At 69.3% G+C, this 56,290-nt stretch carries 54 protein-coding genes and 1 pseudogene (2 of these 55 only partly in view); 29 read left to right on the top strand and 26 right to left on the bottom strand.

All coding sequences use genetic code 11. The features are described 5' to 3' along the window. Both ggt and ACIQCZ_RS14105 read left to right on the top strand, forming a co-directional pair. Positions 1-15, top strand: the 3' end of a protein-coding gene (gene ggt / locus ACIQCZ_RS14110) for a gamma-glutamyltransferase (RefSeq protein ID WP_402282319.1). The gene continues 1,794 nt to the left of window position 1, outside the view; the window shows 15 of its 1,809 coding nt (coding positions 1,795-1,809); the start codon falls outside the window, past its left edge; the stop codon is at positions 13-15. Positions 16-161: 146 nt separating this feature from the next. Beyond that, positions 162-911: a glycoside hydrolase family 75 protein gene (locus ACIQCZ_RS14105; protein WP_402282317.1), complete on the top strand. Its 750-nt coding sequence runs from the start codon at positions 162-164 to the stop codon at positions 909-911. 154 nt (positions 912-1,065) lie between these two features. Here ACIQCZ_RS14105 and map read toward each other — a convergent pair whose 3' ends face one another. Beyond that, complete coding sequence (map, locus tag ACIQCZ_RS14100) at positions 1,066-1,833, bottom strand: type I methionyl aminopeptidase (RefSeq protein WP_402282316.1); 768 nt, start codon at positions 1,831-1,833, stop codon at positions 1,066-1,068. A 41-nt stretch (positions 1,834-1,874) separates the two neighbouring features. Here map and ACIQCZ_RS14095 point away from each other — a divergent pair, with 41 nt between their 5' ends. After that, positions 1,875-2,144: a helix-turn-helix domain-containing protein gene (locus tag ACIQCZ_RS14095; protein ID WP_402282315.1), complete on the top strand. Its 270-nt coding sequence runs from the start codon at positions 1,875-1,877 to the stop codon at positions 2,142-2,144. A gap of 367 nt (positions 2,145-2,511) precedes the next feature. Then, positions 2,512-4,020, top strand: a complete 1,509-nt coding sequence (locus ACIQCZ_RS14090) for a hypothetical protein (protein ID WP_402282314.1) — start codon at positions 2,512-2,514, stop codon at positions 4,018-4,020. A gap of 88 nt (positions 4,021-4,108) precedes the next feature. Here the strand turns inward: ACIQCZ_RS14090 and ACIQCZ_RS14085 are convergent, their stop codons facing one another. The 3 genes from ACIQCZ_RS14085 to ACIQCZ_RS14075 all read right to left on the bottom strand — a co-directional run bounded on the left by ACIQCZ_RS14085 (position 4,109) and on the right by ACIQCZ_RS14075 (position 6,883). Then, complete coding sequence (locus ACIQCZ_RS14085) at positions 4,109-5,257, bottom strand: Rieske 2Fe-2S domain-containing protein (RefSeq protein WP_402282311.1); 1,149 nt, start codon at positions 5,255-5,257, stop codon at positions 4,109-4,111. Positions 5,258-5,494: 237 nt separating this feature from the next. Beyond that, positions 5,495-6,316, bottom strand: coding sequence for an SDR family NAD(P)-dependent oxidoreductase (locus ACIQCZ_RS14080; protein ID WP_402282309.1), 822 nt, complete (start codon positions 6,314-6,316; stop codon positions 5,495-5,497). A 393-nt stretch (positions 6,317-6,709) separates the two neighbouring features. After that, positions 6,710-6,883 (bottom strand): hypothetical protein, encoded by a 174-nt coding sequence (locus ACIQCZ_RS14075; protein ID WP_402282308.1) that lies wholly within the window; start codon positions 6,881-6,883, stop codon positions 6,710-6,712. 97 nt (positions 6,884-6,980) lie between these two features. Between ACIQCZ_RS14075 and ACIQCZ_RS14070 the strand changes: the two genes are divergently transcribed. From ACIQCZ_RS14070 to ACIQCZ_RS14060, 3 genes are read left to right on the top strand one after another with little or no spacing between them, the layout of a single operon-like run. After that, positions 6,981-7,304 carry an ArsR/SmtB family transcription factor gene (locus tag ACIQCZ_RS14070; RefSeq protein ID WP_383762286.1) on the top strand — a complete coding sequence of 108 codons (324 nt, stop codon included), beginning with the start codon at positions 6,981-6,983 and terminating at the stop codon, positions 7,302-7,304. Then, complete coding sequence (locus ACIQCZ_RS14065) at positions 7,301-7,762, top strand: SRPBCC family protein (protein WP_402282307.1); 462 nt, start codon at positions 7,301-7,303, stop codon at positions 7,760-7,762. Before ACIQCZ_RS14070 ends, ACIQCZ_RS14065 begins: the two co-directional genes overlap by 4 nt. Further along, a complete protein-coding gene (locus tag ACIQCZ_RS14060) occupies positions 7,762-9,225 on the top strand; it encodes an MFS transporter (RefSeq protein WP_402282305.1) in 1,464 nt (487 codons plus the stop codon). Before ACIQCZ_RS14065 ends, ACIQCZ_RS14060 begins: the two co-directional genes overlap by 1 nt. Positions 9,226-9,434: 209 nt before the next feature. Here ACIQCZ_RS14060 and ACIQCZ_RS14055 read toward each other — a convergent pair. Next, positions 9,435-9,886 (bottom strand): annotated as a pseudogene (locus ACIQCZ_RS14055) (DUF4158 domain-containing protein); the annotation flags it as partial. A gap of 257 nt (positions 9,887-10,143) precedes the next feature. On the opposite strand from ACIQCZ_RS14055, the gene ACIQCZ_RS14050 reads away from it, so the two are divergent. After that, entirely contained in the window at positions 10,144-10,617 is a 474-nt protein-coding gene (locus tag ACIQCZ_RS14050) for a carboxymuconolactone decarboxylase family protein (protein ID WP_402282303.1), read from the top strand. A gap of 199 nt (positions 10,618-10,816) precedes the next feature. Here the strand turns inward: ACIQCZ_RS14050 and ACIQCZ_RS14045 are convergent, their stop codons facing one another. Beyond that, positions 10,817-12,085, bottom strand: a complete 1,269-nt coding sequence (locus ACIQCZ_RS14045; protein WP_402282301.1) for an aminotransferase class I/II-fold pyridoxal phosphate-dependent enzyme — start codon at positions 12,083-12,085, stop codon at positions 10,817-10,819. A gap of 271 nt (positions 12,086-12,356) precedes the next feature. On the opposite strand from ACIQCZ_RS14045, the gene ACIQCZ_RS14040 reads away from it, so the two are divergent. The 6 genes from ACIQCZ_RS14040 to ACIQCZ_RS14015 all read left to right on the top strand — a co-directional run bounded on the left by ACIQCZ_RS14040 (position 12,357) and on the right by ACIQCZ_RS14015 (position 20,979). Next, positions 12,357-13,199 carry a nitrilase-related carbon-nitrogen hydrolase gene (locus ACIQCZ_RS14040; protein ID WP_351077303.1) on the top strand — a complete coding sequence of 281 codons (843 nt, stop codon included), beginning with the start codon at positions 12,357-12,359 and terminating at the stop codon, positions 13,197-13,199. Then, positions 13,196-14,479: an aspartate aminotransferase family protein gene (locus tag ACIQCZ_RS14035; RefSeq protein WP_402282299.1), complete on the top strand. Its 1,284-nt coding sequence runs from the start codon at positions 13,196-13,198 to the stop codon at positions 14,477-14,479. The genes ACIQCZ_RS14040 and ACIQCZ_RS14035 overlap by 4 nt, the downstream gene beginning before the upstream one ends. A 523-nt stretch (positions 14,480-15,002) precedes the next feature. Beyond that, on the top strand, positions 15,003-16,403 hold the full coding sequence (gene hydA / locus ACIQCZ_RS14030) for a dihydropyrimidinase (RefSeq protein WP_402282298.1): 1,401 nt from the start codon (positions 15,003-15,005) through the stop codon (positions 16,401-16,403). Between the two features lie 11 nt (positions 16,404-16,414). Beyond that, positions 16,415-17,416, top strand: a complete 1,002-nt coding sequence (locus ACIQCZ_RS14025) for a TIGR03842 family LLM class F420-dependent oxidoreductase (protein WP_376279320.1) — start codon at positions 16,415-16,417, stop codon at positions 17,414-17,416. Between the two features lie 575 nt (positions 17,417-17,991). Next, positions 17,992-19,533: an NCS1 family nucleobase:cation symporter-1 gene (locus ACIQCZ_RS14020; protein WP_402282297.1), complete on the top strand. Its 1,542-nt coding sequence runs from the start codon at positions 17,992-17,994 to the stop codon at positions 19,531-19,533. 51 nt (positions 19,534-19,584) lie between these two features. Further along, positions 19,585-20,979 (top strand): IS4 family transposase, encoded by a 1,395-nt coding sequence (locus tag ACIQCZ_RS14015; protein WP_402282296.1) that lies wholly within the window; start codon positions 19,585-19,587, stop codon positions 20,977-20,979. Positions 20,980-21,103: 124 nt separating this feature from the next. Here ACIQCZ_RS14015 and ACIQCZ_RS14010 read toward each other — a convergent pair whose 3' ends face one another. Beyond that, complete coding sequence (locus ACIQCZ_RS14010; protein WP_402282295.1) at positions 21,104-21,910, bottom strand: SMI1/KNR4 family protein; 807 nt, start codon at positions 21,908-21,910, stop codon at positions 21,104-21,106. Between the two features lie 633 nt (positions 21,911-22,543). On the opposite strand from ACIQCZ_RS14010, the gene ACIQCZ_RS14005 reads away from it, so the two are divergent. Continuing rightward, positions 22,544-22,729, top strand: a complete 186-nt coding sequence (locus ACIQCZ_RS14005) for a hypothetical protein (RefSeq protein WP_402282293.1) — start codon at positions 22,544-22,546, stop codon at positions 22,727-22,729. Positions 22,730-22,879: 150 nt separating this feature from the next. Here ACIQCZ_RS14005 and ACIQCZ_RS14000 read toward each other — a convergent pair whose 3' ends face one another. Further along, positions 22,880-24,058: a hypothetical protein gene (locus ACIQCZ_RS14000; RefSeq protein WP_402282291.1), complete on the bottom strand. Its 1,179-nt coding sequence runs from the start codon at positions 24,056-24,058 to the stop codon at positions 22,880-22,882. Positions 24,059-24,194: 136 nt separating this feature from the next. On the opposite strand from ACIQCZ_RS14000, the gene ACIQCZ_RS13995 reads away from it, so the two are divergent. Next, positions 24,195-24,449 (top strand): hypothetical protein, encoded by a 255-nt coding sequence (locus ACIQCZ_RS13995; protein WP_399860410.1) that lies wholly within the window; start codon positions 24,195-24,197, stop codon positions 24,447-24,449. A gap of 193 nt (positions 24,450-24,642) precedes the next feature. Here ACIQCZ_RS13995 and ACIQCZ_RS13990 read toward each other — a convergent pair whose 3' ends face one another. The 7 genes from ACIQCZ_RS13990 to ACIQCZ_RS13960 form a co-directional block, all read right to left on the bottom strand. Then, positions 24,643-24,948 carry a MazG-like family protein gene (locus ACIQCZ_RS13990; protein ID WP_402282288.1) on the bottom strand — a complete coding sequence of 102 codons (306 nt, stop codon included), beginning with the start codon at positions 24,946-24,948 and terminating at the stop codon, positions 24,643-24,645. Positions 24,949-25,028: 80 nt separating this feature from the next. Next, on the bottom strand, positions 25,029-25,529 hold the full coding sequence (locus ACIQCZ_RS13985; RefSeq protein ID WP_402282287.1) for a hypothetical protein: 501 nt from the start codon (positions 25,527-25,529) through the stop codon (positions 25,029-25,031). After that, complete coding sequence (locus tag ACIQCZ_RS13980; protein ID WP_402282285.1) at positions 25,526-26,479, bottom strand: nucleoside 2-deoxyribosyltransferase; 954 nt, start codon at positions 26,477-26,479, stop codon at positions 25,526-25,528. The genes ACIQCZ_RS13985 and ACIQCZ_RS13980 overlap by 4 nt, the downstream gene beginning before the upstream one ends. A gap of 25 nt (positions 26,480-26,504) precedes the next feature. Beyond that, positions 26,505-27,323 carry a PfkB family carbohydrate kinase gene (locus ACIQCZ_RS13975; protein WP_402282282.1) on the bottom strand — a complete coding sequence of 273 codons (819 nt, stop codon included), beginning with the start codon at positions 27,321-27,323 and terminating at the stop codon, positions 26,505-26,507. Between the two features lie 17 nt (positions 27,324-27,340). Next, positions 27,341-28,156 (bottom strand): hypothetical protein, encoded by an 816-nt coding sequence (locus ACIQCZ_RS13970; protein ID WP_390754396.1) that lies wholly within the window; start codon positions 28,154-28,156, stop codon positions 27,341-27,343. After that, positions 28,153-28,863 (bottom strand): hypothetical protein, encoded by a 711-nt coding sequence (locus ACIQCZ_RS13965; protein ID WP_402282280.1) that lies wholly within the window; start codon positions 28,861-28,863, stop codon positions 28,153-28,155. Before ACIQCZ_RS13965 ends, ACIQCZ_RS13970 begins: the two co-directional genes overlap by 4 nt. Further along, positions 28,847-30,367, bottom strand: a complete 1,521-nt coding sequence (locus ACIQCZ_RS13960; protein ID WP_402282278.1) for a radical SAM protein — start codon at positions 30,365-30,367, stop codon at positions 28,847-28,849. Before ACIQCZ_RS13960 ends, ACIQCZ_RS13965 begins: the two co-directional genes overlap by 17 nt. Positions 30,368-30,578: 211 nt before the next feature. Here ACIQCZ_RS13960 and ACIQCZ_RS13955 point away from each other — a divergent pair, with 211 nt between their 5' ends. After that, positions 30,579-31,964 carry a hypothetical protein gene (locus tag ACIQCZ_RS13955; protein WP_402282277.1) on the top strand — a complete coding sequence of 462 codons (1,386 nt, stop codon included), beginning with the start codon at positions 30,579-30,581 and terminating at the stop codon, positions 31,962-31,964. 9 nt (positions 31,965-31,973) lie between these two features. On the opposite strand, the gene ACIQCZ_RS13950 is transcribed toward ACIQCZ_RS13955, so the two are convergent. Next, positions 31,974-32,783: an SDR family NAD(P)-dependent oxidoreductase gene (locus tag ACIQCZ_RS13950; RefSeq protein WP_402282275.1), complete on the bottom strand. Its 810-nt coding sequence runs from the start codon at positions 32,781-32,783 to the stop codon at positions 31,974-31,976. A gap of 280 nt (positions 32,784-33,063) precedes the next feature. Between ACIQCZ_RS13950 and ACIQCZ_RS13945 the strand changes: the two genes are divergently transcribed. From ACIQCZ_RS13945 to ACIQCZ_RS13905, 9 genes are all read left to right on the top strand, one after another. Then, complete coding sequence (locus ACIQCZ_RS13945; RefSeq protein ID WP_402282274.1) at positions 33,064-33,636, top strand: ATP-binding protein; 573 nt, start codon at positions 33,064-33,066, stop codon at positions 33,634-33,636. A gap of 536 nt (positions 33,637-34,172) precedes the next feature. Beyond that, positions 34,173-34,847, top strand: a complete 675-nt coding sequence (locus tag ACIQCZ_RS13940; protein WP_402282271.1) for a hypothetical protein — start codon at positions 34,173-34,175, stop codon at positions 34,845-34,847. Positions 34,848-34,921: 74 nt separating this feature from the next. After that, the gene (locus ACIQCZ_RS13935; RefSeq protein ID WP_402282269.1) at positions 34,922-35,116 is read left to right on the top strand and encodes a DUF5999 family protein; all 195 of its coding nucleotides are present in this window, start codon (positions 34,922-34,924) and stop codon (positions 35,114-35,116) included. Positions 35,117-35,541: 425 nt separating this feature from the next. Next, positions 35,542-37,410: a glycoside hydrolase family 15 protein gene (locus ACIQCZ_RS13930; protein ID WP_402282916.1), complete on the top strand. Its 1,869-nt coding sequence runs from the start codon at positions 35,542-35,544 to the stop codon at positions 37,408-37,410. 472 nt (positions 37,411-37,882) lie between these two features. Beyond that, positions 37,883-39,001 carry a hypothetical protein gene (locus ACIQCZ_RS13925; protein WP_402282267.1) on the top strand — a complete coding sequence of 373 codons (1,119 nt, stop codon included), beginning with the start codon at positions 37,883-37,885 and terminating at the stop codon, positions 38,999-39,001. After that, positions 38,988-40,037 (top strand): enolase C-terminal domain-like protein, encoded by a 1,050-nt coding sequence (locus tag ACIQCZ_RS13920; RefSeq protein WP_402282265.1) that lies wholly within the window; start codon positions 38,988-38,990, stop codon positions 40,035-40,037. The genes ACIQCZ_RS13925 and ACIQCZ_RS13920 overlap by 14 nt, the downstream gene beginning before the upstream one ends. Continuing rightward, positions 40,037-40,486 (top strand): hypothetical protein, encoded by a 450-nt coding sequence (locus ACIQCZ_RS13915; protein ID WP_402282263.1) that lies wholly within the window; start codon positions 40,037-40,039, stop codon positions 40,484-40,486. Before ACIQCZ_RS13920 ends, ACIQCZ_RS13915 begins: the two co-directional genes overlap by 1 nt. Further along, positions 40,483-41,184, top strand: coding sequence for an HAD family hydrolase (locus ACIQCZ_RS13910; protein ID WP_402282261.1), 702 nt, complete (start codon positions 40,483-40,485; stop codon positions 41,182-41,184). Before ACIQCZ_RS13915 ends, ACIQCZ_RS13910 begins: the two co-directional genes overlap by 4 nt. Continuing rightward, a complete protein-coding gene (locus ACIQCZ_RS13905) occupies positions 41,181-41,960 on the top strand; it encodes a class I SAM-dependent methyltransferase (RefSeq protein WP_402282258.1) in 780 nt (259 codons plus the stop codon). Before ACIQCZ_RS13910 ends, ACIQCZ_RS13905 begins: the two co-directional genes overlap by 4 nt. A gap of 487 nt (positions 41,961-42,447) precedes the next feature. Here the strand turns inward: ACIQCZ_RS13905 and ACIQCZ_RS13900 are convergent, their stop codons facing one another. The 6 genes from ACIQCZ_RS13900 to ACIQCZ_RS13875 all read right to left on the bottom strand — a co-directional run bounded on the left by ACIQCZ_RS13900 (position 42,448) and on the right by ACIQCZ_RS13875 (position 48,152). Continuing rightward, positions 42,448-42,900, bottom strand: coding sequence for a DUF6238 family protein (locus ACIQCZ_RS13900; protein ID WP_402282256.1), 453 nt, complete (start codon positions 42,898-42,900; stop codon positions 42,448-42,450). 36 nt (positions 42,901-42,936) lie between these two features. Continuing rightward, positions 42,937-44,403 (bottom strand): SCO6880 family protein, encoded by a 1,467-nt coding sequence (locus ACIQCZ_RS13895; RefSeq protein WP_402282254.1) that lies wholly within the window; start codon positions 44,401-44,403, stop codon positions 42,937-42,939. A gap of 137 nt (positions 44,404-44,540) precedes the next feature. Beyond that, a complete protein-coding gene (locus tag ACIQCZ_RS13890; RefSeq protein ID WP_402282252.1) occupies positions 44,541-45,905 on the bottom strand; it encodes an ATP-binding protein in 1,365 nt (454 codons plus the stop codon). Positions 45,906-45,932: 27 nt separating this feature from the next. Next, positions 45,933-46,613, bottom strand: coding sequence for a hypothetical protein (locus ACIQCZ_RS13885; protein WP_402282250.1), 681 nt, complete (start codon positions 46,611-46,613; stop codon positions 45,933-45,935). Next, positions 46,613-46,921 carry a DUF6112 family protein gene (locus ACIQCZ_RS13880; RefSeq protein WP_362451481.1) on the bottom strand — a complete coding sequence of 103 codons (309 nt, stop codon included), beginning with the start codon at positions 46,919-46,921 and terminating at the stop codon, positions 46,613-46,615. Before ACIQCZ_RS13880 ends, ACIQCZ_RS13885 begins: the two co-directional genes overlap by 1 nt. Before the next feature lie 85 nt (positions 46,922-47,006). Beyond that, on the bottom strand, positions 47,007-48,152 hold the full coding sequence (locus tag ACIQCZ_RS13875) for a C40 family peptidase (RefSeq protein ID WP_402282248.1): 1,146 nt from the start codon (positions 48,150-48,152) through the stop codon (positions 47,007-47,009). Positions 48,153-48,731: 579 nt separating this feature from the next. Here ACIQCZ_RS13875 and ACIQCZ_RS13870 point away from each other — a divergent pair. Beyond that, positions 48,732-49,478 (top strand): DNA-methyltransferase, encoded by a 747-nt coding sequence (locus ACIQCZ_RS13870; RefSeq protein WP_402282246.1) that lies wholly within the window; start codon positions 48,732-48,734, stop codon positions 49,476-49,478. A gap of 98 nt (positions 49,479-49,576) precedes the next feature. Here the strand turns inward: ACIQCZ_RS13870 and ACIQCZ_RS13865 are convergent, their stop codons facing one another. Further along, complete coding sequence (locus ACIQCZ_RS13865; RefSeq protein WP_402282244.1) at positions 49,577-50,512, bottom strand: DUF5655 domain-containing protein; 936 nt, start codon at positions 50,510-50,512, stop codon at positions 49,577-49,579. A 549-nt stretch (positions 50,513-51,061) separates the two neighbouring features. Between ACIQCZ_RS13865 and dcm the strand changes: the two genes are divergently transcribed. Further along, the gene (dcm, locus tag ACIQCZ_RS13860) at positions 51,062-53,059 is read left to right on the top strand and encodes a DNA (cytosine-5-)-methyltransferase (RefSeq protein WP_402282242.1); all 1,998 of its coding nucleotides are present in this window, start codon (positions 51,062-51,064) and stop codon (positions 53,057-53,059) included. Here the strand turns inward: dcm and ACIQCZ_RS13855 are convergent. Then, positions 52,974-53,468, bottom strand: a complete 495-nt coding sequence (locus ACIQCZ_RS13855; RefSeq protein WP_402282240.1) for a very short patch repair endonuclease — start codon at positions 53,466-53,468, stop codon at positions 52,974-52,976. The genes dcm and ACIQCZ_RS13855 overlap by 86 nt on opposite strands. 56 nt (positions 53,469-53,524) lie before the next feature. Between ACIQCZ_RS13855 and ACIQCZ_RS13850 the strand changes: the two genes are divergently transcribed. Beyond that, positions 53,525-53,713 carry an AbrB/MazE/SpoVT family DNA-binding domain-containing protein gene (locus ACIQCZ_RS13850; RefSeq protein WP_037655330.1) on the top strand — a complete coding sequence of 63 codons (189 nt, stop codon included), beginning with the start codon at positions 53,525-53,527 and terminating at the stop codon, positions 53,711-53,713. Between the two features lie 20 nt (positions 53,714-53,733). Here the strand turns inward: ACIQCZ_RS13850 and ACIQCZ_RS13845 are convergent, their stop codons facing one another. Beyond that, on the bottom strand, positions 53,734-55,743 hold the full coding sequence (locus ACIQCZ_RS13845) for an AIPR family protein (protein ID WP_402282237.1): 2,010 nt from the start codon (positions 55,741-55,743) through the stop codon (positions 53,734-53,736). Beyond that, positions 55,736-56,290, bottom strand: partial view of a PD-(D/E)XK motif protein gene (locus ACIQCZ_RS13840; protein ID WP_402282235.1) — the 3' portion only. It continues 456 nt past the right edge of the window; only the last 555 of its 1,011 coding nucleotides appear in the window; its start codon lies off the right edge, out of view — the gene reads right to left on this strand; it ends in the stop codon at positions 55,736-55,738. Before ACIQCZ_RS13840 ends, ACIQCZ_RS13845 begins: the two co-directional genes overlap by 8 nt.

Here is a 56,290-nt window from a genome sequence, read left to right as displayed (position 1 = left end):
AGCGGCCGTCCCTGACGACAAGTCAATAACGGTCTGTACGGGGCTGGTTCCACGCGTACATAGCGCGTGGGCCGGCCCCGTGGTCTTGACGGGGGCATGACTCAGGGGTCATCTTGGCCGCGTCGGTAAGGAAAGTTTCCTAATGGAAGGGCACCCCCACTGTGCGTACTCGAACGCTCGCCCTCACCGCCGCTTCCGGCGCGGCCCTGCTCGCGGCCGCCACGCTGACCCCCGCCGAGGCCAGTCCGGCCCCGGGTGCCGTATCCGCCGTCGCGCCCCGGGCGGATTCCGGCGTCGCCGACCGTGGCGGGGCCGGAATCAAGGAGGGTTCCGTCAGCGCGGCCGATCTGCTGGCCAAGGTCACCTCGTGTTCGCAGATCTCCAACGGCAAGTACCGTACGGACGAGGAGACGTCGGCGACCATACCCGTCTGCGGCAAGAACGGCGCCGTGTTCTGGAAGGCCGACATGGACATCGACTGCGACGGTGAGATCACCGCCGCCTGCAACGCGAACACCGACCCGTGGTTCCAGGACGACACGGCGTTCCACACCTCCGGCGACAAGCCGCTGAGCGCCGAGAAGCTGCCGTACGTCGTCGTGCCGAGCAGCAGCAGCATCTGGAACTACAGCAGCGCGGGGATCAAGGGCGGTGGCGTCGTCGCCGTCATCTACAACAACAAGGTCGAGTACGCCGTCGTCGGCGACACCGGTCCCAGCAAGATCATCGGTGAAGCGTCGTACGCCACCGCCAAGGCGCTCGGCATCGACCCCGACCCGGAGACCGGCGGCGCCGATTCCGGCGTCACCTACATACTCTTCAAGAACTCCCAGGTGTCACCGATCGAGAGTCACAGTGCCGCCGTCACCGCCGGTGATGCCTTGGCCAAGCAGTTCATCCAGAACAATTAGGGTCTTCTGTTCGGACGGGTTCGGACGGGTTCGGACGGGTTCGAAAGTTCGGATCGATTCGGGTCGGCGAGGTGCGGCACCGGGGCACGGGAGCCCGGTGTGATCCGAACGAGAGGTCCTGGCGGCACGCGGAAGGAGCGCGGTCACCAGGCGTTCACAACGCGGTCAGGATGCGCGGGCCGTCGTCGGTGATCGCCACCGTGTGCTCGGCATGTGCCGCGCGGCTGCCGTCGGACGTACGCAAGGTCCAGCCGTCCCGGTCCGGGTAGAAGTCGTCGCTGCCGCCGGCGATCAGCATCGGCTCGATCGCCAGCACCATCCCGTGCCGCAACCGCATGCCGCGGCCCGGTCGTCCCTCGTTGGGGACGGCCGGGTCCTCGTGCATCGAACGGCCTACGCCATGGCCGCCGAACCCCTCCGGAATGCCGTAACCGGCCGCACGGCAGACCGTGCCGATGGCGTGCGCGATGTCGCCGATGCGATTGCCGACCACCGCCGCCGCGATGCCCGCCTCCAGCGCCGCGAACGCCGTGTCGATCAGCCGGGTGTCCGCCGGCCGGGCGCGGCCGACGGTGAAACTGATCGCCGAATCGCCTGCCCAGCCGCCGAGCGTCGCGCCCGCGTCGATGCTCACCAGATCGCCGTCGCGCAGCCGTTGATCGGTCGGGATGCCGTGCACGATCGCGTCGTTGACCGACGCGCAGATGACCGCGGGGAACGGGGTCGGGGCGAAATGAGGCCGGTAGTTCAGGAACGGCGAGCCGGCGCCTGCCTCGCGAAGAACCTTTCGGGCCACCTCGTCGAGTTCGCGCAAGGAGACGCCGACCGCCGCCGCTTCCCGCGCGGCCGTCAGCATGTGCGCCACGACTCGGCCCGTCTCGCGCATCGCTTCGATGGATGTGTCTGTCTTGAGCTGCACCATGCCAATTACTATACCGGTCGTGGCGGTATTAGAATGCCGGCATGGTACGGACGCCCCTGACCCCGGAAGAGCGCCTGCGCGGCGAACGCCTCGGAGCGCTGCTCCGTGAGGCGCGCGGTCGGCGCAGCATGGTCGAGATCGCGGCGAGCGCCGGAATCTCCGCCGAGACACTGCGCAAGATCGAGACGGGTCGCGCACCGACCCCCGCCTTCTTCACCGTCGCGGCGCTGGCCGGGGCGCTCGGATTGTCGATGGACGAGCTGCTCAGACGCTGTGCCCCGGTGCCGGACGAGGTGTCGCTGGCGGGATAGGAGTGATCGGGCCGTCCGTCGGACGGTCGGATCGCCCGCGCCGTTCCTCCCGCGTGGCCGCCATGGGCGGGGTGCGGACAGCTGATGGTGCTCGCTGCTGCTCGGCCCGTTCGAAGCGGCGGCCTGCGACGGGCCGCGGCGGCACGTGCCGGAACCCGTTCCGGCACACGAGGAGTGCGGGCTCGGCGGAGGTGCGCCGCCCTGCCGGGTGTGCGGGCCGCGGGGGCCGGGGCGGGTCGCGGGTGTGTGCCCGGCCCCGTGCGACGACCGCACCGCAGTAGAAAAGCGGGTGTAGCCGTGCCGTAACACGGCTGGGGTCGAATGCCTGCGGACCGGAAGGCTCCGGCCGACGCTGGCGAGGGCGGCGATGACAGATCATCAAAATGCTTGCGAAACAGGGGAGTTCAGTCAGTACCTACGCGATGTGGTGGCACTGCTGGACCCCGGGAGCGGCTGGTACGGCATCTTCTGCCGAAGCGATCCCGCAGGGATGCGGGCCTGTCTCGACGGTGCCGAGATTCCGCCCTGGGACGTGATGGAGTCGCTTTTCGAGGACTTGGTGGCGGTGCGCGGCGCGGCGTTCGTGCAACGCGAGTCGGTACGGGCCGCCGAGCTGTACTCCGTCTCGGTGGCCGCACATGACCGAAGGCCGGGCGGACGGCAGATGCTCGTCGAACGGCTGGAGCTGATGCTGCGGGAGCGGACGTACGCGGCCCGGCGTCTCCGGGCGGCCGGAGCGGGCGGCACGGGGACCCTGGACGCGGAGGCGGAGGCCTGGGCCCGGGACGACCACGAACGCGCCACCGCGCGCTGCGCGGAGCTGCGTGGGCGACTGGCCGCGGTGACGGTGCCGAGGGGCTGGTTCCGTGTGGAGGATCCGGTCCCGGACCGGGGGCCCGAGCCCGAGTCGGGGGGTGGACGGCGGTCCCGGGTGGGGGAGTTGGTCCCGGACCGGGGGCCTGGGCCCGAGGCCGAGCGTGGTTCCGCACCCGAGATCGAGGCCGAGGCCGACCGTGGTTCCGCACCCGCGACCGAGGCCGAGGCCGAGCATGGTTCCGCGTCCGAGCGCGCTGCCGAGCGAGACCCCGACGGGTCACCACCGGCTCGTCGGCCCCCGGCCCTCAGGCGCAAGCAGCCACGGGGTGCCCGGTTCGCCGGGCTGGACGTCGACGGAGCCGATGACGACGGAGCCGTGGCCGCACCCGTTCCGCCCGTGGTGCCGACGACGGCCGCCGTGCCGCGCGGAGCCCGCTTCGGCACCGCCGCGATCGGGGACGACGCGCCCTCGGACCGGACGGCCGCCGCCCCGGACCCCGAGGCGCACCGGGCCGCCGTCGGCGCCGTCGAGCGGCTGGTACGGCTCCGGGCCGGGGGCCGCGGCGGAGAGGCCCATGTCGTGCTCTGCGAGGCGGCCGCCTGGCCGGCGGACCGGCTTCCGGTGCTCGCCGTCGAGATGCACCGGGCGGGCCTCGACGCGGACTGGGCGACCCTGTTGTGGGAGGTCTCCTCGCTCCCGCCCGCCGGACTCGCCGCGGCGGCGGACGCGCTCGCCGCCGCGGGGCGGCCGGACGACTGCGAGCAGTTGCTGCGCCAGGGTGTGGCGCGGCCGGCCGCGGAGATCACTGATGCGGTGGCGGCGCTGGACCGGGCGGGACGGGGGCGGCAGGCGCAGGCGCTGCTGGGGGCCTTCATCCGCGTACGGACTCCGCAGGACGCGGCCCGGGTGGCGGCCGACGACCCCCGTCGGCTCGTACCGCGACTGCTGGCCGCGGCCCGCGCGGTGTCCCCGACGAAGGAGCGGGATGTCGTCCATGCGCTACGGGTGGCCGGCATCGCGGGCGCGCCCCGGGGCGGCGGATCCACGGGAGGCCGGTGAGGACCGCAGGGTGCGGCGCTCTCGAACGGGGAGGGCGGCAGCCGGAGTTCGGGGTACCCGGGCGATGATGCCGGACACCGCGCTGCGCTCAGCCGTGCTCGGGTCCCGACGCGGCGACTCCGGAGGATTCACGCCGCGTCGGCTCCGTCGCGGCGCCAGGCCGGCCGACCTCGCCCGCAGCGGTCGAGCCGTGCCCCCCGTTCTCCCCCGGCGGTGGGTAGAACCGCCGGGCCCAGCGCCGGAACGGACCGATCGGGCCGTCGCCCGGAGCCAGCCGGGGCGGCTGCTGGTACTGCTTGTGGTTCCAGATCGGGAAGTCGGCGGCGGTGAACTCGCAACTGGACCGGAAGACCGCGCGGTCCAGCAGTCGCGCCGCGGTCCGGCTCACCGCCCGCGCGAGCGGGGCCGGCAACCGGGCCGGTTCCGTGAACGCGATGCGGTTCCTCTGCCGGAACTGCATCCGGTTGGGCGCGATCGCCGTCGGCAGCACCATCGTGCACATCCGCAGGCCGATCCGAGGAGTGTGCACATCGGCGTGCAGGCAACCGAGCCCGTATCCGTCCACCTCCACCTCGACGACGAAATCGCCCAGCAGCGGCGCCGACTCGTGGGCCCGCATGGACACATGGAACGCGGCATCGTCGTAGACGACCGGCCCGCCGATCTCGGCCCTCGCCCAGCCGTGCAGGGTGGCGAAGTGCCCGAGGTCCACCGAGTTCTCGATGACTTCCTGGACATTGCCGGCCAGCTCCCAGGCGGCACTGCGGGCCGGGCGGTGACCCACCTCGTGCCAGTCGGGGATGAACCAGTCCGGTGCCCGGCCGTCGTGGTGCCGCCAGACGAAGACGGCACCGTTGACCTCGTGGACCGGCAGTTGGATCAGAGGCGACTTCGGCGGCTTGGTGTCGTATCCCGTCCGCACGCACGTGCCGTCGGGGCCGAACGCGAAGAAGTGGAACGGACAGACCAGATCGTCGCCGTCGACCTTCGCCAGACCGAGATGGGCGCCGAGGTGCGGGCAGTACGGGCGGACGGCGCGCACCGCCCCCGTACCGAGCCGGTAGAGCACCACGTCCTGCCCCGCCAACGGCCGGGTGAGCACCGTGCCCGGCCGTAACTCGTCGGAGAAGGCCAGTGCGGCCCAGCCGCTCGGATACGGCAGGGCGGGTGCCCCCGCCGCATCGGCCGGTGTCGGCCCCTCGCTGATGGCGTGCCCGTACGCGCGTGACAGCCCCACTGTTTCCCCTCTCAGGATCGGTCGCCTGGAGGCTGCCCAGGGCGCTCCGAGATCCTCCCGGCACGCCGCACATCACCCGAACGGGAAAGAACGCGGAACGCCTTGACGTCGTCCGCCGTCGCGCCGTCCAGGACGTCCGCCCGCCGGGGCGCAGCGGCCGCCCGGCTGCCCGGCTGCCCCGTGGAGAAAACCGGGTGGCGGACCCGGCGGGGCCAAACTCCCCGACCCCGCGCGGGGTCAGCCCGGTGCCATGCGGCTGAGGGATTCCCAGTCCCGGTACTGCTCCGCACGCGCCCGGCTCATCTCCTGGACGAGGTCGAACGACCGGCCGCCGAGAATCAGGCGCCGAGGCGGGTCCGGCAGCGCGGCCAGCTCCATGACGGCGGGTGCTGCCGTGCTCGGATCCGGACCGGCGTCCTCGCCCCACATCTCGGCCAGCCGGGCGCGCAGCGTGTCGTAGGCCGGGTCGAGCGCCGTCGTCGTCGTACCCGCCGTGAACAGCCCCGTGGCGTAGCCGCCCATCTGGACGACCGTGACCTTGATCCCGAACTGCTCGACCTCCATCGCCAACGCCTCGCTCACCGAGTCCAGCGCCGCCTTGCCCGCCCCGTAGAACCCGACGGAGGCCATGCCGCCGCCGGCGCCCATCGACGTGATCTGCAGGACGCGCCCGGAACCCTGCGCTCGCAGGTGGGGGATCACGGCCTGCGCCACCCACACCGCCCCGAAGAAGTTGACGTCGAGGTGATCCCGGATCTGCTCCTCCGTGGCCTCCTCCACCATGCCGTACAGCAGACCGCCCGCGTTGTTGACGACGACGTCGAGCCGGCCGAACGCCGCCACCGCCTGTTCCACCGCCTCGAACACGGCCCGGCGGTCGGAGACGTCCAGAGGGAGCCGTACGAGTTCGTCCGGGTACTTCTCGGCCGACCCGGCGAGCGGCTCGACGTCGCGGGCGGCTGCCACGACCCGCTCCCCGGCGGACAGAGCCGCCTCGGTGAACGCGCGGCCCAGGCCACGGGAAGCACCGGTGATGAACCAAACCCTGGCACCAGGCACGGAAACCCACTCCTTCGTCCGCGAAGAACGCCGTGCTCCACGACGGTGTCCCCGCAGGGCATGTCGTGAGCTCGACGAGACGGACCGTTCCGTCTCGTCAGACCATAACGGGTCCGCCCGTCCGAATCCAGAGACTTTCCCGATCGCCGGCCCGGACGGCGGTCCTGAACGCTTCCGGCCTTGGGGACCATCGATACGGCCGTTGGCGCTAAGCCCTTGATCATGGTCGCTAGTGCTGTGGCCGGAAAGGTTCACCGGCTCGCGGCGCCCGGTACGGCACCTCGCCGCGTTGTCGCATCACCCGAGTGCGTCCGGTACGAGGGCGATCCTCCGCCTTGCGACGCATCGCACCGGACGCCGCGAGCCTCCCGGCAAACCTTTCCGGCCACAGCGCTAGCTGCGGGTCTCCGCGTCCGGGTGGGGCTGGGCCTGGAGGCGTTCGCAGGGGTCGATCTCTTCGGGGGTGAGCGGGTCCTCGGGGCGGCGGATGCGTACGGGCTTGGGCCTGAGCGGAGAAGTGGGGCCGGGCGCGTACTCCCGGACGAGACGTATGCGAGGGAACGGCACACCCCCGACCCAAGAAAAGTTAAGCAAATGCTTGACTATTTACTGTCGGCATCGAATAGTTAGGCACATGCTTAACCAAGCTGGTTCGTTGGACCGGGTGTTCCAAGCGCTGGCCGACGCGACTCGCCGGGACATCGTTGAGCGGTTGATCCGCGGGCCTGCCTCGGTCAGTGAGCTGGCCCGGCCGCTGGCCATGTCGCTGCCGGCGGTGATGCAGCACCTACAGGTACTGGAGGCGTGCGGACTGGTCCGGTCCGAGAAAGCCGGAAGAGTACGCACCTGCCACATCGAGCCGGGTGTGCTGCGAATGGCCGAGGACTGGATCGCTGCGCAGCGCACCGTCTGGGAACACCGCCTCGATCGCCTCGGCGACTACCTGACCGAACACTGCGACAGCCCAGATCAAGGGAGCGCACAATGACCGATCACGTGGTCACGCATGCCACGTTCACCCTCGAACGCCTCTACGCGGCCTCACCGGCCACAGTGTTCGCCGCGTGGGCCGCCCCCGAAGCGAAGGCCCGCTGGTTCGCCGGCCCCGACGCCGAGCACGAGCTTGATTTCCGCGTCGGTGGGCGGGAGGTCAACCGCGGCCGCTCTGGCGGTGGGCCGGTGCTGACTTTCGAGTCCTGGTACCGCGACATCGTCCAGGACGAGCGGATCGTCTACACCTCCACTCTGTCCGAGGGGCAAGACCTTGCGACAGTGTCGCTGACGACGGTGGAGTTCCACCCTGAGGGGGGTGGCACCCGGCTGCTGCTCACCGAGCAGAGCACCTTCCTCGACGGCCGCGAAGAACCAAGCCGGCGGGAGCAGGGCACCGGCAAGTGGCTTGACGCGCTCGCCGCCGAACTGCTGCGAAGCATCGAGCAACAGTGATGACCACGAGCAACCTTTCGCAGACTCGCCGTTGGCGGGTGCTGGCGCTGCTGGGCACGGCGTTCTTCATGACGATTCTGGACGGCACCAGCCTGCTCGCCGCTCTGCCCGCGATCGAAGGCCACCTTCGCCTGCACGGTCCTGCCATCCAATGGACCGTGACGGCCTACGCGCTGGCCTTCAGCGGGCTGCTGTTGTTATGCGGCCGCGCTGCGGATCTGCTGGGCCGTCGGCGTGTGTTCATCGCCGGGATGGTGCTGCGGGTCGTGGCCTCGCTGGCGTGCGGGCTCGCTCCATCCATCCAGGCCCTGGTGGCCGCCCGGGCGGTGCAGGGCGTTTCGGCCGCGATCATCGCTCCGGCCGCGTTGTCGATGGTCATGAACACTTTCCCCGAAGGGATCGAGCGGAACAAGGCGCTCGGTATCTGGGGCGGCCTCGGCGGGTTCGGCGCCACCGCCGGTCTACTACTGGGCGGCATCATCACCGACATCTTCGGCTGGCAGTGGGTGTTCTGGGTCAACGTCCCGGTCGGGACCCTCGTGCTGGTGCTCGCCCCCGCCATGCTGCGCGAAAGCCGGGACCGAGCACGCTCCCGTTCCTTCGATATCCCTGGTGCGCTGACCATCGCCCCGGCACTCGTTCTGCTCGTATACGTGATCACCCGGGTGCCGACATCCGGGTGGGCGAACGGACAGAGCATCGGGCTACTGGCCGCCGTGGCCGTGCTGGTCTGGATGTTCATCCTGATCGAGAAGCGATCGGTGGCCCCCCTCGTTTCCTTTCAGTCGCTGCGCTCGCGCGTGCTGATCGGCGGCAACCTCCTCCTGCTCATCGCCGGCATGACCGTCGACGGCATGCTCGTCACCCTCACCTCTTTCGTGCAGCAGGTGCTCGGATGGCCGGCGGCGCAGTTCGGCCTGGCGTCCGCGATGATGACCGTCACCGCGGCCGCAGGCGCCCTGCTGAGCCAACGGATCGTGCCCAGGCTCAGCCTGTGGCGGGTAGCTGCCGCCGGGACCGTCCTGCTCGGTTGTGGCTGCCTGCTGCTCACCCGCATACCAGCCGGTGGCCCGATGAGTCTTCTGCCGGCGGCCCTGTTCTTGTTCGGGGCGGGAATGGGCGCCGTCACGGTATGCGCACAGATCGCCGCGCTGACCGGCGTCACCGAAAAAGACTCAGGCCTGGCCGCCGGCCTCGCCGACACCTCCTTCGCCGTCGGCACCGCCCTCGGCACTGCCATCTGCACCAGCGTCGCTGCCGCCCGCACGTCCGCGATCGGTGGTCCGACACCACTCGCACTCACCACCGGGCAGCATGCCGCGTTCGAGGCAGCTGGCGTCTTCGCCGCTCTCGCCCTGATCACCGCGTTGACGCTCCTCAGCAAGCGATCCGGCCTGTCCCGCAGTGCGTCGGCAGACGCAAGCGAGAACGTATCTACCAGGGCACCGTCGACCTCACCTTGATCTACGGGACACACCCTTGGCTCGCTCCTGGCGTGATTCCTGATCCGCATTCCATGGAGGGCCGGACCCGAATCCGGCGACAAGGCCCCAGCCTCACCAGCGCCCCCCTGCGCCCCCTGCTCCCCCCTGCTCCGAGGTTCTCGGTGTTGCTGCGGGTGCGGACGGCACCCGGCTCACTCCTCCTCTCCGCCGTTATCGTCGAGGTCGACGACCGCATGGTCGAACAGCGCCTTCGGCCCCTCCGCGTGCGCCGTCCACGCCCGCCCGTGCAGGAACGCCGGAACTTCCGGCCCATCGCATGGTCCTCGAACGGGTGGTAGCCGTACGCGTCGCGGATCTCCCACGCATGCTCGTACGCCGTCTTCAGCCGCTCGGTGTACTCCTTGACGCAGGAGATACCCTCAATCCCCAGCTGCTCGGCCAAGTGCTCCACCACCGGCCACGGCACATCCAGAGGGTCCTCCAGGAACAGCCCGATGTACCGGACCATGCAGATCTGGAGGGCGAAGCCAAGGCGATTGTGATCCCCGCGCCGCTTCGCGATCAGCTTTCGGTCCTCGTCATCCAGGAAGAAGAACCGCTCCAGCTCAGGCTTCGTCGGCTCCTCAGCGAACTTTCCGTACGCCTCAGCCTGCTCATCGGATAAGAATTCGACCGCCACGCCCGGACCGTAGCCAGGTCCCACCCGTGATCGAGGATCTTTCCCTGAGCCCCAGCACCGGACCGGATCACTGTGCTGGGCGACCAAGATCAACTGCTTGGCGCCAACGGCTGTACCGATGGTCCCCATGGCCGGCTTCGTGGGCGGACCCTGCGGCGATGCGACGGGGAGACGCACGTCACATCTGCGGCTGTCACATCGTGCGGTGCCGTTTCCGTCAGAGAGGTGTAACCGCCAACAACGGCAAGGAGTGCACCATGAACGCTCGCTTGAACCTCTTCGACAACCCGGCCATCGGCAAGGCCCTGAAGCACCTCGTAGCGGCGGGCAAAGTGATCGCGGACTCGACGCTGCCGGACTCGACGCGGGAACTCGTACTGCTCCGCGCCAGTCAGATCAATGGCTGTGCCCACTGCGTCGACATGCACACCAAGGAGGCCGCGCACGCCGGGGAGACCTCGGTGCGTCTCAACCTGGTCGCCGCCTGGCGGGAGGCCACGGTGTTCACCGACGCCGAGCGCGCCGCCCTGGAGCTCGCGGAGCAGGGCACCCGCATCGCCGACGCCGCCGGTGGTGTCGGCGACGAGGTCTGGGCGAACGCCGCGAAGCACTACGACGAGGAGCAGCTCGGCGCCCTGGTGTCGCTCATCGCCCTCATCAACGCCTTCAACCGCGTGAACGTCATCACCCAGCAGCCGGCCGGTGACTACCGGCCCGGCCAGTACGCCTGAGGGCTGTCGTTCGGATCGGCCGGGCGCGCGCGGTCCGGCCCGATCCGAACGAAAGGCCACACCGGGAAGCGCCCGGCCCGGCCCCCTTCTCGCGGGTCCCGGCCGGGCACCGGTGGGCGCTCACGCGGGTGGAATCCGTCGTGCCGGCCCGGTTCGGATCCTCATCGGCGTCGTGACCCGGCCGTCCGGACGGAACGGCTCAGCGCGCCCGCTGCTCGTACCCCACCAGGCGGACACAGACGGCGAGTCCCTCGATCGCCTGCTCCAGCTCCGCGAGGCCCGGGTAGCTGGGGGCGATCCGGATGACCGCGTCGCGCGGGTCGTCGCCGTAAGGGTGTGTGGCACCGGCCGGGGTCAGTACGATGCCCGCCTCGGCGGCGCGGCGTACGACCTCCTCGGCGCAGCCGTCCGGCACCTCCAGGGTCACGAAGTAACCGCCCTTGGGCGAGGTCCAGGTCGCGAGCCCCGTCCCGCCGAGCTCGGCCTCCAGGATCCGCGCCACCGCCTCGAACTTGGGCTGCAGCAGGGCCCGCTGGCGCTCCATGTGGGCCCGCATGCCGTCGGCGTCCCGCAGGAACAGGACGTGCCGCAGCTGGTTGATCTTGTCGGGGCCGATCGACCGCTTGGCGTTGTTGCCGAGCAGCCACTGCACATTCGCGGGCGAGGAACCGAAGAAGGCGACGCCCGAGCCCGCCGTCGTGATCTTCGAGGTGGAGCCGAACACGAAGGCCCGGTCCGGGTTCCCGGCTCCGGCGCAGGCGGCGAGCAGATCGGCGATCTCGACGGGCTCGTCGGTGAGGTGGTGAGCGGCGTAGGCGTTGTCCCAGAAAATTCGGAAGTCGGGAGCCGCGGTGTTCATCGAGGCGAGCCGGGCCACGGTCTCGTCGCTGTAACAGGCGCCGTCCGGGTTGCTGTACTTCGGCACGCACCAGATGCCCTTGATCGCGGGGTTCTCGGCGACGAGCCGTTCGACGGCATCCATGTCCGGGCCCTCGGCGGTCATCGGCACCGGGATCATGTCGATCCCGAACCGTTCGCACAGCGCGAAGTGCCGGTCGTAGCCGGGCACCGGGCACAGGAACGCGATCCGCTCCTGCTCCACCCACCGCGACCGGGCGCCCGGCACCACGCTCAGCAGGGCGTGCACCAGGCAGTCATGCATCAGTTCGAGGCTGGAGTTCCCGGCCGCGAGCAGTTGCCCGGCCGGTACCTGGAGCACCCCGGCGAAGATCTCCCGGAGCTCGGGCAGTCCCTGCAGTCCGCCGTAGTTGCGTATGTCCGTGCCGTCGGCGGAGGTGTGCCGCCCACCGGGCAGGGTCAGCAGGTCGTCGGAGAGATCGAGCTGTTCCGGCGCGGGCTTGCCCCGGGTGAGGTCGAGCGAGAGTCCGAGTCCCGCGAGGTCCCGGTAGTCCTGACGGGCCCGCTCAAGGGGCTCCGTCGGGGCGGCGGGGCTCGGCTCGGTGGTCATGGTGTTTCCTCTCGCAGGTGCCGCGCTGATGGGGGATGCCTGCCGAGAATACAAACCGGCCCGCGGGGCCGGGCCGGGAGGCGGGTGCCGTAGGGGTCACGGGCCGGTGCGGACGTGTGACCCGCACGGGTGTGAAACATGATCGACTCCGCCGGTTCACGGCGATGGTCTTGCCCCGCTGTGTGACGGGGCCTACGTTCTCCTCTACGCACGTGTCTACGGGCGTAGAAACGCGTAGAGGCTCTCTGACGCCGCGTCGAAGGAGCAGCTCATGTCCCAAGTCGTACGCGCCGCACTCGTCCAGGCGACCTGGACCGGCGACACCGAATCCATGATCGCCAAGCATGAGGAGCATGCGCGCGAGGCCGCCCGCCGGGGCGCGAAGATCATCGGCTTCCAGGAGGTGTTCAACGCCCCCTACTTCTGTCAGGTGCAGGAACCCGAGCACTACCGCTGGGCGGAGGCCGTTCCGGACGGGCCGACCGTTCTGCGGATGCGGGAACTCGCCCGCGAGACCGGCATGGTGATCGTCGTGCCGGTCTTCGAGATCGAGCAGTCCGGCTTCTACTACAACACCGCCGCCGTCATCGACGCCGACGGCTCCTACCTCGGCAAGTACCGCAAGCACCACATCCCGCAGGTCAAGGGGTTCTGGGAGAAGTACTACTTCAAGCCCGGGAACGTCGGCTGGCCGGTCTTCGACACGGCCGTGGGCAAGGTCGGCGTCTACATCTGCTACGACCGCCACTTCCCGGAAGGGTGGCGTCAACTCGGCCTCAACGGGGCCCAGTTGGTGTACAACCCGTCCGCCACCTCGCGCGGCCTGTCCAGCTACCTCTGGCAGCTGGAACAGCCCGCCTCCGCTGTCGCCAACGAGTACTTCGTCGCCGCGATCAACCGCGTCGGCCAGGAGGAGTACGGCGACAACGACTTCTACGGAACCAGCTACTTCGTCGACCCGCGCGGCCAGTTCGTCGGCGAGGTCGCCAGCGACAAGGAGGAGGAACTCGTCGTCCGCGACCTCGACTTCGGCCTCATCGAAGAGGTCCGGCAGCAGTGGGCGTTCTACCGCGACCGCCGACCCGACGCGTACGAAGGACTGGTGGAGCCGTGAGCAGCCTGCACCGACGCCATCTCGCCGTCAGCCCCGACTGGCTGGCGCTCTACTACAAGGACCCGCTGGAGATCACCCACGGCGAGGGCCGCCACGTCTGGGACGCCGACGGCAGGCGCTACCTCGACTTCTTCGGCGGCATCCTCACCACCATGACCGCCCATGCCCTGCCCGAGGTGACCAAAGCCGTCAGCGAGCAGGCCGGACGGATCATCCACTCCTCCACGCTCTACCTCAACCGGCCGATGGTCGAGCTGGCCGAACGCGTCGCCACGCTCTCCGGCATCCCGGACGCACGGGTCTTCTTCACCACCTCCGGCACCGAGGCCAACGACACGGCCCTGCTGCTCGCCACCGCGTACCGCAGGTCGAACCAGATCCTCGCGATGCGCAACAGCTACCACGGCAGATCCTTCTCCGCGGTCTCCATCACCGGCAACAGCGCCTGGTCGCCCACTAACCTGTCGCCCCTGCAGACGCTGTACGTGCACGGTGGCGTCCGCACCCGCGGGCCCTACGCGCACCTCGGCGACGCCGAGTTCGTCGCTGCCTGCGTCGCCGATCTGGAGGACCTGCTCGGCCACACCCGCGAGCCCGCCGCCCTGATCGCCGAACCCATCCAGGGCGTCGGCGGGTTCACCTCACCGCCCGACGGTCTGTACGCCGCCTTCCGCCGGGTCCTCGACCGCCACGGCATCCTGTGGATCTCCGACGAGGTGCAGACCGGCTGGGGCCGCACCGGCGAACACTTCTGGGGCTGGCAGGCGCACGGCGAGAGCGGTCCGCCGGACATCCTCACGTTCGCCAAGGGCATCGGCAACGGCATGTCGATCGGCGGCGTCGTGGCCCGCGCCGACGTCATGAACTGCCTCGACGCCAACTCCATCTCGACGTTCGGCGGCTCCCCGGTCACCATGGCGGCCGGCCTCGCCAACCTCTCGTACCTCCTCGAACACGATCTGCAGGGCAACGCCCGCCGCGTCGGCGGACTGCTGATCGAGCGGCTGCGTGCGATCGGCGCGGCCTCGGAGTGCGTACGGGAGGTGCGCGGCCGGGGCCTGATGATCGGGATCGAGCTGGTCGAGCCGGGCACCGACGAGGCGAATCCGCGGGCGGCGGCCGCCGTACTCGAAGCGGCCCGTGAGGGCGGTCTGCTCATCGGCAAGGGTGGCGGTCACAACACCAGCGTGCTGCGGATCGCACCGCCGCTCACGCTGACCGTCGCGGAGGCGGAGGAGGGCGCCAAGATCCTGGCCGAGGCCCTTCGGTCGGTGGCATGAGCGACGGGGGTGCGGCCGGGTCCCGGGCGTGACTCCGGGGCCCGGCCGAACGGTCAGCCCCGGTGGCCGGTGAGGCCCAGGGTGCGGACCGGGTCGAGCTCGCCGTGGTACGCGAGGTTCTCCGGAGAACGCGCTGGGGCAGCGGCGGCCGGGGCCCGCCCGGCTGACCGAATACGACGACGGCCCGACCGTCGAGGCCCTCGCGGTCGCCGGGCACGGGATCGGTGTGAGTACGGATCTGCCGAGGCCCGGCGGCTACGGGCTGCGGATCAAGGGCGGTCGTCCCGCCGCGCCGGGCGCGTGCGGCACGGACGTGCCGCAGGTGCCGCTCCATGTGGCCGTCCGGGTGCGGCGCCGCGCCGTGTCCCGCTGTGGGCCGGTGGAGTGCCGGGCGGGGGAAACAGAAACGTCTTCAGCGGTTAGCCGCAGCGGTATTGCCACAGTGGGTAACCCACTTCTACGTTCTTCACCACGCACCTCATCTACGTGCGTAGACCCGTTCCGCCACCGTGAGGAGGGGTACATGAGCCGCACCGTCATCCACGGCGGTCTCGTCATCACCGCGTCCGACGAAATCCATGCCGACGTACTCATCGAGGGCGGCCGCATCGCCGCTCTCGCGGCGCACGACACCGACGCGGCCGAGAGCTGGAGCGCCGACCGGAGGATCGACGCCACCGGCAAATACGTCATCCCGGGCGGTGTCGACGCGCATACGCACATGGAGATGCCGTTCGGCGGCACCTACGCCGCCGACACCTTCGAGACCGGCACCCGGGCAGCGGCCTGGGGCGGTACCACCACGATCGTCGACTTCGCCATCCAGTCCGTGGGCCGTGCGGTCCGCGAAGGGCTGGATGCCTGGTACGCGAAGGCCGACGGCAACTGTGCCATCGACTACGCCTTCCACATGATCCTCTCCGATGTGAACGAGTCCTCGCTCAAGGAGATGGACCTCCTCGTGTCGGAGGGCGTCACCTCGTTCAAGCTGTTCATGGCCTACCCGGGCGTCTTCTACAGCGACGACGGCCAGATCCTGCGCGCCATGCAGCGGGCCTCCCACAACGGCGGCCTGATCATGATGCACGCGGAGAACGGCATCGCCATCGACGTCCTCGTCGAACAGGCCCTCGCCGAGGGCCGCACCGACCCCCGCCACCACGGCGATGTCCGCAAGGTGGCGCTGGAGGCCGAGGCCACCCACCGCGCCATCCAGCTCGCCCGCGTCGCCGGATCCCCGCTGTACGTCGTGCACGTCTCCGCCGACGAGGCCGTCGCAGAGGTGGCCGCCGCCCGCCACAAGGGGCTTCCGGTCTTCGGCGAGACCTGCCCGCAGTACCTCTTCCTCTCCACCGACAACCTCGCCGAGCCCGACTTCGAGGGCGCGAAGTACGTCTGCTCCACCCCTCTGCGCCCCAAGGAACACCAGGAAGCACTCTGGCAGGGCCTCAGGAACAACGAACTCCAGGTCGTCTCCACCGATCACTGCCCCTTCTGTTTCTCCGGCCAGAAGGAGATGGGCCGGGGCGACTTCTCGAAGATCCCCAACGGCATGCCCGGCGTGGAGAACCGGATGGACCTCCTCCATCAGGCGGTCGTGGACGGCCGTCTCTCGCGGCGTCGCTGGATCGAGATCGCCTGCGCCTCCCCGGCCCGGATGTTCGGCCTCTACCCGAAGAAGGGCACCATCGCCCCGGGCGCCGACGCCGATGTCGTCATCTACGACCCGCACGCCGAGCAGGTCATCTCCGCCGAGACCCACCACATGAACGTCGACTACTCGGCGTACGAGGGAAAGCGCATCACCGGCCAGGTCGAGACGGTCCTCTCGCGCGGCGAAGTCGTCATCGACGGAAGGAAGTTCACCGGCCGGGCCGGCCACGGCATGTACACCCCGCGCGCCACCTGTCAGTACCTGGACTAGGAGCACCCGTCATGGACTTCGGACTCGTTCTCCAGACCGACCCGCCCGCCTCGTCCGTCGTCGGCCTGATGCGCCGCGCCGAACGCAACGGCTTCCGCTACGGGTGGACCTTCGACTCGGCGGTGCTCTGGCAGGAGCCCTTCGTCATCTACAGCCAGATCCTCGAACACACCGAACACCTCGTCGTCGGCCCCATGGTCACCAATCCGGGCACCCGCACCTGGGAGGTCACCGCCTCGACCTTCGCCACCCTCAACGACATGTACGGCAACCGCACGGTCTGCGGCATCGGGCGCGGCGACTCGGCGATGCGTGTCGCCGGCCGCAGGCCCAACACCCTGGCCCGCCTCGGCGAGGCCATCGACGTCATCCGCGACCTCGCCGAGGGACGGGAGGCCACCGTCGACGGGCAGCCCGTCCGGATCCCCTGGATCAAGGACGGCAGACTGCCCGTCTGGATGGCGGCGTACGGTCCGAAGGCGCTCGCCCTCGCCGGGCAGAAGGCCGACGGCTTCATCCTCCAGCTCGCCGACCCGTTCCTCACCGAGTGGATGGTCAAGGCGGTACGGGACGCGGCGACGCAGGCGGGCCGCGACCCGGCCTCCGTGACCATCTGCGTCGCCGCCCCCGCCTATGTGGGCGACGACCTCGACCACGCCCGCGAGCAGTGCCGCTGGTTCGGCGGCATGGTCGGCAACCACGTCGCGGATCTGGTCTCCCGGTACGGCGAGCACTCCGGCCTCGTCCCCGAGGCCCTGACCGCGTACATCGCCGGGCGGTCCGGCTACGACTACAGCCACCACGGCCGTGCCGGGAACCCCGACACGACCTTCGTGCCGGACGAGATCGTCGACCGGTTCTGTCTGCTGGGCCCGGCCGAGGCCCACATCGAGAAGCTCCGGGTCCTGCGTGACCTCGGTGTCGACCAGTTCGCCGTGTACGACATGCACGACGCGCGCGAGGCGACGATCGACGCCTACGGCTCCCGGATCATCCCCGCCCTGTCCACCTGACCGTCAGACCCGACCGCCCCCCCACGGCTGTACGTACGCCCCGCGCCTCCCGCCCCGCACGGCACCGTTCCCGAGCGAAGGGTCCAGCCGCCATGACATCGACCGTCCCGCCCACTCCACCCACCCCACCGCTTCCACCGCAGGACCCGATAACCGATCCGTCGGGCCGCATCGGACTCGCTCCCGGCGCCGTGCCCACCGACAACCGTTTCGTCAACGAGGACCTGCTGCCCGTTCCGCTGGAACGGCGCCGCTGGACGACGTACAACTTCGCCGCGCTCTGTATCGCGCAGGAGAAAACACGAACATTGACGCGGGGTGCTGACCTGCGGGTTCGTGGGGGTGCTCGTCAGGCGGGAGGTGCAGTGTCTGGTGCGTCTGGGTTCGGCCTGTCGCCGTGGGCTGCTGTTGTTGCGTCTGGCTGAGCCGGTGCCTGCGGCCTTGGCCCCTTTTCCGCGAGCAGCACCAGGGACTGACTGTCGTCCCGCTCCGTCGTACGACCCTGAGGGCCCGGTGTCGAGCTCTCGGGGAGGTCACGTTCCCCCGCACGAGACTCCGCGAACCGAGGTGGCTTCATGTCCTTCAGCGCACCGCCAATACCCGACACGATCCAGCAGACCTATCCCGATGGTCGCGTCGCCCTCGTTGAGGGGGTCGTCCTGGACGACGCCCGGTTCGCCAACGACGACCTGGCGCCGGTGCCGGTCGAGAGACGTACGTGGGGTGTTTACAACTATTTGAGCCTCTGGGTGGGGATGGCTCATAACATTCCGTCCTGGACTCTGGCTTCCGGTCTGGTCGCGCTCGGCATGGACTGGAAGCAGGCGGTCCTCACCATCGCGCTGGCCAACCTCATCGTGCTGGTACCGATGCTGCTCACCGGGCATGCGGGGACGAAGTACGGGATTCCGTTCCCGGTGTTCGCGCGGGCGTCGTTCGGGATGAGGGGTGCGAATCTGCCGGCGCTGATTCGGGCGGCGGTGGCGTGTGCCTGGTTCGGTATCCAGACCTGGATCGGCGGCGAGGGGATCTTCCTGCTGGCCGGGAAGCTCTTCGGCAGCGGTTGGCAGAGCGCTGGTCAGGTCGCCGGGCAGCCGTGGACACTGTGGCTGTCGTTCGGTCTCTTCTGGGCGCTGGAGATCGCGTTGATCGCGCGGGGCATGGAGACCCTGCGGCGGTTCGAGAACTGGGCCGCGCCGTTCGTGATCGTGGGCGCGCTGGCGTTGCTGGTGTGGATCGCGGTAAAGGCGGGTGGGTTCGGTACGCTGCTGTCGCAGCCGTCGGCGCTGGGGTGGGGGAGCGGTTTCTGGAAGGTGTTCTTCCCGGCTCTGATGGGCATGATCGGGTTCTGGTCCACGCTGTCGCTCAACATTTCGGACTTCACCCGTTTCGGAGGCAGTCAGCGTGCCCAGATGCGTGGTCAGGCGCTGGGGTTGCCCACCACCATGACGCTGTTCGCGCTGCTCTCGGTGCTGGTCACCTCGGGCTCACAGGCGGTCTACGGCGTCCCGATCTGGGACCCGATCGCGCTCGCCGCGAAGATGGACAGCGTCGCGGGGACGCTCTTCGCGCTGTTGGTGGTCCTGGTCGCGACCCTGTCGGTGAACATCGCGGCGAACGTCGTCAGTCCGGCGTACGACCTCGCCAACCTGGTCCCGCGCTTCATCAACTTCCGTACCGGCGCGCTGATCACGGGCGTGGTGGGGATCGCCATCATGCCGTGGAAGCTGATCGCCAACCCGCACGTCTACATCTTCACCTGGCTCGGCGTCGTCGGCGGCCTGCTCGGCACCGTCGCGGGCATCCTCATCTCCGACTACTGGATCATCCGCCGCACCCAACTCGCCCTCGATGAGCTGTACCGCCCTGCCGGACGCTACTGGTACACAGCCGGCTGGAACCTTCGCGCCGTCCTCGCCATCCTCGTCGGCGGCGTCCTTGCCATCGGCGGCTCCTACTCCACCGTCGACGCCAACGGCACCGCACAGGGGCCCTTCCCCACCGACGGCCTCATCCCCTTCCTCAAGCCCCTCGCCGACTACGGCTGGGCCGTCGGCCTCGCCTCCTCCCTCCTCCTCTACACCCTCCTCAGCCTCGGGTCGCGGACCAGAGCCTGACAGCCTCCGAAGCCGCCCCTGCCTCGCGGCGCCTCGACGCGAGGCAGGGGCGTGCACGACATCGGCAGGGCGAGGATTCGAAGTGATCTCCTGCGGCAGGGGAGAGCCGGCCTTGCTGTAGCGACACCGGCGCAGGAAGGCTGTACCCGGCGTACAGCCCGAGCCGCGGGGGTGTTCGCTCCGGGGCACCTGGGCGAGTTGACCCAGATCGTGGACTTCGCGTTGGTGGACGCGGTGCTGGAGGAGACCGGGCGGCGCGAGAAGCGGCTGCGGCTGCTGCCTTCGCGGGTGGTGGTGTACTTCGTGCTCGCTCTCGCGCTGTTCGAGCGCCACTCCTATCGCATGGTGTGGTCCAAGCTGACTGCGGCCTTGACCCCGCTGGCTCTGGTGTGTCCCTCAGTCTCCTCGCTGACACGGGCCAGGCGCAGGGTGGGGGCCGCGCCTCTGCGGGGTCTGTTCGAGACGCTTGCCGGGCCCGTCGCCCGCCCCGGGCAGGATGGGTCCTTCTACCAGGGCCTGCGCACGGTGGCTGTCGACGGGACCCTGCTGCACACCCCCGACGACGAGACGCTCACCTGGCGCTACCCCAAGCGGGCCGGGGAGAGTCTGGAGTTCGGCTATCCGCTGCTGCGGCTGCTGGCGCTGGTCGAGTGTGGCACCCGAGCGCTCATTAGCGCCGCCTTCGGACCGGAGTCCCAGGGAGAACTCCCCTATGCCAAGCGACTTCTGCCTGCCCTGGACAAGACGATGCTCCTGCTGGCTGACGCGGCCTTCGACGGCAACGAGTTCCTTCATGCCGTCCATCAAAGCGGGGCGAGGTTCCTCGTGCGTTCTGGGGCCCGCCGTGTCCCCGCCTCCGCCGAGCACCTGGGCGACGGTTCCTACATCGCCCGCATCGGCTACGGCGTCCTCCGGGTACTGCTGCCGGTCCGCGTGATCGAGGCGACCCTCACCGTCGCCCTGGCCGACGGCGCCGTCCGCACCGAGCAGTGGCGGCTGATCACCAATCTGCTGGACCCCGTCAAGTTTCCGGCCACCGAGCTCGTTGATCTCTATCACCGCAGGTGGCAGGCAGAAACTGCATATTTTTCGATCAAGGCCACGATGCTCGACGGCCGTGTCCTGCGCTCCCGCAGCATCGACGGCCTTGACCAGGAGGTCTACGCCCTGCTCACCGCCTACCAGGCCCTGATCCGCGCCGGCGACGACGCCCTGACCGGACGGTCGGACATTCCCATGGAACGGATCAGCTTCACCGTCCTGCTGGCCGCCGCAACCGACACCGTCACCGCGAGCCATGGAATTTTCCCCAGCACCCTCGTCGACCTAGTCGGCGCGATCGGCCGCGCGGCCCTGGGCGACCTCCTGCCCGCCCACCGACGGCAACGGGTGAAGGCCCGCACCCGAAAGAACCCCACCAGCAAGTACGGCCCGAACGCGGGATAACACCCCCACAAGGCCCAGAACTACACCGTCCGCGCCACCGTCGCGTTCTTCGCCCACGGCCTTAACAGCCGCTCATGGCTCTAACGCAACGGTGCTGAGGCCTCAGCCCGTCGTCTTGGGGCCTTCACCACGGCGCGCCCGGCCCGAACGGTTCGAAGAACATGACGTCCAGCGGATGCAGGTCCCGGCCGGTCAGACCGGGGAAGCCGGATTCGGCGGGGCCGCCGCGCAACCACGTGAGCAGGGTCGTCGTGAAGTCGCCTGGCAGGGGCGGTCCTTGGTCCCAGTGGCGTGGGCCGACGGCTACGCGCCAAGTCTCGGGCGGGCCGTCCGCGCACCAGCCGATCTGGTCCCCGTCGATGGTCGACGCGAACGGCAGGAAGCCGCCGGGCTCGGGCCACGCGGGCATCGGGTAGTACTGGGGATGGGCGGCGCGCAGTTGGCGGTATCCGTCAAGCATGCCCTCTACGGTGGCCGCGAGCCCTTGCTCCCGTGGCCGGTCCAGGGACAGTGGGGCGCTCATGTCCAGCCACCAGCTCCAGTTGCCTGCCCCGTACCGCTCCGCGAGCGCCACGAAGTCCGGCGGCAGCCGGGTGCCGAGCCGCTCGAAGACCTGCTCCCATGTGCCCTCGCCCAGATACGGCTCCAGGGGCGGTGGAACCAGCGCCATGACGGCGTCGAGGCCCGAGCCCTCGGTGAGCGCCGCGTGCTGCCGCGCGTCCACGGCGGTGCCCGCAGGCGGTGGCGACCAGGGTGCGGCCCCGGCGAGCGGCGGCCAGACCCGTATCTGTGAAGACAGCGGGCCCAGCAGCCCGCAGGGCTCGCCCGGCTGCGGCACGCCGGTGCGCAGCAGCGTGAACAGCAGCTCCAGGAACGGGACTTCGTAGTCCACCCAGGGCTCGCTCACCCCGACTGCCACATTCGTGGTCATGAGCGTGACCGGCCACTCGTCGGGGTCGTCCGACGCGCCCGTGTTCCAGAAGAGGTGGTCGCCGCTCCTCGTCGTGGCGAAGACGAGCAGGCCGCCCTCCTCGGGCAGGAAGGGGCGCCGACGCGCGGTGAATATGCCGGGCCGGATCGCCGAGTGCCGATGCGTCTCGACGATCCATGCTGCGTACTCGAAGCGGCCGTCGGTGCTGACGCACGGGGGGGCAGCCGGATCGCCGCACCCGGGCCGCCTATCTCGGCCGCACCGTACGCCGACACGAGCGCCTTGTAGTCACCGGGCAGCGGGGTGCCGAGCCAGCCCTCGACCGCCGCCCAATCGACGGCGGGCGCCGGGCCGGGCGGCGGCCCGACGAGACCTGTGAACGCGGTGATCCGTGCAGAGTGATCCATGGAGCCGAGGATGACATCTCCCACCGACATTGAGACTGGGACCTGGCACCGCTCGGGTGTCTGACCCGCCCGCTGACTGACGCTTCGGCTGTCCTCGGGTTGAATCGCTCGGCTCCCGGGCGGTGCCACAGCGCGCGTGACCGGCCGGGCTACCATGACCTCATTGCCTCGCCCAACCCCCTTGCCCCGCAGATCACAGCGATAACGCAACGGCGTTGGAGTGCTGATGATCGGACGATCAACCGGATACGGACTTGTCAAGCAGGGGGAGTACCCGGTCAAGGTGCTGCGTCTCGGCAACGCCTACCGGGTGGTGACGGCTGACCTGCTGAAGTTGCTGGGCCTGGAGCGCCCGCAGGTAGGAGGAGATCAGGGCGACGACAGAAGCGAGCGTCACGGCCTCGCCGCCTAGAGACGTCAGCCGAGCAATGCGTTGGCCTTGAGGTGCACGACGATGGGCCCCCGACAATGGTCGGGGGCCCATCGTCGCTGGCGCTCACACGAGCTGGATCAGTGGGAAGACCTACTGTGACTGAGCGCTTTAGTTGGCGGGTTGAGCACTTCAGTCTGCGGCCGGTGCGTCCAGGGACGGCTTCCCTGGATTGGAGAGCTTGGGGAGGGGACGGCCTCGGGGACGAGGACGTCGGAGTAGCCTCGGGCTCCACTTCACGTCTTCGGGCAGGAAGCCATCCTCGCGGGCTTTGCGTGTCCAGGTGCTCACGGTCTTGTCGGGCTGGTCCTGGTGGTTCTTGTACGGCCGGTTCCACACCGCGCAGATCACCTGGAGGGGAGGCACTCCCTGTGAGAGGGCGAACCGGTACACCTGGGCCACCAGGCGGGAGTGCTCGCGACCCCGGTCCCTCTTGAGTGGTCCAACGATCAGCCGAGCCACGCTGATGACGGTGGGGCCGTGTTGCCCCGCCTCGCGACCATGTTCAATCACCTCGGCGAGCGGGAGCGAGGCGATGGTCTGGGCGTTAATCCGCAGGTCGAGACCACGCGCTGCTGGTTCGATGACCAGGCCGCGGCACCGGGCAGACCGGTCCTTGTCCCAGCGCAGCTCGACGCGGAACTGCCACCCGGGCGAGCCTGGCACGTGGGTGATCCACGCACCGTAACTGGTCGTGTCCACGTGGGCAGATGGCTGACCCTGGTCGGCCACGGTTTCGTGCAGGTCCAGGGGGACGAACTTCGCTCGCTTGGGACGGAACGCCCGCGTGTCCCGGCCGAGCGCGCCATGCTGCCGCGCGTCGCGGATCCAGTCGTTCACGCCCTCAAGACTGCGGGACCACACCGCCGCGACCACATGGCGAGGCGGCAGATCGGCTGCTACGGCCTCGGCGTAGATCATTGCCACGAGGCGAGAGAAGGCCGGTTCACCACCGCCCCGGCGCCGCGGAACCCACTCAGTGTTCAGCCTGTGGGCCACCCCTGGACCAAGCGTCGCCGTGGCCACTGCTACGGCCAGCAGCCGGTCAAGCGGCCGGACACCGGACTGCTTGTCGATCACGCACAGCTTGCGGATGGCCTTCGAGGTCACCTCAGTGAAGCGTTCGGGATCGGGATGGGACCGGAGGGCAAGCATGGCCGGCCAGAAGGTGCCGTGAGCCGAGCGGCGAAGCCCCACCGTCACCTTCCATGCCTCGGCGCCTGGAAGGCCCGTGACGTACACGACTCCGTGCTCGGCGCCCAGGTCAGTAAGAAGGCCGCGCGCTCCGATCACTGTGGACGTCAACTCCACTTGACGACCCCTTTCCTACCGACCTTTGGCAATCTACGCGAAATGAGGGGGTACTTAATGATCCTGGAGGTCCGTAACTTCAACAGGGCCGGCGCCGGCAAGAAGACAATGACCTCCTCGACCCCTGGGAGACGCCGTGGCGATCACGCCCACTCCTACCGAGCCCATCAAGGGCCCGCTCCCCGTCTGGCTGCGCGCCGCACAGATCTCCTGCCTGCTGATGGCGGGCGTCTGTACCACCGTGGCCCTCCACCGGCTCCAGAACGACCCGACCCTGATCGCGGGGGTATGGGCAGCGCTGGGCGTGGGATATGCCGGTGCATGGATCAACCTGCTCTCGTACGGACTGCAACTGCGTTCCGCATCGGTCCTGCCTACCGACCTGGAGTAGGAGTCGACCGGACGAGCCAACGGGCCCATTCGGGGCACAAGCGTGAGGGGTTCGAACCGGCGACCGGTCGGGCCCCTCATGCTTGCGGATGTACTGCTCGAACTGGTGCGTTTGATGTCTGTGCCCTCGATCAGGGGAACGCTCCGGTCGCCGACTCACGTGCTCACTCGCCGACTGAAGTGCTCAGTCACACCTACGCGTCGCTCGTTCGGATCTGCGCTCCGTGCTCGTTCCGTTCGTACGTACGCCGCGTGTTCTTCTCGATCTTCCGCGCGACCTCGGAGCCCAGGTCCACGCCATTCATCTCAGCCAGGGCCGTCAGATAGAGGAAGACGTCGGCCAGCTCTTCCCCGAGGTCGGGCAGCCCCTTGCGCCAGGCGGTGAAGGCTTCGCCGACCTCGGCGGTGAGAAGGCCGAACTCCAAGGCCACGTCAGTGGTGTTGAACCCCTTGAGGGTCTTGTTCTCCCAGGCGAGTTTCTGGGCGGACTCGATCTCCAAGACTCCTCCAGCGGCGGTACAGCAGGTGCCTTCGAAGCCTAGCGGGAGCAGTGTGCCGGCGGGCTGACTGCGGCAGGCCGTCACCCTGCCGAAGGGAGTTTGAGGGCCGTGGTGTCGAGGGTGAGCACGCGGGTGTAGTCAGCGAGGGTAGAGAAGACCCTCTCGTATCCTGTCACCAGCGCGGACAGCTCCTTCAGGCTGACTGCCTCACCATCGCGCAGGAGAAGCCGCTGGCGGATGACAGCCGGCGATGCGGTCAGGTGAACGAGCACGCCGGAACGCTCGATGACGTTCTCGGCCAGGTCGATCGCCTGGCTCCAGTTGATCCGGGACCGGCCCCGATGAAGGGGGCCGTAGACGAGTTCGCTGATGAAGCACCGGTCGAAGAGGATCCGTCCAGGCCCGGCGAGGATGTTCCTGTAGCGGCTGGCCAGGTCGAGGTGGTCGGGTGTCTTCGGGGAGTGCACCACGACGAAGCCGTGGTCCTTCGATATGCGTTCACCGAGCGTGCTCTTGCCGACTCCGTCGCAGCCTTCCAGGGCCAAGGTCTGGTACTCGCCGACGATCTCGTCGAGGTTCATGCTGCCAGCCAGGACAGAACGGCGTCGTCGTTGTCGAGGTGTGCGTCGGCGGCGTACTGGACCATGAGGTTGCGCCAGTTTGGCTCCCGGCCATGGGCGTGCGTGAACGTCGGGCGCGGTTGGAAGGCCGCGATCCGTACGCCGCTGGCCGCAGCCGCACCGATAAGCAGGGCGGTTCCCGGCGGCGTTTCCGCGCCGGAGACATCGGCCAGCAGCCGGGCAGCCGAGCACACCGCGGTCAGGTCGGCCAGGGCCCCTGCTACTGGGTCCGCTGCCGTGAAGCGCTGGGGCACCATCACCGTGTGGTCGGCGTCGACACAGGCTTTGGCCAGGTGATCTCGGCCCCATGCCGTGTACGGCGACGCCTCGACGTAGACGGGTGCGCCGATCGCCGGGGGTGTCCCCACGAGGCGGGGAGCGCGATCCGGGAGGTCGAGCAGCGCGTCGACGGTCGCGTCGAGTGCCGTGTTCGTCTGGGCCATGTTGCGTGCTTGGAAGCCCGGGAAGCGGGACTGGGGCGGAGTCGACGGCAGAGTTGGTGGTCCGAGTTTGGTGACGCGCACGATGCGCGTGGCCACGGCCTGAAGGAGGGGGTCGGGGAATTCGAGGCGAGCGCCGGCCTCGGTCAGCGAGTAGGTCTGGAAGTCGGTGGTGAGCACGATGACCGGGACGCCCGAAGCAGCGGCGTATCCGATCTCCATGCAGACCCCGTCGTCGAGGCTCGGGCCGTGCAGGATGGCGACCATGGCGTCGAGGCGGCCGAGGCGTTCGCGGTCCAGCTCGAACAGGCGGCGCCCTTTGACCTCGGCAACCAGGTCCTCCTCGTCGGTGTCGCAGAACGGCAGGAAGACGCGATCGGGACCGACTTTCGCGGCTAGCCGATCGGCGAGGTCGGCGGCGAGAGCGCGGTCGTGCGCGGCAAAGAGCCGGTGGGCTACGTAGACGGACACTGGGAGAGGCCCCCAAGTCGTTAGGTCAGCCGCGACGGGGCGCGGGGATCGGAAGGGAAGGGGCCGCGACGTACCTGGCTGCGGCTGCAGTCGCCTCCGCCAGAGCCTGGGCGGCTGTCGCACCCTGCGAACGATGGGCCAGGAAGGTCCCGGCCAAGGTGTCTCCGGCGCCGGAGACCTCGCGCGGAGGACGCGGCGGCGGAACGGCGGAGGCCACCTGACGTCCGAAGCGGCGAACCACTGCTGCCCGGGAGCCATCGGTGATGACCACCTCCGGGAGCGCACCGGGGTCGATCGCTTGCTCCAGGAGTCGGTGCTCGGCAGCGTTGACGAACAGGGTGGTCGCCTTCGGCAGCCAGCGGGCGGCAGCGCGGATCATCTCTTCCGCGCTCGGCAGAAAGAAGTCCACGCTGAAGTGGGTCCCGTTCCTGGCGAGTCGGTCGAGCACTGCCGCCACATCCAGCGGGCGGCGGCAGCAGACGTGGTAGGTGTCGCGCGGGTACAGGTCCATGTGTCTGAGCGCGTGCTCGGTCAGTCCTTCGGCCACGCCGTAGTCCGTGCCTACTCGTATCAGCTCGCCTTGCAGGTCGTACTCCAAGTCGAAGGTGGTGGACATGCCGTCGACCTGGATCCGTGCCGACCAGTCGAGCGTGTCCAGACCCTGCGCCTTCGGTAGGTGCGCGAGATCGTTTCCGAGAACGCAGACCGGGATTGCCCGGAGGCCGGCCCTTGCCGCCGCCAGGGACAGGAACAGAGCCGCACCGCCGAGCCGGGATCCACCACGGTGGTCGGGATAGCGGGTCAGGTCCCGGCTGATGTTGCCGATCACGTCGAGCCGTTCCACGGTCTCCCCCCAGGAGTTCAAGCACGGTGGGCGCAGTCGACGACCTTCGAGCAGACCGGTCGCCGACGGCAGAGCTGCGGGGCAGGACCGTTGAGGTACAGCCGCTTGAAGTAGATGAGGACGAGGTGCACCCACCAGGTCGGCTCCACCCCCTCGGGGACGGAGACCTGGTACTCGTTGTCGGTAACCAGCGACCGGAACTCGGCTGAGCGGGCGTGTACGGTCGCCTCAAGTACGTGCCGCATCCGCTCGTGTGCCACGGCTCCCGTTGGAAGGGCGAGGCCCAAAGCTGGTGCGAGCTTGGTGACCATGCCGGAGTCCACCGGGATGATGCCGCAGTGGTACCCGCGGGCGGTGAGCAGTGCGCACTGGGCGACTTTGTAGGACGCGCCTCGCACCCGCGCGGCGAAGTCCAGGACCAGGGCATCGCAGTCGGCTGACTCCGCAGTCGGGTCGATCCCCTCCTTCTCCCAGGCACAGAGAAGCGCGGCGAGGGAGCGCAGATAGTCGATCCGGGCCTGCGGCAGACCGATGGGACGTACCAGTGATGCAAGCTCGGCGTCCGTGGCAGCATGGAGGCTGTCGAAGCCATGTGCGTCGGCCGAGGTGATCACCCGGGCGTACGTCTCCACCATTCGATAGGAGACCCGGGTGGACCAGCCGGCGGCGAGCATCCGTACCCGCGGATCGCCGATCGACATCGGCCACCACCGGTTCTCGTCGTGATTGGCCTCCACCTCGGCCCGTACATCCGGAAGGCCGGCGGCGCGGGCCACCAGCCGGTGGACGCGCCGGACCTCCAGCGGCTTCGCCTTCACACGCTTGATCGTCATGAACCGACTCCAGCACGGGTTCGGGTGGCCAGAAGTGCCATGGCGAGGTTGGACGAGAGCACCGGCTTCCCGAAGCGGTGCTCCAGTTCAGCGATCACCGGGAGGGTGTGCCACCCGGTACACGACAAGACCACCGCTTCGGCAGCTCCGACCACTTCCTGCGGCAGCTGCCCCACCAGGGCCAGGATCTGATCCGGGGGGACCGCGGGATAGCCGTCGGCCAGGCCCAGACTCGCATGAGCCAAGACCTCCACGCCGGCCTCGGCGAACGCCGTCGCTTCCGCTTCGGTCACAGAGGCGAGGTAGGGCGTGACCAGTACCACGCGCGCCACAGCCGCCTCGGTGAGAGCCCGCAGAAGGGCTTCGAAGGCGGTGAACACGCCGCCCGGAAGCGGTGGACCGTTGGTGAAGCCCGCTGACGTACACGCCAGCATCACTGCATCGAGCGGAACGTGGGACAACGAGTCCAGCGCCTGCGCCGATGCTTCACGCAGGCCGTGCCAGAACGAGGCGTCGATCGCCGTCGTCCGGGACGGGGGCACGAGCCGTGCGTGGTGGAAGACCGTGTGGCGCAGGCCGAGGCGGGACAACTCGGTCTCCACGGCGACGTTGGCCCAGGGCAGCAGCAGACCCGCACGGACGGTACGGTCCGCCGCCGCATCCAGGGCCGCCAGCGTTGCGAGCGTCCCGTCAGGAAAAGGCTGCAATGCGATCTCCGAAGATCATGCGCGGCGAGTGACCGGTGACCAACAGGTCACCGGTGGTACCGAGCGGCACCGCCGCGCCGCGCTCGACGACCTGGATGGAGTACGAGCCCAGCCGCCGCCAGTAGGTGCCCTGTTCGCTGATGAAGTAGGAGTGGAGTCCGGGCACGCGCAGGCCGGTCGGGTACACCCGCTCCTTCATCGGCTGATCCCAGGTGAAGTCGATGTCCGCCTTCCATGACGCGAAGTGCTCGGCCGACGGCAGCGGCTCCTGCTCATCGAGGGCGGCGAGCGGGGTACCGGGGAACGCCCTCGCCAGGCGCACGTTCGTCCGGTGGCACAGCAAGCCGGCGTCGAGAATCCCGGCCAGGCCGCGAAGGTTCGCCATGTGGGTGCCATGAGTCTCCCCGGGGAGGCCGTATATCAGGTTCAGGCCCGGGAGGAGCATAGGCAGACCACCGGGGCCACGAGCGGCACCCGCCGTATTCACGTGCTCGACGGCGCGCATCAGAATCTCGGGCGTGCAGGTGAGGGTGTTGCGTTTGATGACGGCCGGGTCGAAGCTCTCGATGCCCATCGGCGCGCAGTTGCCCTCGGTGCAGAAGTCCGCCACCAGCTTGGCGATGCGTAAGCCGACAGGCGCGGCCACTGCCAGGGGATCGGCGTTGTCGATGTGGAGCACCTCCAGCTCGGGGCAGTGCTTGCGGATGCCACTGAGCAGGGCGCGGATCGCGTCCTCGTCTCGGTTGCGGTAGGAGAAGAAGCAGGTCTGCTGACCCAGCCGGAAGTTCCGGACGCCAGCAGCGTAGAGCTGGGCCGCTTCGGTGACGACATCGTCGACCTCGCGGAAGGCGACGAGGGGTGACTTCGCCGGTTCGTTGCAGAAGTCGCAGAACTCGCGTCGGGTGCAGCCGCGGTACAGCTCCAGCTCGGCGATCGGACGCCAGGGCATCTGTTCGACGAGGCCGACGAACGAGTCGCGTTCGCTTCGCATCTGCTCGTAGTCGGCCGGGCGCCGGCTGCCGAGCAAGAGGTCGCCGGATGTCACGGTGTGGGTGTGGACAGCGTCGAACAGCTCGGCGTACTCCGCAGGGGAGGCCAGGGCGTAGGCGGACAGCGGGCCGAGCAGATATCGGCGGCCCCGCGTGCAGGCGAGCGCGCGAGTGATCTCCTCGAACGACCCGTTCACGGCGTGCAGATGAACGGACGGGACCGCGTCCCCGGCGATGACGATCACGATCTCGGCATCCCGCAGGAGCTGAACGGCGGCGTCCCGGTTGACGGTGGTGGAGTACGTGAGCCGGTCACTCAGGGGCGGTTCGACGGTGGGCTTGCCTTCGGCCAGGCACCAGCGGACGTCGTCGATGGTCACGTACCGGACATCCGCCTCCGGCCGAGCCCGCCGCAGTGCCGACCAGGCGTTTCGGACGTAGGTCGACAGGTAGGGCGGTACGCCGAGGCCACTCGGCTCGACGGTGAAGCAGTCCAAGATCACTACAGGCTGCATTGGTTCTCCCTCCAGTGCTGAGGGCGCCAGCGGTGTTCCAACGGCGTCCTCGCCGGGAAGGGCCGTGGGCCCCACAGCCCTCCCAGTGTCAGCGTTGGCAGGGCTCGTGAGGAGGGAGTGACGGGGTTGTTCGGTTGTACGAGGGTTGTATTTCCGTGGCTCTGTGTCCGAAGCCTGGGACGCAGGGTGATCCACAAGGCATCATCTACACATGGGCAGTTCAAGGGCGAGCGGCGAGGCCAACGCCGCATTCGCGGCTGTGCTCGGGGAGGCCGGTTGTTCGCACGCCGCTTTGGCGCGCAAGGTCAACGAACTGAGTGCGCTGCAGAGCGAGGTTTCCCGCTACGACAAGGCATCGGTGTCCCGATGGCTACAGGGGATGACCCCGCGAGGCCGCGCCCCTGAGTTCATTGCCGCCGCCCTGGCGGGGTTCTTGGGCCGCCCTGTTTCTCCCGTGGATATCGGCTTCGTCGAGCAGTCTCAGAAGCCCGTGGTCTCAAGGGCCTTGACGTACCGTGAAGATGTGGGTGAAACACTTCATACGCTCGCGGAGCTCGGTTCGACGGATATCTCGCGGCGTAGCCTCCTTGGCGCGGTGCCGTACGTCGCGACTGCCCTTTTGGACCCCCAACGGCAGTGGTTGCTGTGGCTCTTGGAGGATGATCAGGCCCCCCGGCTCGCTGTAGTTGCCGGTGGCGGTCCTGCCGAGCAGGTCCAGGCGATGATCGAGATGTTCGACGAGATGGACAACCGCTTCGGCGGCGGGGGAGTCCGAGCGAGCATCGTGCACTACCTGAGCACCGAACTCGCCCCCATGCTGCAGCAGCGCAATCTGCCCTCACACCAGCGCCGACTCCTCTACACCTCGGCCGCGAAGCTCGCGGCGATGGCCGGATGGTGCTCGTACGATTCCGCCGACTACGGACTCGCGGAGCGCTACATGATCCAGGCGCTGAGGCTGTGTGCCGAGGGCGGCGACCGCGTACTCGGCGGGCAGATCCTGGCTGGCATGTCCCACCTCGCCACCAGCCTCGGCAACCCTGCCGAAGGAATCTCACTGGCGAGAGCGGGTATCGCGACCGCCAAGTCCGCGGGGAGCCCGCTCGGGCTCATGCGCTTGCATGCCATGGCCGCCCGCGGGTACGCCGTCCTGGGCGATTCCCAGCGCGCGACGGCATCCCTCCTGGCGGCCGGCAAGGACCTGGAGGCCAGCCGGGGCCCTGCCGAGGAATCGCCGTGGGTTCGCTTCCTGGACCACCACTATCTGGAAGCCGAAGCTGCCTTGGTCCATCGCGATCTCAACGAAGCGGGGCAGGCCGAGCGCCTTGCCCTGGCGTCCGTCGAGGCGAACAGCGACCGTCGCCGTCGGCAGGCCATCAGTCGCTCGGTGCTCGCGACGGCGTTCCTTCAGCAGAACAGGCTGGACGAGGCGGTCGGCACCGCGAGCAACGCCGTGGACCTGCTCACCGGAGTTCACAGCGAGCGATCCGTACAGGCGCTGCGTGACTTCCGTGCGCGTCTTGCCCCTCACCGGGGCGAGGCCGTCGTGCGCGACTTTGAGCGGAAGGCCCGGCCGATACTCGGCACAGCAGCCTGAACGCGCCGGTCAGTACCCTTCCGGTGTCGGCGCGTTCTGGCCCTTGTCGACGGGCAGGTTGATCCCGGTCACCGCACGCGACTGGTCCGAGAGCAGGAAGGCGATTACGTCCGCCACCTCCTCCGGCCGCACCAACTCTCCCCCCGGGAACTCCGAGCGGAAGCGGTCGAAGGCTGGCGGGTCTTCTCGGCGCATCCGGTCCCACCGCTTGCCCGGGATGAGCATCGATCCGGGTGAGACCGCGTTCACGCGGATGCCATCTGCGGCCAGCTCCCTGGCGAGGGACGACACCATGTGGATCTGGGCTGCCTTCGCCGAACCGTACTGAGCCTGCGGTCCCGGCTTCCACCCTGAGACCGAGGCCACCACGACGATCGATCCGCCACCGGTTTCACGCAGGTGAGGGGTACTCGTCGCGACCAGCCGGGCGACATGACCGACGTTCATCTCCCACGTCGCCGTCCAGTCCTCGGCAGATGCCTCGGTGATTCCCCGTCCCCGCGCACCACCCGCACATGCGACGACGCCGTCCAGCCCGCCGAGTGCTGAGGCTGCGTCTTCTACGAACCGCTCCAGCAGCTTCGGCACGGATACGTCCAGAGATCGGACGAACAGAGCAGCCGGCATGCCGAGCGAAGTACGGAGCGTTTCCAGCGGCTCGGACTTCCGGGCGCACGTCGCCACCTGCGCTCCTTCGGACAGCAGCAAGCGCACCACGTGCTCGCCCAGCCCTCTGGAGCCTCCCGTCACCACAATGCGGCGGCCCGCGAAGCGCCCTGTCAACCCGCGTTGTCCGTGGTCGTGCCCTGTGTCCGTCATCTGCGCAACCCTTCAGCAACTGTGCCAACCTGCGTGGTTGAAGACATCCTGCATGCACCCTTCTGACCAGGGCTCCGCAGCGGTTCCCTTATGGACGTACCCGGCCAGTGCCAACCGTGCAGCGCCGAACTGTCGGCACTGGCTCTACGGACCCGGGTGATGACACGAACCCGGGACGGCAGTCCACCACCACTCAACCGTCGAACCCGGGTCAGGCGGTCCCCAACACGAAGCGAGAGCCAGCGGCACCCCGCGCTCCTCTCCCGACTCGGGAGGCACCATGTCCCAGGCACCACACCCACGAGACACGCTCACGCTGGCCAGCACACCCAACGCTGTCGGCCTGGCACGGCTGCACGCGGCCCACGTTCTCTCCTGCTGGGGCGTGCCGGCCGAGGTCGTGGAGACGGTAAAGCTCATCGTCTCGGAGCTCACCACCAACGCGGTACGGCACCCCAAGAAGAAGGAGGGTGAGGAGGTCTCTCCGTTCTCCTCGCAGTTCGACGTGCAGACCTTCGAGCTGGCGCTGGAGATGGTCCGTGACGCCGTCAGGGTGTTCGTGTGGGACCGCGACGCGAGGCCGCCCGTGCTGACGGAGCCCGGGGTCGAGACGACGAGCGGGCGAGGGGTCTTCATCGTCGCGATGATGAGCAGTCGCTGGGGCCACTACCCGGCTTGGGGCAGGTCCGGAAAGGTGGTGTGGGCCGAGGCCGGCCTCAGCCCCGTGAGTTGTGGTGGTGAGAGCGAGGGCCTGGAACGGCCCCCGGGCCGGCCTCCGTCGACCGAGCGCGGACAGCCCCGGCCCGACCCGCACCTGCTCGGCCGCGTGCTCGTCGGCGTGAGGGACCTATGAGTCGTGGATGCGGCCCGGCGTCCGGGAGTACGGGAAGTTGAACCACGCTTTTTGGCTCGCCGAGGCGATGGGCCGCCAGGACATCGAATCCCTCCAGCTCCTCAATGAGGAGTACGACCTCGCGACCCGCCACGAGGACTCGCAGCCCGCCGCGGCTTCCTGTCCCCGGACGATTTCCAGACCGTCCTCCCCGTCGCTGCCCACCGGGGCGCGGCCAAGAGGACACCTAGCCGGGCCTCTTCGACGAACATCCTGCCGAACGCATCGGCGGCCAGGGGGCGGAACCGCTCCGACCGGAGGGCGTGGTGCCCCGGCCGTCGAGTGGTCCCGCTCAAGACCCGAACACGGCGGTCGGCCTGCCCCCTCCGCCAGGCGACCTCGGAGACGCGAACCCCCGCGCGAAGCCAACCGCTGGTGGAGGACCCACCCCACCACTACAAGAGAGGCCCCAGATGAATCCGACCGGCGCCGAAGTGTGCACGATCGCTCTCGCTCCGGCAGAACGGCCCGTTCGCCTAGACGCTGCGGAAGCCATGGTGACCACCAACCCTCGCCAGCCCAGGCTGCTTCCGGTACCCGCCGTCGCCCTGTGGTCGGACCAGCAGGTCCGCGCCCTGCCCCTGTGGATCGGACCTGATGGCATCTATCACGAGGGCACCGAAAACCGGGATGCAGACGGCCAGCTATGGCCCCAGGTCCGCGGTCCCCAGACCGGTGCGCCGCAGTACGCGGTGCTGAACCCCCTCAAGCAGTGCCAGGCGATGGAACAGCTGCTGTGCCAAGTCGGCATGGGACCGGCCACCCGCACCGAGCACGGCCTGCTGTGGGTACTGCCTAGGCCGACCGGCTCCCTCGATGACCCGGAGTACGACTGGGACCAGGGCGTGACGACGACCGAGCCGCCTGTATGCCTCTTCCACGCCCGGGTCTCGGCACACCAGTGTCCCCGGCTCAGCACGCGGGGACCCGTGGCGGTCTACATCCGCGAGGCGGAGCTGGTGGCGGTGGATGGTACGTACTACCCGCCTCCGCCGACCCAGGCCCGCCCGATCAAGACGGTCCTGCCCATCGACGCCCCGGACACGCGCCTGATGGTCGTCGACCATCTCGTCCGTCGCCTTCGAGCCGCCACGCCTGTCGACATCACCGACCGGACCCTCGCCCGTGGCGCGCTCCCCTGCAACCGCCGCACCCGAAAGAAGGCCCGGTGAGCCACGACGAGGCCACCCACTTTCTCGTCCACCGCGTCGCTCCCCAACCGCCCTTTCCTGCAAGGACGCTCCCCATGTGTCAGCACCAACCCGCCTGCCCCACCGCCGAGTCCCCCGACCGTGACGCGGCCCGCCTGACCGCCCACCACCCTGAGCAGGGGTGGAGCCGGCTGTGTAACGGCCTCCTGCTCTTCGAGGACACCGGAGAGCTGCTGCCCAGCGGGCAGATCATCGCCCCGCACCGCCCCACGACGGCGGCGGCCGCGTGAGCGCCCGCGCCGAACAGAAGAGCCTCGACGTGGCGTGTGCCGCGCTGCGTGACATCGTCGGCAAGCTCCCGTGCGGCGAGGCACTGCCCCCGGTCGGAGCCCTGGCGGTCCGTATCCACCAGTCAGCGTGGCTCACCCGCCGGGCGCTGCGTGAGCTGGACGCGGACGGCGAGATCGCCCTCGTGCACCGAAAGCCGGCACGGCGTCTGCGTCCGGACGAGGTGCACCCTGCAGACGTCCAATTCACGCGGGAGATCCGTGACGCGATCCTCTCCGGACGCCACCGGGCCGGCATACCGCTAGTGGTCCAGCGGCGCGGTCTCGATGCCCGCCGCGTAGCCCGCGTGTGCCGAACCCTGCTCGCCGACGGTCTCCTCGTCCGCCAGGACGAGCCTGATGGCCCCCGTCTCTACGTCGCCGCGCCCGTGCCGGGTGAGGACGGGCCGGGGCTGATCGAGGACTACGCTCTGATCGGCGACCAGCGGGGCTCTGCCCTGGTCCGGCGTGACGGCAGCATCGACTGGCTGTGCCTGCGCCGGTTCGACTCCGACGCTGTCCTCGCCCGCCTCCTGGGCACCTCCGAGCACGGCTTCTGGCAGCTCGCCCCCGCCCAGCTGGCCAGCGCCTCCTCCGTGCCCGTCCCGGTGCGCCAGTACGTGGGCGACACGATGGTCCTGGAGACCGAGTGGGTCACCGAGACCGGGACGGTGCTCGTCACGGACTTCATGGTCCCGGGCAGCGAGGCGCCGCAGGTCGTCCGCATCATGACCGGTGTCCGGGGCGAGGTGGCGATGCGGACCCTGCTGCGGACTCGGCCCGGATACGGGGGCGATGTCCCCCGCCTCGACCGTGCCGACGAACGGCATGTGGCCATCGACCTCGACGAGGACGGCGGGCGGCTGTGGGTGGATGCCGCCGTCCCCTTCCAGACGAACGGCGGCGACATCCACGCCACCTTCGTCGTCTCCGAAGGCGAGACGGTCGCGCTCACCCTGGCGTGGTGGGAGGGCATCGACACCCCGGCACCGCAGCCGGCCCCCGACGCCTTGCTGAAGCACACCCTCGACCACTGGAATGCGTGGGTGGCCCGCTGTACCTACGTCGGCCCGGACCGCGAGGACGTCGTGCGTTCCCTGCTGGCCCTGGCCGCCCTCATCTACGCCCCGACCGGGGCGATCGTGGCCGCGCCGACCACGTCCCTGCCCGAGGAGATCGGCGGCATCCGGAACTGGGACTACCGCTATTCATGGCTCCGCGACGGCGCTCTTGCCGTCGCCGCCCTCGCCCGCTGCGGGTATCTGCCCGAGGCCCTCGCCTGGATCGACTGGATGGTGCGCTCGTGCGCCAGCGCCCCCGGGCGTCGGCAGATCATGTACCGCATCGACGGCGAGGCGGACCTGCGGGAGCAGGTGCTGCCCCATCTGCCCGGATACGAGGGCTCGGCGCCGGTGCGGATCGGCAACGGGGCGGCGAGCCAGCTCCAGATCGACGTGTACGGCGAGGTCGCCGACACTCTGCACGAGGTCGCACTCGCCGTCCCGGACGCGGCGCCCGGCATCGCCGTCGTCATAGTCGAACTCGCCACGGAGCTGGAGACGCTCTGGCACGAGCCCGACATGGGTGTCTGGGAGATTCGCGGTCCGCGCCGCCCCTTCACCCACTCCAAGGTGATGGCCTGGGCGACTCTCGACCGGGCGGTCCAAGCCATCGAGCGCAGATGGGCGACCGGCCCCCTGGAACGGTGGCGGGCACTGAGGGAGACGATCCACGGCGAGGTCTGTGAGAAGGGCTACGACTCCGAGCGGAACACGTTCGTGCAGTACTACGGGGCGAGGGAACTTGACGCCTCCCTCCTGCACGCCCTCCTAACCGGGTTCCTGCCCGCCGACGACAAGCGGGTGATCGGCACGATCGAGGCGGTCCAGCGCGAACTCGGCACAGACGGTGGACTCCTGCTGCGCTACCGGACCGAAGGCGAGTGTGCCGGCGTCGATGGCCTGCCCGGCGACGAGGCACATTTCCTGATCTGCACCGGGTGGTTGGCCGAATGCCTCGCGCTGATTGGCCGCGCTGACGAGGCCCAAGCGGTCCTCGATCACCTTCTGTCGCTGCGTAACGACGTCGGCCTCCTCGCCGAGGAGTACGCCCCGCGCGCCCGCCGCCAACTCGGTAACTATCCACAGGCATTCAGTCACCTGGCACACATCCGTGCGGCCCTGGAAATCGGATCCGCGACCGCCGACGGCGAGCACGCCGTCGTCCTGGCCGCCGAGCCCGCCGGGACGGCGTCATGAGCCTCGAGCGCTTACTCACCAGCCGGGCGAACAGTCACCGGCGCAGGGCACCGGAGGGCCGTGCCCCTGGTCTCGTCCTGCTCGGGGCGAATGTGATCGGGTTCGCCTTGATTGGGCACATGGTCGCGCACGAGACCGATGCCGCCCGCAGTCTCGGTCCAGCCGCTGCGGTCCCGGACCAGACGCCTGCCGAAGAGCAGCCGCCCCGTGCGGCCAACGCCACGGCAGTACCTGAATCCGGTGGCCCCGGGTGGGGGCGGACGGCGTGAACGTTTCTCTCCCCCTCCTGCACGTGCCGTACGGCTCGGTTCCTCGCTTGTCCACCGCGGATGCGGGGCCGAGCAGGATCTGGCTGCCGGCAGCGCGTGATCGCTGTACCTGGCGGACCCTGCTGCTCGGGGGCCGCACACGGCACGATGCCGACCCGCTCCGTAGCAACGCCCCCACACATCCGAGATAGTTGGAGCCCTTCATGACGCATCTCTCCAAGAGCCCGGTCCTATCCTCGGACGGTGCCGTCGGCGCAGCACGCCTGCGTCACCTGGAGCGGGCCGCCCTGACCTACGGGGTACCCGTCGAGGACGTGTTACTGATCGCCGTCAACCTGTACGGGATCACCTCAGACCAGGACCGTCACCGAGCCCGGGTCACCCTCCGCCTCGTACGCCGCCCCGATGTCCCCTGGCAGATCATCGTCCCGCTGAACCGGCCGGCCAGCCCGTTCCTGCTCAGGGGCGACGAGCTGTCGCTGAACGGCGAGGTGATCGCGCACGTCGAGCGCATCGACGCCGACGAGGCCGTCGGAGGGTACTTCCGCAACGGCGGCCGGGCCGTGACCCTCAACCCCAACGCTCGCAGCCGGTGCGTCGGGTGCGGTTGGTGCCCCAACACCCTGGAGGCCGCCGCCGACCCACGGCTGCAGGAGGAGCAGGGGCTCGACGACCTGCTGCGCGCCCTCGGTGAACAGCACCCCCGCCGCAACATGGCCGAACTGACCGAGGTCACCGTCTCCACCGGCTGCTTCGAGCGGGAGGAGGCCGCCGTTGCCCACCTGACCGCCCTGCGGCCCGCTCTGGAGCGGGCCGGCATCGGAGCCCGGATCGGCTTCCTCACCTCCGTGCTGCGCAGCGACGAGGCGTTCAGAACCATCGCGTCGCAGGTGGCGCCGTTCGTGCTCAGGCTGACGGCCGAGCACTTCACCCGGCGGGAGGCCTTAATGAAGTCCACCAAGGCCGACCTGCGGCCCGAGCAGATGCCGGACCTGCTGGCACGGGCGCGGGCGGCGGGGCTGGACACCTCGTACACGTACATCGTCGGGTTGGACCCGATGGAGGCCCTCGTGCGCGGGGTGAACGCGCTGGCGCGCATGGTCAACGCGTTCCCGAACTACCAGGTTTTCCAGGCGCATACGGTGATGATGCAGTGCATGCGGACGCCGGGCGCGGAGAGCCTGGAGTACTACCTGCAGGCACGTACGGCCATCGAGCGGGCCATGGCGCCGACCGGGCTGAAGCCGGTGGGCTGGGAGTGTTACCGGCCGCTGTGGTACTTCACGTACGCGGGGGAGGACCTCGTTGATGGGCCCTGCTGACACGGTCATCGACCGGGTGCGGGTCGAGCGCCTCGATGAGAGAGCGGCGGGTCCGTGGGAGGCGGGCGACAGCCGGTTCGCGGTGGTAGTCGAGGCCCGCGGGGTGGCCGGAGTGTTCGCTCCGGTCGACGAGCTGCCCGCCGCGCTCGTCGCCACCCGGCTCGGGCAGAGCGTGCTGCGGCACCCGGTGACCGACCACAAGGGGCTGCTGAGCAGGCTCCTGGCCGAACTCGGTCCGCACGCGGCGGGGCTCGGGCGCTGGGCGGTGGGGGCGTTGGACTGCGCGGCGTGGGACCTGCACGGCCGTCTCGCCGACCTCCCTGTTGCGGCCCTGCTCAGCAACCGGCCCGCGCGGCAGGTACCGGTCTACGCCTCCTGGCTCTCCCTGGACCTGACCTCCGCTTCGGCCGAAGAGTCCGTCCGGGCCACAGCCGGCGAGGGGTTTGCCTTCACCAAGTGGGCGCTGCGCGACGCGGAAGTCGGCGAAGTCGCGCTGCTGGCCGAACGGGCTGCGGTGTGGGCGGGGCAGAGCGTGGCGGTGGATGCCCTGGGCACATGGGGCCACCTGCGGACCACGGAAGTCGCACCGCTCCTCGCCCCGGAGTCGGTGCGCTGGGTGGAGGACCCGCTGGTGCGGACCGACCGGGCCGCGTACACGCAACTGCGCGGGCAGGCAGAAGGGTTGAGAGTAGCGTTCGGCGAGCGGCTGACCCATGTGGAGGACGTCCTAGCCCTGCTGGAGCACTGTCGGCCGGAGGCGTTCACGTTCGACGCGGTGTGGTGCGGCGGCATCACCGAAGCGCGGGGCTGGCTGGGCGCCGCCCACGACGCGAAGGTGCCTGTCCACCTGCACGGCCGGGCGTTCCTGCCTGCCGTGCACCTGGCCGCCGCGTTCCCTCACGTGTCGGGCGCGGTGGAGTACCAGGTGGTGTGGGAGCCGCGACGTCAACGGGCACTGAGCGGCACGCTCCAGCCGTACGGCGGGCACGTCGCTCTCCCCGACCGGCCCGGTCTCGGGATGGAGGTGCGCCGGTAATGCCCTTGCACACAGGCGAGCTGGCGGTCCACGGCCGCCTGGAGCAGCGCGAGGAGAAGGTGCTGCTCGTCGTGGGCGAGCGGTTGAGCGGATACGACACCTTCCTGTCCCCGACCCTGCGCCTCGACCAGCCGGTGCACCTGTCCGAACTCCCGGTCAGGATCCTGACGTTCGACGACGTCACCGTCCTTTCGCCCCTCGTCCCGGCCCTGCCGCAGGGGCAGGCCGGCGAGGAGTGGAGCGGCACACTGCTGATACCGCACGGCTCGCGCCCGCCGACGATCCCCGACGACCTCGCCCAGGCGGCTGCCGAGGCAGGTGTCGAAGCCAGCGGCTGGTCACCGGCCGAGGCCCGGCAACTTCTGACCTTCCTCGGCGAAGCCGGTCCCGGTCTCGTGCGCACCGAGCGGATCGGCCTGATCGTCGCGGCCTTGGCGGATCGTTCGTGAGTCCGGCGACCTGCGTGCGGCTGGTGAGCCTCGATGTCGGATACACCCTGGGAGAGCCGTCCGGGACGACGCTCACGCAACGCTTGGTGGAGCTGTCCCCATTACCGGTCCGGCAGGCGAAGCAGATCGCCCAGCAGATCCTGCACGCCCTGGACCCGCGCAGCGATGCGACGGGGCCGCAGACGGTGTGCGCCGCCTTGGGTCTTGCGCCGTCCGTCTTCCCCCACGACCATCGTCCGCCCGGCTTCGTTCTGTGGCCCGGCGCAGTGGAGGCGGTGGCGTGTGTCGCCCAAGTCGTTCCGGTGGTCACCCTGTCAAACGTGAGCCACTGGGACGAACGGGAGACCGACGTCGCCGCCCTCCTCGCCCCCCACCTCCGGGCCCATCACCCGTCGTGGCAGCTCGGGTTCGCCAAGCCCGACCCGCGCGCCGTGCAGACTGTCGCTCGGCTGCACGGCCGCGACCCCGCGGAGGTACTGCACGTCGGCGACAGCTTCGACTACGACGTGCGCGGCGCCCTCGCCGCCGGAGCCCACGCTCTGTGGATCACCTCGCGCCCGCCGTCGGCCGAAGAACTCCGACTGCTGGCCGAGCACCCCGGCCGGGTCACGATTGTGCCGGACCTCGGCCGTGCGGTCCGGCACATCGAGCAGACCGTTCCCCCGTCAACCTCTTCCACCAGGAGCACCACCCCATGAGTCAGTTCGACACCACCGCCCCGTTCTACGCCGCCTACCGGCCCGGCATCCCGAAGGAAGCCGTCGAGCTGCTCGCACAGCGGGTGGCTGGCAAGGAACACCGGGCCCTGCTCGACCTCGGATCCGGCACCGGGCAGGTCCCCCTGGCCCTGGCCGGGAAGATGACGGAGATCGACGTCGTCGAGCAGGACGCGGACATGCTCGGCGAGGCCGACAAGGCGCTCGCCGGGCTGCCGGTCACCGTCCGCCTGCACAACGCTCCCGCCGAGGAATTCACCCCGCCCGCCTCCTACCAGGCCGATCTCGTCACGGTCTGCCGCGCCTTCCACTGGATGAACCAGGACGTGGTGCTGTCGCGCCTGGAGGGCATGACCACGCCGGACGCGACAGTCGCGGTCATGGGGGACGGCAGCCTGTGGACCGCGCGCACCGAGTGGACCGACGCCCTGCGGGCCCTGATCCAGGAGTACCTGGGCGAGGAGCGGCGGGCAGGGGTGGGCAAGAAGTACGCGGCGCACGACCGGCCGTACCGCGAGATCCTCGCCGAGTCCGCGTTCGGTCAGGTCGAGGAGCACACCATCGCCGTCGAGCGGACGTGGAGCACCGAGACGGTGATCGGCTACCTGTACTCGACCTCCTTCGCCGCCAGGCCGCTGTTCGGCGAGCGAGTCGACGACTTCGAGCGCCGCGCCCGCGCCCTGCTCGACCAGCACGCCGCCGCCGACGGCCTGATCGAGCACGCCTCCTTCCAGGTCGTCCTCGGCCGACGCGGCTGACCCGCCCCTTCCTCCTCGCCGGGGCGGCCCCCTCCCCGCCCCGGCCCTGTCCCGTCCCTCCGGAAGGAGATCCACCATGCCCCGATCCGTGACATGGAGCGACGAAGAGCGGCGCCAGTTCGTCGACGACGGCGTGCTCATACGCTGTGGCCTGGTCCACGGCGCCGTGCTGTCCAAGGCCCGCGACCTCGTCGGCGGCTGGCTGAACGAGGCGTACGACCCCGCGCGGCTCACCGCCTACACCGAACGCAGCTTCGCCCCCGAGCTGGAAGAACACCCCCACCTCCTCGCCCTCTACCAGCGAAGCGGCCTGGCGGAGCTGGCCGTGGTGCTTGGGGTGCGTTTCGGCGAGCCGGGCCTGGCGGCGGGCCTCGGCGAAACCGGCTCGGGTGGCCCTCTGCTCGGCACGCGACGCCTTGCGGGGCACGTAGAGAGGGGAGGCGCTGGCGCGGGTGCGGGACATGAACGTTTCTCCAGACGGGGGAGGTCAGCGGCGCACGAGGCCGGTGAACGGCGCGTGCAGGTCGGCCGGGGTGGTGCGCCGGCGCACCAGGTGCGCGGTGCGCTGGTGGCGCTGGCAGATGGTCAGCTCCGGGGCCCCGTCGGGCAGGCCCGCCCGGCACGCCTCCGGTTCGGGCACTTCGCCCGAGTCCGGCCGGGGCGCCGCGTGGTACGCGGAGTGGAGATGTTCGGCGGCCTGCCAGATGCGGGTGCGGGCGGCACGGAGCGGGTCGCCCTCGGCCGGAACGAGCTGACCGGTGCGGACGGCATGGGCATCGAGCAGCCCGTACAGCGCGACGAGATGCGCGTGCAGGGCGTCCAGCTCTGCGCGGGTGGTGACGAGCGGGCCGCCGGGGATGTTGAGTGCGCGGTGGAAGTCGAGCGCGGCGGTGGCGAAGGGCACGAAGTCCTGCGCGGTCGAGCTGGCGGTGTGGGACATGAGGGTGCTCTTTCGGAAGGTGAGGAAAGGCCGGCGTCAGGCGGCGCGCGCGAGCGGCAGGGCGGCGGCGGTGAACGCCTCGGCCTGCTGCCAGGTCAGCGGCCGAACGTCGAGCTGCGCACCGACAGCGGCGGTCTCCACGACCGCGCACGCGGTACGCAGTTCGTCCTCGGAGTCGGCCGAGACGGTCAGCAGCCCGGTCAGCGCGACATCGGCATGGCCCGCGATGAGCTGCCGTTCGCGGGATTTGATGTCCTGGTACTCGACCGAGTCCGCTTCGGAGTCGACCTGGCCGCGTCGGGCTCGCTCGGCGGCATCGGCGACCACGCTGGCCTTCTTGCGCTGAACGTCACGCAGCGCGGCGTCCAGGCCCTTCGGCTCGTAGGAGAGCGACAGGTTGCGCCGGACCCCGCCGGTGAACAGGAGCTGATGCAGGAACCCGGCCGACGTCTCGGTCCTGGGCCAGTTCTCCACCCAGTACGTCGCGTGGACGGCCGAGTCGGTCACGATGTGGTCCGCCTTCTCGACGACCACGACGGGCCCGGCGGCGGCGGGCTCGGCCTCGGGACGGCCATCGGCCGACCAACGGTCCAGCGGTGTAAGGGCCTTGGGGTCGTACGCGGTGCGCACGACGGCCGCGATCTCGCGGGCGGTGAGCCAGCCGCTGGGGTTGAGCCCGGCGGTCCGCGCGGCCTGATCGAAGGTGGACGTGAGCTGCGCCAGGACACTGAAGGAGCCGGTCAGCCCACCGCCGGCCTGATTGATCAGGCGCCGCGCCGCCTTGGTGTCCAGTGACACTGCGACGTATGCCTCGTGCGGCGCGGCGGCCGGGCCCGCGCTCTGGATCAGCTCGCTGTAGATCGGCCCCGCCGTGGTGGCGTGCGGCTGACCGTGCTCCTCCCAGTAACGGCGCAGGGCGTCGCCGGAGTCCGGAACCGTTCGCTCGATCACCTGGATGCGGGCGACCTGCCCGGTACGGGCAAGAGCGGCCAGCGCGCGTCCCCAGCCGCCGACGTTGGCCTGCTGGGTACCCGGGTCGAGCAGCGCGTAGGCGCGGGAGGACACCTTGACCACGGCGGTCAGCGTGCCGCTGTGCGGGTCGTGGACCGCCCCGTAGCGGCCGTCCGGCGCGGTGACCACGCGCAGGCTCGCGGCGGTACCGGGCAGGTGGAGCAGTCCTTCGCGGGTCGGCCGACGGGAGGGGCGGGTAAGCCAGACGAGCTGGCCTCGCATCCGGCGCAGAACGTACCGGGTGGCGATCGGGGCCCAGTCGGCCAGGGCACGGCCGCGGTGGCGGACGAAGACGAGGAGGGCGATGGCGGCCCACAGCGGGATGAGCTGGAGAGCGCCGACCACGCCGCGGGTCAGGACCACGGCGAGAAGGAGAAGGCCGGTGAGGCCGGTGACGGTCAGCTGTGGGGCGGTCAGGCCGAGCAGGATGCCGCGCCTGCTGCGGTGGGGGAACTTCACGGTGGCCGAGGGGGCCTGGTGCTTGCCGGGCAAGGGGGTTCCAGACGGTGAGAACGGGCGGGGGACGGGGCGCGCGGCGATCTTCTGGATGTCATGGCGGAACCTTCCTGCTGGTCGGGTGAGGCGGGGGCGGGCCGTGCGATACGGCCCGCCCCCTGGGGTGTGGTGGGTCACGAACCCCTGGGCGGCTGGGTGGGGAACACCCAGGTCGTCGGCGTCGGAGAACCGGCGGCCGAGGGTCCGGGGGCGACAGGCGGTACAGGGGCCTGCCTGCTGCCCGGTGTCGACGTGCCCGCCAGATGGCCGGAGCCGCCCTGGACGGTCACCTCGGACCCGTCTGCTTCGTCCTCGCCGGGATGCGTGATGAGCGGTGGGATCCCGGGCCGCTGGATCAGGGCCCGGCCCTTGTCGCCGGTGGCGTTCGGGTCTTCGCCGTACCGGAAGCGGGTCTGCGGCTTGGGCGGCCCGGCGTCGATGCCCTCCTTGCTGAGGGTGCGGCCAGAGGGGTTGATACCGGAGGCGACGCCGTCGGAACCCGCACCGGGAACCTTGTTCGGGCCCTGCGGTGCGGGCATCCCGGTGCTGGCCTGCATCGCCAGGGAGCCTGCGGTCTTCGCCGCTCCGGCCGCGACCGCCATGCCGGCGACGCCGGTGCGGTGCAGGTCGTCGTGGCCGCCGCCGTCGCTGGCCCAGTGGACGAACTTGTAGGTCGCGTAGGGGCACAGCAGAACCAGGACCATCACGACGATCCCGGCCATCGCGTCGGAGAGTGCGCCCATGCCGTCGGTGGTCTCCGTCTTGCCGAGCGCGGAGACACCGATCAGGAAGACCACCGTCATCAGCAATTTGGAGACGATCAGGGTGGCGGTGGCCTCGATCCAGCCGCGCCGCCACTTCTTCGCGACCTCCCATCCTCCGCCGGCCCCAGCGAACACAGCGAGTGTGACGAGGATCAGGATGCCGACCTTGCGGGCGACCATGACCCCCCAGTAGAGGAAGGCGCCCACCGCGCAGCCGACAGCGATCAGGACGGGGACGGCCCAGCCCATCGGGTACAGCGCACCGAGCATGTTGACCTTGACGATGCGGCGGACCGCATCATCCACGGAACTGTTCGCTGCCTGGAACAAGCCGTCCGACAACGCGTCAACGACTGTGATGGCGACGGACGTGAAAGCGATGGCGCAGAAGCTGAAGAGGACACCGATCATGGTGCCGATCGCGGCCTGAGCGAGGGCGCGTTCGTCCCGCCTCCATGCCGCGGTCATCAGCTGAATGCAGAAGGCCCCCACGGTCAGGGCGAGCCCGATGGGCAGCAGCAGCTCGTAGTTGTCCCGGAACCACTTGGCGTCGAGGTCGATGGCAGTGGTCATATTGACAGCATCGGAAGCGAGATCCGTAGCGGTCGCCGCCAGCTCACCCGCTGACTTCGCGAGCCATGCGCCGATGCCGTCGGTCACTGCTCCGGCCGGGTTGCTGACGAAATCAACGGTGCCGCAGACCTTATCCATCAGGGGGAAGTCACAAACTCCCATGGCAGTACCTCCTTTCTGCGGAAGGGGTCAGGGGGCGACAGCCGGCAGAACGCCGGCCAGGGCGCAGGGCTGAGAGGGCCGACACTGGACCGCGAGGGTGGTGACACGGCTCTCCGCACCTCCCGCGGACGAGCCGTTCCACGCGATCGACTGCTTGCCGGAGACCGTGACGGCATAGACGTACGTCTGCGTGATCGCCCCGGGATCCTCCTGCAGGGCCCGGTTGAACGACTCGGGAAAGTGCCCCTCGTTCACCGTGGCGGAGGCGAACTGCCCGTTGGCCGCCATCTCCTTCCACAGGACAGGTGAAGGGACGAGAGCATCGACCGAAGCCTTGTCGACGTACTTGCTCTCGCGCGTCAGCCACCCGTGCAGGGCGTCCAGCAACTCACGCTGGGAGTAGGCCCGTGTGTCGTAGGACCACAGCGCAGCAGCGGCTGCCTTCCCGTACTTGATCCGATCGTGCGTCTTCGGCGGGACAGGAAGAGCACGAGGCCGGGTGTGCGGGCCGGACGGCGCCGCGGGCGAGGAGGAGGCCACGGGCGAACTCGGCTGCGGAGCAGGGGTTTTCGAGGAGCTCCTGCCGTCGCGGGTGAGGTAGGCGGCCAGGCCGGCGAGGGCGACGAGCACCACCAGGACGACGGTGCCGAGCAGCGCCCGGCGGCGCACGCGAGATGCGCCGCCGGGGTGGGTGGAATGCTGGGCCATCAGTGGACCTGCGTCCCGAGTGTGCTGAAGAACGCCACCACACCGTTCGCCGCGCCAAGCAGAAGGGCCGCGCCGGCGCTCACAAGCACGCCCTTCTTCCCGTTGGCCTCCGCCTGGTGGCCGCCGGAGTGGTGGCCCCAGGCCCACACGCCCGCGCTGACGGCGAGGGCGCCGACCACGGCGACGAGGCCGAAGAGGTTGATCGAGCCCATCACCTGCTTGAGAACGGACAGGCCTGGCAGGCCGCCCTCGTTCGGCTTGATCCCGGGATCGTAGGCGAGCTGTATGACCTGCTCGGCGAGAAACATGGAACTCCAGTTCGATTTATGGCACGCCAAAGCCCGCACGGGCGAAGCGGCGTTGCGAGAAAGAGGGGGAGGAGGGAAGCGCCGGTCAGACGACTCGGCGAGCCGCGAGAATCCGCGGTTTCCAGTAGTCGAGGGTCGCGATGCGGACCACGTCGCCGGTATGCGGGGCATGGACGATCAGGCCCTGCCCGATCACCATCCCGACGTGCTCGGGCACAGCGGCCGTCCCCTCCGTGAACAGGAGATCACCCGGCCGAAGCGCGTCGACCGATACCGCTTTGCCGTCCTTGACCTGCGTATACGTGGTCCGCGTCAGGGACACCCCGGCCGCCTTGTACGCCTGTTGCACCAGGGAGGAGCAGTCGCACCGGCCCATCGCGTTCTTGCCGTGGGAGTTCGTGCAGCTACCGCCCCACTGATACGGCGTGCCGAGCTGTCCGAGCGCCCACCGGATCGCCGTCTGCACCTTCGGCGACGCATCGGCGGGGATCTTGTACTCATCGGGCAGAGCGCCAGCAGGGATGGTGCCGAAGTCGGTCCCGTCCCCGTTCGCCGAACAGCCACCGGCGTCCGCGGGCGAGGGACTACTGGCGTCGGCCGAGCCGGACGACGAAGGACTCGGCGACGGGGCGCCGGCCTTCGGCAGCAGAGGCTCGATGGCCTTCTGCAGGGCGGTGGCCAATGGCTCCCACTTGGCGTACGCCTCCGGGAAGCCCGACTTCTGCACCGCCTGGGCGGCCTGGGTGATGGACAGGGACTGCCAGCCGGACACCTTCTTGAGTTCCTCGTAGAACTTGCTGCTGGCGTGCACCGGGTCGAGGATCTGGTTCGCCGTGCCCCAGCCCTGCGACGGCCGCTGCTGGAACAGGCCCAAGCTGTCGCGGTCGCCGTAGGTCAGATTCCGAAGACCGCTCTCCTGCAGGGCGGTCGCCAGGGCCACGACCTGCCCGCGGGCCGGGATGTTCATCGCGACGCCGGTGGCCTGGATCGTCTTGGCGTTGGGTACCTGCTCGGCAGGGTCGTCCAGGCCCGGCACGGAGGCCTTGCCCTTGTCGCCGCCGTGCAGGATGGCCTTCACCTGCTTGGCGACGGCGGAGGTATTCACCGCCTGTGCACCGCCGGTCGAGCAGGAGGCCGAGGCAGTTCCGGCGCCGATGGCGAGGATCGGAACGGCCAGCAGCAGCGGGCCGGTCGCGCAGAGACCGACGAGGGCACCGGTGGTCTTCTTCATTGCCGCCGCCGTTCACCGAGACGCTGGTGTCGGCCGGGTGACCGCAGTGGGTCGGGGCGCGGGTGTATCAGGGCATGCTGCATCGCAGCGGCTCCTCGGGTTCGTAGGAGGCGCGGTGCCGACTTCTCGTGCAAAGCCGTCGGCACCGCGCCGATGTGCATCCGCCGCTCAGGCGGGCCCGGGGCAGGGGAGCTGATAGCTCCCAGGCGCCGGTCTCAGGTCACGCGCGGCAGCCAGCCGCGCTCGTAATCTCAGGCAGTACACCGGGGCCTCCGGACAGCGCTCGGAAATGCATGGGCAACGCGCCCCCGACACTGCTCGATTGGACGAGACAGCACGGATAAGCACAGGTCAACTGGGGTGGAGCGAGGCTCCTGCCCGGCGACACGGCGAGACAGTAGACCGGGATTCCGGCCGCACCAAACGACTCCCCAGACCGTGCTGCCAGAGCGGCCCACCTCGCTGGGCCCGGCCGGAAATCACCGCTAACCTCCGGCGCAACCCCGCCCCGGAAGAACGCCGTTGAAGGCTGCCCGGAGCGCGGAGCAGTCCCACCACACGCCGAGAGAGGCCCTTCCCGTGAGCTACACCCTGCACCGAGGCGACGCCCTGACCGTCCTGAAGTCCCTCCCGGACGAGAGCGTCGACGCGGTGATCACCGACCCCCCGTACAACTCCGGTGGACGCACCAGTTCGGAACGCACCGGACGCACCGCACGAGCCAAGTACGTCACCGGCAACTCGGCCCACGACCTCGCCAACTTCCCCGGTGAGAACCGGGATCAGCGCTCCTACCGCTCCTGGCTGACCGAACTGCTCACCGAGTCGTACCGGGCCTCCACCGAGCACGCGGTGGTCATGGTCTTCTCCGACTGGCGCCAGGAACCGACCACGACCGACGCCCTGCAGATGGCCGGCTGGACCTGGAGCGGCACCATCCCGTGGATCAAGCCCGCCAGTCGGCCCCGCAAGGGCGGGCCGAAGCAGGACTCCGAGTTCATCCTGTGGGGCGTCAAGGGATCCCTCGACAACACCCGCGACCTTTACCTGCCCGGCCACTACATTGCCTCTCAGCCTCGCAAGGGCAGGGTCCACATCACGCAGAAGCCTGTCGAGATCATGCAGCAGCTCGTACAGGTCTGCCCCGAGGGCGGCACCGTCCTCGACCCGTTCACCGGCAGCGGCTCCACGGGCGTCGCGGCCCTGCGCGAGGGACGCCGCTTCGTGGGCGTCGAGCTGTCCGCGCACTACGCCGACGTCGCCGAGCAGCGACTCCAGGCCGAGCTGACCAAGGACGACTTCGACCTGGCCGGACCGGAGGACTGAGCATGAGAGCGGAGAGAGCCTGGGGCCGGCGGACCGCAGACGCCGAAGGGCGGCTGGTGCATCGAGTAACCGATGCGCCAGCCGCCCTTCTCGTTGCGTCAGGCCGCTTCGAACGCCCGCCGGATGAGCGGGGCCGCCTTCTCCAGGTCGGCCGCCGAGACGAGCCGTACCTCCAGGTCCCCGGTCCCCAGGTGCCCGATGCCGCGCATGTCCCGGGTGAAGCCCTCCTCCAACTCGACCGAGTCCGGGTCGAGTCTGAGGTACACCAGGATCGCCTCGTGCTTCGGGCGGAAGATCACCGACGCGACGTTCACCAGCCGCCGGTAGGCGATGTAGTGCCGCAGGACCGCGACCTCGACCTCGCCCCACGCCGTCAGCGCCTCGTCCAGCTCCCTGTACAGGTCCCGCAGGCACTCGGGCACGAGGCCGGCACCCGTCGGCGAAGGAGCTGTCGGGACCGCCGGCGCGCTGTCGACCACCGTCTCCCGCCCTCGATTCCGCCGGGGCGAAGCGGCGCTCGGCGAGCCGGGCGAGGAATCGACGAGCAGCAGGCTCAGCAGGCCGCCCTCGAACACCCGGTAGCGCACCAGGTCGATCCGCTCAGGCAGCCGCTGCACGGCCACACGGTCGTGGTGGGAGAACCCGGCCGCGATACAGACCATCCGCGGACGACGCCAGTCGATCGACTCGACGGTCTCCACGCCCAGAACCTTCCGGACGAGCGCCTCGAACTCGTGGCGCGCCGAGTCCAGCCAGGACAGATAGGAGACAGCCTGCGACAACACCCCGCTGTTGGAGCCCTTCTTGAACTCGATCACCACCGGACTGCCGTTCTCATCCAGCCCCAGCGTGTCGATCCGCCCTTGGTGCCACGGACCAGTCACGTACTCCGACGCCACGAACCGGATACCGAGCATCTGCTCCAGACCGGCCTCCACCCGCCGCTGCAGCTCCACCTCCAGCGCCACCGTCGAACCGGACAGCTCGGCATCCCGACCGTCCGCGTCCCGCCGGAACAACATCAACTCGGCCACCAGCGCCCCCTCCCGTGATCTCTGCAAAGACCAATCAACGGGAGGCTCCGGGTATTCCGCCGTTGGGTAGCGGGAAGGGCGGCTTGCTCAGTCTCCGGACCGGTACGCCCGTGCCAGGTGGCCGCCAACCAGTGGCTCGAAGTCCTGGCTCGCGTCAGCGTTCGTAGTCCTCCGGATTCCCCGAACGTTCGGGGGCCTTCCAGCTCGACCATAGGATCGGCCAACCGCAGGATCCGGGCATCGCCTCGGAGCGGAATCCGATGCCGCGGACGTGGCAATGGCATGAGCTCCGGTGTCTGTGCTGCCGCGAGCGATGTCCGTCTGCGGGTGGCATGGACAACAGGACTCCTAGCGATCTTGTCAGTGTTTGTCCGTATGATTGACCCCCTCTGGAGTTACTGGGGGCTGCTTTCGGTCACAGGGGTGGGTGCCGCGTAATATTCTCGGGGTGCCTGGGGCGTCCGATCGATCTTGTTTTCCGAGGTAGACGCCGGATTCTTGATCTTGCCAGAGGTTGTGTGATCTCCTGGTGCTCGTTCTTCTCGTCCGATGGAGGTTGGCGCAGTGCGCAGGCAGCACTATGAGGTGCCTCTGGAGCGAAGCGACTACCTGGAGCTCAAGCGTCACAGGAACAGCTGCAAGCCCGAGAACTTCGGCAAGTGGCTCGGTGGCTTCGGTGCTGGAAAGCGCTTGGCCGTCGACCTCTTCTCCGGAGCGGGTGGACTGAGCCTCGGACTGGAGCGAGCCGGATGGACGGTCGCAGCCGCGGTCGACTTCGACGAGCGGGCGCTCCAGACGCACGCCGCGAACTTCCCGGGCATGAGCCTCCACATGGACCTGGGCAATCCTGACGAGCGTGACAGGCTCGTCGAGATGCTGGCGCCGGCCAAGATCGATCTGGTGGCCGGCGGCCCGCCGTGCCAGCCGTTCAGCAGGGCTGGTCGGAGCAAGATCCGCAGCCTCGTGGAGCATCACGGCCGCGATCCCCATGATCGCCGCAAGGAACTGTGGAGCGCCTACCTCGACGTCGTGAAGCGCCTCCGGCCGCGTGCGGTCCTCATGGAGAACGTGCCGGACATGGGTCTCGGTGACGACTTCTTCGTGGTACGCACCATCGAGGAGCAGCTGGAGGACCTCGGCTACGCGACGCAGGTCCGTCTCGTCGATGCGTGGAAGTACGGCGTTCCGCAGCACAGGAAGCGACTGATCCTGCTGGCGAGGAACGACGTGGAGCGCTTCTCGTGGCGGCAGGAGCTGGAGCACGATCAGCGGACCACGCTGCGTGACGCCATCGGTGACCTGCCGGTGCTGCCTGTCGTGCCCACTGAGCGTGTCGGGCAGCGCGAACTCCCGTACGACGAGCCGTCCGAGCTCTCCAAGTTCGCTCAGGACATGCGTAAGTGGGCGCGCAAGGACCGGATATGGGACCACATGACCCGACGGGTCCGGAAGGACGACGCGGAGATCTTCTCCAGCATGGACTCCAAGACCCTGTACTCGGAGATCTCCCCGGAACTGCAGCGCTACAAGGCCGACCACTTCACGGACAAGTACAAGAAGCTCGACTGGGCGGACCTCAGCAGGTCGATCACCGCACACATCGCCAAGGACGGCTACTGGTACATCCACCCCGACCAGGATCAGCCGCGCACCCTCACCGTGCGCGAGGCCGCGCGGGTGCAGACTTTCCCGGACAAGTTCCGATTCGCCGGCACGCGCAGTGACGCCTTCCGTCAGATCGGTAACGCTGTGCCGCCCCTTCTTGGCGAGGCTGCGGCGGAAGCGCTGCTGCCCGTGGGCGACGAGCGACCGAGCGAGGGTGGACTCCAGCCGCACTGGCGCACGGTGCGAAGGGATCTGACCGCCTGGGCCGAAGGACGGCGTGAGTCGGAGGACTGGTACCAGCTTCCGGGCGAGCAGATGTCGGGTTTGCAGGCCGCCGTCGTGGCCATACTGTCCGGGACGCGGATCCAGCCCGCGCAGCTGGCGGAGATGGTCGAGGTCGTGCGGGGGCGGACGTCCCTGAGCAAGGCCGCGCTCGAGGCACTCACTGCGGCGGCACCCTCCGAGGCAGCGAAGGCGCGGGTCGCCCGGCTAGCCGCGGTGATCGGCAAGTCGAGCGTCTGGGGCGACGAGGAGAAGGTCCGCGAGCAGCTGAAGCTTAAGCCGGCCGAGGCGACGGTCTACCGGCTGCTGGTCGGCGAGGATCTCCTGTGGGTCGGGCAGGGGGCGCTGCGCGTCGCCGCCCGTCTGCACGGTAGCGATTCGGATCGCACGAACAGGCTCAGCGACGGTCGAGTGGACTTGGTGAAGCTCGTCGGAGCTGGCGAGGACGCGCCTCTACGTATGGCGGCGCTTCGGCTCATCGGAAGCAGCTTCTGCCGGGCCAAGGAGCCGCTCTGCGAGCTGTGCCCCCTGAGCAAGTACTGCGTCGCCAGAGAGAGCGTCTCGGGCGACCTGTTCACGGACGCGTTGACCGGGACCCACGGACGGGAGACGGTGCCGGCCCAGGCTCGCGAGCCTGGTCGCACTGCCGGGCGACGCTGAGCGCAGCGCGCTCGACGTCCGCCCGGATCTCGCACTCCCAGACACGGACGACGGTCCAGCCGGCGGCCTCGACTGTTGCGGTGTTCCGGCGGTCGCGCTCCTTGTTGGTCTCGATCTTCGCTTCCCACAGGGAGGCGTTCGGGCCGCGGAATGTCTTCGGGCCGTGCACAGGACATCCGTGCCAGAAGCACCCGTCGACGAACACCGCCACGTTGTACCTGGGCAGGACGAAGTCCGCCGTGCAACGGGCAGCCACCTTGCGCTGTAGACGGAACCGGAGGCCGAGCCGGTGTACGGCACGCCGGAGGGCCACCTCCGGCTTCGTGTCGCGGACGCGCCGACCCTGCAGATGGCCGCTGAGTTCGGTGCTGACCCACTCCGCGCTCGTGGTGTCCTCACGTGCTGCCATACCTCAGCCCCAGCCCGTCGTCGGCCCTACGAGTGTGAGGGTGCCACACTCGTCCCATGCTTCGTGAACCTGCAGAACTCCGTGTCGACGACCACGGCCGGGTCGAGCTCCCCATCGGGCTGCTCGCGGAGGCGGGCATCGCACCCGGGGCGGACCTCTTGGCCTTCAGCGACGGAGACGGGCGGATCGTGCTCCGCCGCGCCGAGGACGCCATGAGGGACTTGCTCGAGCGCGGAGAGCTCTGAAGGCCGACGACGAGTCGGCCCTATGGACCGGGGACGAACCCGAGCGACAGCGCCTCGTTCCGTGCGTGCAGTGCCTGTACCGCCTGTGGCTCGGGGATCTCCTGGTCGAGTTCGAGTCGTCTGCCGACGTACTGCGCCAGCTGGCGCTGCGAGGGATCCAGGTTGTGTGTCTCCTTCGCCCATCGCTCGACGGCGTACCACTCGTCCGCCGGGATCGAGGCCACCTCGTCGCGGGCCCCCTGGGCGCCTTCCGCGCCTCCTGCGAGAGCCTTCTCGTCCAGCGGGTGATCGCGGAGTTCTGCCGCCAGGTCACCAGGCACGGACCACGACACGCGGGAGGCGGCGTCCCAGCAGACTGCCTTCTTGGCCCACTCACCCACGTGGTTGCCTTCGCGCGGTCTGGTCACTGCCCGCATCACCCTGGGACAGAGGTCGTCGATCGCCGCCTCGACGGCAGGAGAGACCCGCTGCTCTCGCCAGATCCGGTCGAGGTCGATGCGCTGCTCCGTCGCGTGCGACAGACGGGCCATGGTGTATGTCGTGATCATGCTCTTGTAGCTGCCGGCCTCGTGGTTCGCCGCGATGCGGTCGACCGCCTTGAAGAGGATGGCCATGGCGATCACGCGTTGGCAGTACTGGACGTCGACGCGCGGGGGCGCCTCGCCGATGCGGTCCATGAACACGGCGAAGTTCTTCTGCGCGCCACGGCTGACCTGAAACGGAAGATGGTTCCAGGAGTTGGCGTACTTCGCGAGGTCCGCCTTGGTGAACTTCTGCTTCGTTGGGTTGAGCTTCTTGAACGTGCGTTGCCTCGCGGGCGTCCGGGCCTTGGCCACCTCGTCGGTGTACTGGCCGCGCGCCCGTTCGTAGAACCAGTGGGTCTCCTGACCACTGCCGTCGGTTGCTGGCGCCCACAGGGAGCGGGTGATCCGTTGTACGGCCACGTGGTACTCGTGGTTCGAGCTGAAGTCGACCAACGTCACGCGGTTTTGGGTGTTGGAGTACTCGGAGATCATCGGGACGATCTCCGAGAGTCGCTCCGGGGAGACCTCCGTCAGTTTCATCTGCACGGCCACATGCGACAGGTCTGCCTTGTCGCGGCTGGAGGCGTAGTGCAGAGAGGCTGTCGTCTGACCGCCGTTCACGACTTGGAGCCCCTGCACGCGGGAGATGCCCGTGGGCCGGCCTTCCGGGTCGTAGGCGAAGTCGACCTCCGAAGCGGTCGCCGTAATGCCGTTGTTGTACGCCAGGAACCTGCCGGGGGAGTTCAGCAGGGTCTCCCGGATGCCACGGTTGACCGACCCGCGGGCCTGCAGGAAGGAACGGACGTTCAGCTCGAGGAGCCTCGTCCCGTATTCCCCGTAGAGCTCGGCGAGCCTCTGCCCGGGGATCACGGCCATGGTCACCGAGTGGTCGGGCTCGCTGCTGGGCGCCGCGACGCAGGGCAGCGGAGGGTCGAACGAGACGACGATGGGTTCGCTGATGCTGCCGGAGGTCGCGTGGCGGTGCAACCGTGCCAGGTCCCATACCTCGTGGGTCACGCGGAGGCCGTCGAAGTCGGTGGGCGGGACTGCGGTGCTGGTGCCGACGCGGTTGCTGAGGAGGAAAAGTCGTATCCTGCTCACTTCGGTGAGCGCCTTCTCCACCGCCGCGCACATGTCGTAGACGTCGAAGGACTCGTCGATGTGCTGGCGCAGACCGTCCCGGCACCGACGGACGAACGTGAGGAGCCGTTTGAAGGCGGTCTCGGCCTGCCCCTTCGTGAGCTTGGACGCCAGCGGCTCCAGATCGAAGTCCGTGACGAAGAGGTCGAGGCACTCCCCGGAGTCTCCGATGCCGTAGCCGTGGACCAGGTGACCGTGCGCACCATGAAACGCGCTGAACGTGTTGGACGCAATGCCAGCCTGCTCCAGGTCCTCGAACACACGCCGTGTGAACGTCTCCGGAGTGGTGGTTCCCTCAGCGTCTGCTGTCGCTTGGACGTCAGCGACGAGGTCGTGGGCGTACTGGGACAGGTCGAGCTCAGGCATGGGTTCCCCCGATCAGTGCGATCACCTCGTCGGCGGTGGCGCGGTGCTGGTCCAGCCCCGAGGTGCTCACGTTGTACGTGCAGTCCCCCACCCCCTCGGGGAGATCTGCCTCGACGATTCTCGGGAAATCCTCTCGTACGTGCCAGAAGCGCAGGTCACGGAGGGTGTACCGAGGTTCTTCGTACAGGTCTCGCTGCGCCGGGAGGTAGCCGACCTGTACGAGTCGGCCGTCGAAGGCGGCGCGCACGGCAGGGCTGGTGAGCTGCTCGCGTATCCGGTCCACCAGGCGGTTCAGGCTCTCGCCCGAACCGCCTCGACGTTCGTCGAGCATGGCCAGGGACAACAGGAGCGCAGGTGTCCCAGTGTCGTCCAGCTGGCGTTCGCTGGCGATCCGGATGTTACGAGGACGCCTGGCGGTGCTGGTCTTTGTCTCGACGGCGACTCCGGGCAGTTGGAAGTCCTGGTTGGCTCCGCTAGGCCCGGACCAGGAGTCCACAGCCTCGGCCGGTCCGACTATGGGCAGGATGCGGTCGCGCAGCAGCAGGAG

This window comes from Streptomyces sp. NPDC093149 (assembly GCF_044754145.1).
Taxonomy (GTDB): domain Bacteria; phylum Actinomycetota; class Actinomycetes; order Streptomycetales; family Streptomycetaceae; genus Streptomyces.
Note: the sequence above shows the minus strand (reverse complement) of the source record. Positions and strands in the feature narration are given on the sequence as shown.

Bases quoted from the DNA above. Each gene is read 5' to 3' on its own strand.
- map (WP_402282316.1), bottom strand. From the start codon at position 1,833: ATGGTGCAGCTCAAGACAGACACATCCATCGAAGCGATGCGCGAGACG.
- ACIQCZ_RS14095 (WP_402282315.1), top strand. From the start codon at position 1,875: ATGGTACGGACGCCCCTGACCCCGGAAGAGCGCCTGCGCGGCGAACGC.
- ACIQCZ_RS14090 (WP_402282314.1), top strand. From the start codon at position 2,512: ATGACAGATCATCAAAATGCTTGCGAAACAGGGGAGTTCAGTCAGTAC.
- ACIQCZ_RS14065 (WP_402282307.1), top strand. From the start codon at position 7,301: ATGACCGATCACGTGGTCACGCATGCCACGTTCACCCTCGAACGCCTC.
- ACIQCZ_RS14060 (WP_402282305.1), top strand. From the start codon at position 7,762: ATGACCACGAGCAACCTTTCGCAGACTCGCCGTTGGCGGGTGCTGGCG.
- ACIQCZ_RS14050 (WP_402282303.1), top strand. From the start codon at position 10,144: ATGAACGCTCGCTTGAACCTCTTCGACAACCCGGCCATCGGCAAGGCC.
- ACIQCZ_RS14045 (WP_402282301.1), bottom strand. From the start codon at position 12,085: ATGACCACCGAGCCGAGCCCCGCCGCCCCGACGGAGCCCCTTGAGCGG.
- ACIQCZ_RS14040 (WP_351077303.1), top strand. From the start codon at position 12,357: ATGTCCCAAGTCGTACGCGCCGCACTCGTCCAGGCGACCTGGACCGGC.
- hydA (WP_402282298.1), top strand. From the start codon at position 15,003: ATGAGCCGCACCGTCATCCACGGCGGTCTCGTCATCACCGCGTCCGAC.
- ACIQCZ_RS14025 (WP_376279320.1), top strand. From the start codon at position 16,415: ATGGACTTCGGACTCGTTCTCCAGACCGACCCGCCCGCCTCGTCCGTC.
- ACIQCZ_RS14020 (WP_402282297.1), top strand. From the start codon at position 17,992: ATGTCCTTCAGCGCACCGCCAATACCCGACACGATCCAGCAGACCTAT.
- ACIQCZ_RS14010 (WP_402282295.1), bottom strand. From the start codon at position 21,910: ATGACCACGAATGTGGCAGTCGGGGTGAGCGAGCCCTGGGTGGACTAC.
- ACIQCZ_RS14005 (WP_402282293.1), top strand. From the start codon at position 22,544: ATGATCGGACGATCAACCGGATACGGACTTGTCAAGCAGGGGGAGTAC.
- ACIQCZ_RS13985 (WP_402282287.1), bottom strand. From the start codon at position 25,529: ATGAACCTCGACGAGATCGTCGGCGAGTACCAGACCTTGGCCCTGGAA.
- ACIQCZ_RS13970 (WP_390754396.1), bottom strand. From the start codon at position 28,156: ATGACGATCAAGCGTGTGAAGGCGAAGCCGCTGGAGGTCCGGCGCGTC.
- ACIQCZ_RS13960 (WP_402282278.1), bottom strand. From the start codon at position 30,367: ATGCAGCCTGTAGTGATCTTGGACTGCTTCACCGTCGAGCCGAGTGGC.
- ACIQCZ_RS13955 (WP_402282277.1), top strand. From the start codon at position 30,579: ATGGGCAGTTCAAGGGCGAGCGGCGAGGCCAACGCCGCATTCGCGGCT.
- ACIQCZ_RS13950 (WP_402282275.1), bottom strand. From the start codon at position 32,783: ATGACGGACACAGGGCACGACCACGGACAACGCGGGTTGACAGGGCGC.
- ACIQCZ_RS13945 (WP_402282274.1), top strand. From the start codon at position 33,064: ATGTCCCAGGCACCACACCCACGAGACACGCTCACGCTGGCCAGCACA.
- ACIQCZ_RS13935 (WP_402282269.1), top strand. From the start codon at position 34,922: ATGTGTCAGCACCAACCCGCCTGCCCCACCGCCGAGTCCCCCGACCGT.
- ACIQCZ_RS13925 (WP_402282267.1), top strand. From the start codon at position 37,883: ATGACGCATCTCTCCAAGAGCCCGGTCCTATCCTCGGACGGTGCCGTC.
- ACIQCZ_RS13920 (WP_402282265.1), top strand. From the start codon at position 38,988: ATGGGCCCTGCTGACACGGTCATCGACCGGGTGCGGGTCGAGCGCCTC.
- ACIQCZ_RS13915 (WP_402282263.1), top strand. From the start codon at position 40,037: ATGCCCTTGCACACAGGCGAGCTGGCGGTCCACGGCCGCCTGGAGCAG.
- ACIQCZ_RS13905 (WP_402282258.1), top strand. From the start codon at position 41,181: ATGAGTCAGTTCGACACCACCGCCCCGTTCTACGCCGCCTACCGGCCC.
- ACIQCZ_RS13900 (WP_402282256.1), bottom strand. From the start codon at position 42,900: ATGTCCCACACCGCCAGCTCGACCGCGCAGGACTTCGTGCCCTTCGCC.
- ACIQCZ_RS13890 (WP_402282252.1), bottom strand. From the start codon at position 45,905: ATGGGAGTTTGTGACTTCCCCCTGATGGATAAGGTCTGCGGCACCGTT.
- ACIQCZ_RS13885 (WP_402282250.1), bottom strand. From the start codon at position 46,613: ATGGCCCAGCATTCCACCCACCCCGGCGGCGCATCTCGCGTGCGCCGC.
- ACIQCZ_RS13880 (WP_362451481.1), bottom strand. From the start codon at position 46,921: ATGTTTCTCGCCGAGCAGGTCATACAGCTCGCCTACGATCCCGGGATC.
- ACIQCZ_RS13875 (WP_402282248.1), bottom strand. From the start codon at position 48,152: ATGAAGAAGACCACCGGTGCCCTCGTCGGTCTCTGCGCGACCGGCCCG.
- dcm (WP_402282242.1), top strand. From the start codon at position 51,062: ATGGAGGTTGGCGCAGTGCGCAGGCAGCACTATGAGGTGCCTCTGGAG.
- ACIQCZ_RS13855 (WP_402282240.1), bottom strand. From the start codon at position 53,468: ATGGCAGCACGTGAGGACACCACGAGCGCGGAGTGGGTCAGCACCGAA.
- ACIQCZ_RS13850 (WP_037655330.1), top strand. From the start codon at position 53,525: ATGCTTCGTGAACCTGCAGAACTCCGTGTCGACGACCACGGCCGGGTC.
- ACIQCZ_RS13845 (WP_402282237.1), bottom strand. From the start codon at position 55,743: ATGCCTGAGCTCGACCTGTCCCAGTACGCCCACGACCTCGTCGCTGAC.